The sequence below is a fragment of the Deferribacter abyssi genome (assembly GCF_049472655.1).
In the GTDB taxonomy this organism is placed as follows: Bacteria; Chrysiogenota; Deferribacteres; order Deferribacterales; family Deferribacteraceae; genus Deferribacter; species Deferribacter abyssi.
Map to the genome: position 1 here is coordinate 57,672 of NZ_JAQNCS010000008.1, position 51,269 is coordinate 108,940.

Annotated in this window: 48 protein-coding genes and 1 tRNA gene (1 of these 49 only partly in view); 7 read left to right on the top strand and 42 right to left on the bottom strand. The window is 29.9% G+C overall.

Annotated features, from left to right (window positions below):
• Positions 1-67, bottom strand: partial view of a response regulator gene (locus OWK30_RS05945; RefSeq protein ID WP_423324524.1) — the beginning only. 326 nt of this gene lie to the left of the window's left edge; only the first 67 of its 393 coding nucleotides appear in the window; it begins with the start codon at positions 65-67; the stop codon falls past the left edge of the window.
• A gap of 140 nt (positions 68-207) precedes the next feature.
• Positions 208-849 carry an ATP-binding protein gene (locus OWK30_RS05950; protein WP_423324526.1) on the bottom strand — a complete coding sequence of 214 codons (642 nt, stop codon included), beginning with the start codon at positions 847-849 and terminating at the stop codon, positions 208-210.
• Between the two features lie 172 nt (positions 850-1,021).
• Here OWK30_RS05950 and OWK30_RS05955 point away from each other — a divergent pair, with 172 nt between their 5' ends.
• The 3 genes from OWK30_RS05955 (at position 1,022) to OWK30_RS05965 (ending at position 5,682) form a co-directional block, all read left to right on the top strand.
• Positions 1,022-2,386, top strand: coding sequence for an HDOD domain-containing protein (locus OWK30_RS05955; protein ID WP_423324528.1), 1,365 nt, complete (start codon positions 1,022-1,024; stop codon positions 2,384-2,386).
• On the top strand, positions 2,379-3,209 hold the full coding sequence (locus tag OWK30_RS05960; RefSeq protein ID WP_423324530.1) for a CheR family methyltransferase: 831 nt from the start codon (positions 2,379-2,381) through the stop codon (positions 3,207-3,209). The genes OWK30_RS05955 and OWK30_RS05960 overlap by 8 nt, the downstream gene beginning before the upstream one ends.
• A gap of 199 nt (positions 3,210-3,408) precedes the next feature.
• On the top strand, positions 3,409-5,682 hold the full coding sequence (locus OWK30_RS05965) for a hybrid sensor histidine kinase/response regulator (RefSeq protein ID WP_423324532.1): 2,274 nt from the start codon (positions 3,409-3,411) through the stop codon (positions 5,680-5,682).
• A 125-nt stretch (positions 5,683-5,807) separates the two neighbouring features.
• Here OWK30_RS05965 and OWK30_RS05970 read toward each other — a convergent pair whose 3' ends face one another.
• From OWK30_RS05970 to serA, 7 genes are all read right to left on the bottom strand, one after another.
• Entirely contained in the window at positions 5,808-6,158 is a 351-nt protein-coding gene (locus OWK30_RS05970; protein ID WP_423324534.1) for an Hpt domain-containing protein, read from the bottom strand.
• Positions 6,159-6,388: 230 nt separating this feature from the next.
• The gene (locus OWK30_RS05975; protein ID WP_423324536.1) at positions 6,389-7,138 is read right to left on the bottom strand and encodes a DUF169 domain-containing protein; all 750 of its coding nucleotides are present in this window, start codon (positions 7,136-7,138) and stop codon (positions 6,389-6,391) included.
• Positions 7,139-7,155: 17 nt separating this feature from the next.
• A complete protein-coding gene (locus OWK30_RS05980; RefSeq protein WP_423324538.1) occupies positions 7,156-7,578 on the bottom strand; it encodes a CBS domain-containing protein in 423 nt (140 codons plus the stop codon).
• Between the two features lie 25 nt (positions 7,579-7,603).
• Positions 7,604-9,487, bottom strand: a complete 1,884-nt coding sequence (locus tag OWK30_RS05985; protein WP_423324540.1) for an AMP-binding protein — start codon at positions 9,485-9,487, stop codon at positions 7,604-7,606.
• A gap of 57 nt (positions 9,488-9,544) precedes the next feature.
• On the bottom strand, positions 9,545-10,195 hold the full coding sequence (locus OWK30_RS05990; RefSeq protein ID WP_423324542.1) for an endonuclease V: 651 nt from the start codon (positions 10,193-10,195) through the stop codon (positions 9,545-9,547).
• Positions 10,196-10,204: 9 nt separating this feature from the next.
• A complete protein-coding gene (locus tag OWK30_RS05995) occupies positions 10,205-10,600 on the bottom strand; it encodes a secondary thiamine-phosphate synthase enzyme YjbQ (protein ID WP_423324544.1) in 396 nt (131 codons plus the stop codon).
• Entirely contained in the window at positions 10,597-12,219 is a 1,623-nt protein-coding gene (serA, locus tag OWK30_RS06000; RefSeq protein ID WP_423324546.1) for a phosphoglycerate dehydrogenase, read from the bottom strand. The genes OWK30_RS05995 and serA overlap by 4 nt, the downstream gene beginning before the upstream one ends.
• 320 nt (positions 12,220-12,539) lie before the next feature.
• Here serA and OWK30_RS06005 point away from each other — a divergent pair, with 320 nt between their 5' ends.
• Positions 12,540-13,061, top strand: a complete 522-nt coding sequence (locus OWK30_RS06005) for a hotdog fold domain-containing protein (protein ID WP_423324547.1) — start codon at positions 12,540-12,542, stop codon at positions 13,059-13,061.
• Here OWK30_RS06005 and OWK30_RS06010 read toward each other — a convergent pair.
• The 10 genes from OWK30_RS06010 to OWK30_RS06055 form a co-directional block, all read right to left on the bottom strand.
• Positions 13,030-13,551: a hypothetical protein gene (locus OWK30_RS06010; protein WP_423324549.1), complete on the bottom strand. Its 522-nt coding sequence runs from the start codon at positions 13,549-13,551 to the stop codon at positions 13,030-13,032. The two genes, OWK30_RS06005 and OWK30_RS06010, sit on opposite strands and share 32 nt — an antisense overlap.
• Before the next feature lie 12 nt (positions 13,552-13,563).
• Positions 13,564-14,361 carry an acyl-CoA dehydratase activase gene (locus tag OWK30_RS06015; RefSeq protein ID WP_423324551.1) on the bottom strand — a complete coding sequence of 266 codons (798 nt, stop codon included), beginning with the start codon at positions 14,359-14,361 and terminating at the stop codon, positions 13,564-13,566.
• Positions 14,362-14,410: 49 nt separating this feature from the next.
• Positions 14,411-15,400 carry a 2-hydroxyacyl-CoA dehydratase family protein gene (locus tag OWK30_RS06020; RefSeq protein ID WP_423324553.1) on the bottom strand — a complete coding sequence of 330 codons (990 nt, stop codon included), beginning with the start codon at positions 15,398-15,400 and terminating at the stop codon, positions 14,411-14,413.
• Positions 15,397-15,696 carry a hypothetical protein gene (locus OWK30_RS06025; protein ID WP_423324555.1) on the bottom strand — a complete coding sequence of 100 codons (300 nt, stop codon included), beginning with the start codon at positions 15,694-15,696 and terminating at the stop codon, positions 15,397-15,399. The genes OWK30_RS06020 and OWK30_RS06025 overlap by 4 nt, the downstream gene beginning before the upstream one ends.
• Positions 15,697-15,700: 4 nt before the next feature.
• The gene (locus tag OWK30_RS06030) at positions 15,701-17,140 is read right to left on the bottom strand and encodes an RtcB family protein (protein WP_423324557.1); all 1,440 of its coding nucleotides are present in this window, start codon (positions 17,138-17,140) and stop codon (positions 15,701-15,703) included.
• Positions 17,141-17,247: 107 nt separating this feature from the next.
• A complete protein-coding gene (locus OWK30_RS06035) occupies positions 17,248-17,874 on the bottom strand; it encodes a uracil-DNA glycosylase (protein WP_423324559.1) in 627 nt (208 codons plus the stop codon).
• On the bottom strand, positions 17,864-19,054 hold the full coding sequence (gene coaBC, locus OWK30_RS06040) for a bifunctional phosphopantothenoylcysteine decarboxylase/phosphopantothenate--cysteine ligase CoaBC (RefSeq protein WP_423324561.1): 1,191 nt from the start codon (positions 19,052-19,054) through the stop codon (positions 17,864-17,866). The genes OWK30_RS06035 and coaBC overlap by 11 nt, the downstream gene beginning before the upstream one ends.
• Entirely contained in the window at positions 19,047-19,262 is a 216-nt protein-coding gene (gene rpoZ, locus OWK30_RS06045; protein WP_423324563.1) for a DNA-directed RNA polymerase subunit omega, read from the bottom strand. Before rpoZ ends, coaBC begins: the two co-directional genes overlap by 8 nt.
• Position 19,263: 1 nt before the next feature.
• Positions 19,264-19,875: a guanylate kinase gene (gene gmk / locus OWK30_RS06050; RefSeq protein ID WP_423324571.1), complete on the bottom strand. Its 612-nt coding sequence runs from the start codon at positions 19,873-19,875 to the stop codon at positions 19,264-19,266.
• Entirely contained in the window at positions 19,868-20,737 is an 870-nt protein-coding gene (locus OWK30_RS06055; RefSeq protein WP_423324573.1) for a YicC/YloC family endoribonuclease, read from the bottom strand. Before OWK30_RS06055 ends, gmk begins: the two co-directional genes overlap by 8 nt.
• Before the next feature lie 94 nt (positions 20,738-20,831).
• On the opposite strand from OWK30_RS06055, the gene OWK30_RS06060 reads away from it, so the two are divergent.
• Genes OWK30_RS06060 through OWK30_RS06070 form a run of 3 tightly spaced genes read left to right on the top strand, consistent with a single transcriptional unit; the run spans position 20,832 to position 22,402 of the window.
• Complete coding sequence (locus OWK30_RS06060) at positions 20,832-21,587, top strand: slipin family protein (RefSeq protein ID WP_423324575.1); 756 nt, start codon at positions 20,832-20,834, stop codon at positions 21,585-21,587.
• Positions 21,580-22,185 carry an epoxyqueuosine reductase QueH gene (locus OWK30_RS06065; protein WP_423324576.1) on the top strand — a complete coding sequence of 202 codons (606 nt, stop codon included), beginning with the start codon at positions 21,580-21,582 and terminating at the stop codon, positions 22,183-22,185. The genes OWK30_RS06060 and OWK30_RS06065 overlap by 8 nt, the downstream gene beginning before the upstream one ends.
• Positions 22,169-22,402: a DUF2905 domain-containing protein gene (locus OWK30_RS06070; protein WP_423324578.1), complete on the top strand. Its 234-nt coding sequence runs from the start codon at positions 22,169-22,171 to the stop codon at positions 22,400-22,402. Before OWK30_RS06065 ends, OWK30_RS06070 begins: the two co-directional genes overlap by 17 nt.
• A gap of 64 nt (positions 22,403-22,466) precedes the next feature.
• On the opposite strand, the gene OWK30_RS06075 is transcribed toward OWK30_RS06070, so the two are convergent.
• The 23 genes from OWK30_RS06075 to OWK30_RS06185 all read right to left on the bottom strand — a co-directional run bounded on the left by OWK30_RS06075 (position 22,467) and on the right by OWK30_RS06185 (position 51,186).
• Complete coding sequence (locus OWK30_RS06075) at positions 22,467-22,670, bottom strand: cold shock domain-containing protein (protein WP_149266525.1); 204 nt, start codon at positions 22,668-22,670, stop codon at positions 22,467-22,469.
• Positions 22,671-22,770: 100 nt separating this feature from the next.
• Positions 22,771-22,843: transfer RNA gene (locus OWK30_RS06080), tRNA-Thr, on the bottom strand.
• 45 nt (positions 22,844-22,888) lie between these two features.
• Entirely contained in the window at positions 22,889-24,964 is a 2,076-nt protein-coding gene (rnr, locus tag OWK30_RS06085) for a ribonuclease R (protein ID WP_423324581.1), read from the bottom strand.
• Positions 24,957-26,348, bottom strand: coding sequence for a sigma-54-dependent transcriptional regulator (locus tag OWK30_RS06090; RefSeq protein ID WP_423324583.1), 1,392 nt, complete (start codon positions 26,346-26,348; stop codon positions 24,957-24,959). Before OWK30_RS06090 ends, rnr begins: the two co-directional genes overlap by 8 nt.
• 108 nt (positions 26,349-26,456) lie before the next feature.
• Positions 26,457-27,383 (bottom strand): two-component system sensor histidine kinase NtrB, encoded by a 927-nt coding sequence (locus tag OWK30_RS06095; RefSeq protein WP_423324584.1) that lies wholly within the window; start codon positions 27,381-27,383, stop codon positions 26,457-26,459.
• A 3-nt stretch (positions 27,384-27,386) separates the two neighbouring features.
• Positions 27,387-29,624 (bottom strand): penicillin-binding protein 1A, encoded by a 2,238-nt coding sequence (locus OWK30_RS06100; protein WP_423324586.1) that lies wholly within the window; start codon positions 29,622-29,624, stop codon positions 27,387-27,389.
• A complete protein-coding gene (locus tag OWK30_RS06105; protein WP_423324588.1) occupies positions 29,608-29,808 on the bottom strand; it encodes a hypothetical protein in 201 nt (66 codons plus the stop codon). The genes OWK30_RS06100 and OWK30_RS06105 overlap by 17 nt, the downstream gene beginning before the upstream one ends.
• Positions 29,809-29,862: 54 nt before the next feature.
• Positions 29,863-31,842: an excinuclease ABC subunit UvrB gene (gene uvrB / locus OWK30_RS06110; protein ID WP_423324625.1), complete on the bottom strand. Its 1,980-nt coding sequence runs from the start codon at positions 31,840-31,842 to the stop codon at positions 29,863-29,865.
• A gap of 98 nt (positions 31,843-31,940) precedes the next feature.
• Complete coding sequence (fdhD, locus tag OWK30_RS06115; protein ID WP_423324590.1) at positions 31,941-32,738, bottom strand: formate dehydrogenase accessory sulfurtransferase FdhD; 798 nt, start codon at positions 32,736-32,738, stop codon at positions 31,941-31,943.
• On the bottom strand, positions 32,692-33,300 hold the full coding sequence (gene mobA, locus OWK30_RS06120) for a molybdenum cofactor guanylyltransferase (protein WP_423324592.1): 609 nt from the start codon (positions 33,298-33,300) through the stop codon (positions 32,692-32,694). The genes fdhD and mobA overlap by 47 nt, the downstream gene beginning before the upstream one ends.
• 294 nt (positions 33,301-33,594) lie before the next feature.
• Positions 33,595-34,509 (bottom strand): formate dehydrogenase subunit gamma, encoded by a 915-nt coding sequence (locus OWK30_RS06125; protein WP_423324594.1) that lies wholly within the window; start codon positions 34,507-34,509, stop codon positions 33,595-33,597.
• 39 nt (positions 34,510-34,548) lie between these two features.
• Positions 34,549-35,136 carry a formate dehydrogenase FDH3 subunit beta gene (gene fdh3B / locus OWK30_RS06130; protein ID WP_423324596.1) on the bottom strand — a complete coding sequence of 196 codons (588 nt, stop codon included), beginning with the start codon at positions 35,134-35,136 and terminating at the stop codon, positions 34,549-34,551.
• Between the two features lie 12 nt (positions 35,137-35,148).
• Positions 35,149-37,932: a formate dehydrogenase subunit alpha gene (locus tag OWK30_RS06135; RefSeq protein ID WP_423324598.1), complete on the bottom strand. Its 2,784-nt coding sequence runs from the start codon at positions 37,930-37,932 to the stop codon at positions 35,149-35,151.
• A gap of 10 nt (positions 37,933-37,942) precedes the next feature.
• Positions 37,943-38,125: a twin-arginine translocation signal domain-containing protein gene (locus tag OWK30_RS06140; protein ID WP_423324600.1), complete on the bottom strand. Its 183-nt coding sequence runs from the start codon at positions 38,123-38,125 to the stop codon at positions 37,943-37,945.
• A gap of 12 nt (positions 38,126-38,137) precedes the next feature.
• On the bottom strand, positions 38,138-38,752 hold the full coding sequence (locus OWK30_RS06145; RefSeq protein WP_423324602.1) for a TorD/DmsD family molecular chaperone: 615 nt from the start codon (positions 38,750-38,752) through the stop codon (positions 38,138-38,140).
• Positions 38,745-40,466, bottom strand: coding sequence for a 4Fe-4S binding protein (locus tag OWK30_RS06150; protein ID WP_423324604.1), 1,722 nt, complete (start codon positions 40,464-40,466; stop codon positions 38,745-38,747). The genes OWK30_RS06145 and OWK30_RS06150 overlap by 8 nt, the downstream gene beginning before the upstream one ends.
• A gap of 121 nt (positions 40,467-40,587) precedes the next feature.
• Positions 40,588-42,678 carry a CHASE2 domain-containing protein gene (locus OWK30_RS06155; protein ID WP_423324606.1) on the bottom strand — a complete coding sequence of 697 codons (2,091 nt, stop codon included), beginning with the start codon at positions 42,676-42,678 and terminating at the stop codon, positions 40,588-40,590.
• Positions 42,679-42,705: 27 nt separating this feature from the next.
• Complete coding sequence (locus OWK30_RS06160; RefSeq protein ID WP_423324608.1) at positions 42,706-43,737, bottom strand: FecR domain-containing protein; 1,032 nt, start codon at positions 43,735-43,737, stop codon at positions 42,706-42,708.
• The gene (locus OWK30_RS06165) at positions 43,682-44,599 is read right to left on the bottom strand and encodes an ROK family protein (RefSeq protein WP_423324610.1); all 918 of its coding nucleotides are present in this window, start codon (positions 44,597-44,599) and stop codon (positions 43,682-43,684) included. Before OWK30_RS06165 ends, OWK30_RS06160 begins: the two co-directional genes overlap by 56 nt.
• A 166-nt stretch (positions 44,600-44,765) precedes the next feature.
• Positions 44,766-45,791, bottom strand: a complete 1,026-nt coding sequence (locus OWK30_RS06170) for an SPL family radical SAM protein (protein ID WP_423324611.1) — start codon at positions 45,789-45,791, stop codon at positions 44,766-44,768.
• Positions 45,778-46,590, bottom strand: coding sequence for a hypothetical protein (locus OWK30_RS06175; protein ID WP_423324613.1), 813 nt, complete (start codon positions 46,588-46,590; stop codon positions 45,778-45,780). The genes OWK30_RS06170 and OWK30_RS06175 overlap by 14 nt, the downstream gene beginning before the upstream one ends.
• A gap of 21 nt (positions 46,591-46,611) precedes the next feature.
• On the bottom strand, positions 46,612-47,736 hold the full coding sequence (ftsY, locus tag OWK30_RS06180) for a signal recognition particle-docking protein FtsY (protein ID WP_423324615.1): 1,125 nt from the start codon (positions 47,734-47,736) through the stop codon (positions 46,612-46,614).
• A gap of 81 nt (positions 47,737-47,817) precedes the next feature.
• On the bottom strand, positions 47,818-51,186 hold the full coding sequence (locus OWK30_RS06185) for an AAA family ATPase (RefSeq protein ID WP_423324617.1): 3,369 nt from the start codon (positions 51,184-51,186) through the stop codon (positions 47,818-47,820).
• Between the last annotated feature and the right edge of the window lie 83 nt (positions 51,187-51,269).

The following is a 51,269-nucleotide window of genomic DNA, read 5'->3' on the forward strand; positions in this document are numbered from 1 at the left end:
GTTCTTCACAAACAAATTTAAAAAACATAGTATGTAGCGTATTATCATCAATTAACCACACATACATTCCAACTACCCTCGATATTTCATATACTTAAAAATCAATTTAATCTATTTCACATGTTTAAATTCAAACAAACTTAACGTATATTATAAAATAATACAATGCGTTAACTTTATCAATAACCAATATAATATTTTTAACCACTATACAACAATATGATCATAATTTATAGTAACTGAAATATTCTTTTTTGCTATACTACTTGTTATCTTTATTCCTAATTTTTCAGCTATTCTCCTCACAACTTTTAATCCTAACCCGGAACCACTGACACCAAACCTATCAGTTTTAACTGGAAACTCAAAAACAGAACTATACCGTTCACCAATATTTATCAGCTCATTCCTTATAATAATCAAGTTATCACTAATATTAATTTCCATGCTTCTACCATGCCTATATGCATTAACCATCAAATTATACAGTAAAGTATCAAAAAGTCTTTTATTAGTAGAAATTGAAATATTCTTCATTTTTCCATCAGAGTCATCAATTGTTAAAAACTCTTTATTTACTAAATAGTTATTCATTAAGTCAGAATTAACACTTTTAAAACTCTTGCATAAAGGAAATACTTCCTTTTGACTTTTTTCATCAAATTTATCTAAAAAAACCATTATTCTTGAGTTACAGAGTAAATCCAAACAAACAGAAATATTATAACACATTTGCATTGTTATTTCATCATTTAAAAATCTAAGTTTTATAATTTCTCTAATAGGATTTAAAAAATTAACTCCATCATGATAAATTTTTCTAATTAAATCATTTGAATTAAAACACATAAAAACCTCACTTTCTTATTAATTATAATATAAAAAAAATAGTTTTCAAACAATTTAAACTTATTAAAAAAAGTAAAAAAATATAATAACTAAAAAACTTCACCATTGATAAATTTACCTTATAATATAACTTAAAAATATCCAATACTAATAACATAGGAGTCTAGTAGAAATGAAGAACTTATTAGCAAAATCAAATAATTATTTAAATGAAATATATATTGATATTGGTAAATGTGAAGTAATAAAAAACATTCCATGTAAAATAAAAATTGTATTAGGATCTTGCATAGGAGTTATCTTAGCTGATACTGAATTAAAAGTTGTAGGAGGAATACATATTTTGCTTCCAAATTACAAAAAATATAAATTGGAAGATAAAAACATCACAGCATATGCAGATACAGGTATTATTCATTTAATAAAAATTATGAAAGAATACGGTTGTAAAGAATCTAATATCAAAGCAATAATAGCAGGAGGAAGCAGTATAGGTGGTACAGATTATTTCGATATAGGAATGCAAAACTATATTACCACTAAAAATATATTAAACAAGTTAAATATCAAAATCTTGCATGAAAATTGTTTAGGGGATAAACCAAGAGTTTTGATATTTTATACTGATAATTTCAAATTTAATATCCTAACATTAGGTGACAATAAGCAATATGAAGAAGATGATTTTTCTAGCATAGACTATTCCAAATTTTTAAATGAAATAAATGAAATTAAATTTGAACTACAACCACGAGTAAATAAACTAATAAAACTTATAAAACTACAAAAAGAAGATACCGATCTTAATCAGCTTGAAACGATAATAAAAAGTGATGACTTTCTTGCGTTAAAAATAATTAAACACGTTAATACTTCCTACTATTCTCCCAAAACAAGGATAACAAATATAAAATTAGCACTCTCTTACCTTGGAATCAAAAATTTTTTCAAGTTTATATATTCAGAGTTAATGAATTCTATAAGCGTTGATGAATTAAAGTTCTATTCAATTGATTCAAGAGGTTATAAAATTCATGCTTTCACTGTTGCTCTACTATCCGAATATATTGCTGAATATTCTGACTGTAATCCTGATGAGTTATTTCTTGCAGGTTTATTTCATGACATAGGTAAAATTTTTATAGATAAATACTCAGGATTAAAGTACAATGTCTCTGACAGAGCAAAAGTTTTAAAGTTTGTAGAAAATTCTATAAAAAACACTTTGCACGCAAAAATTGGAGGTGATTTCTTAAAAAAAATCAATATTCCTGATATTATATGTGAAGCTGTCTATAATCATCATACTCCACAATACACAAGTCCTGAGTTTAGAAGATTTGTTTCAATTATAGCTTTTTCAAACTCTATAGTGTCAAACTATATTTTAGGTTCAAATATATATATATCAAAACTACCTTTTAACAGTTCATCTGACATAGTTGAAAATTTAGGTATTGACTTCAACACGTTAGAAACTATAATTAGTCAAATAGGATATTTTTTTTCAATAGCAGAGGAATTAGTTGATGATTGAGGACCTTGAGATTGTAAATAAAATCCTCGAGATATTATATCAACATAAAAAAATTGATTTTACTAGATACAAACTAAACACCATTATTAGAAGAATAAGTCATAGATTAATTGCATTGGGATTTAAAAACATAATGTCATACTATAATTACCTTTTAGATAATCTTGACACAGAAGTTGATGCTTTAGCTAATATTATACTTATAAACACATCAGAGTTTTTCAGAGATCCTTTATATTTTTATATTTTTGATAATCTTGTAAATACATTGACAAAAAAAGGTTGTGATTATATTAAAGTGCTTAGTGTTGGTTGTTCTTCTGGTGAAGAAGTCTACACGTTATTAATGATATTAAATGAATACAGGGAAAAAAACCCAAATTTTAATTATAAGATTGTAGGTATAGATATAGACCATGATGCTGTCATGGATGCTTTAGAAGCAGTTTATAATAAAAACTCATTAACAAATGTACCTCTAAAATTCATAGAGAAATATTTTATCAATCAGAATGATAAGTTTATATTTAATAAGCAGCTAATACCTAATGAAAGTATTACGTTTATAAATGAAAATTTTTTAGATACAAATTGCAGTAAGATTATAGGTGTATTTAAATATAATTTTATATTTTGTAGAAATTTATTAATTTACTTAGATAAAGCAGCACAAAAGACCTTAATTAAAAAATTTATTGATATTTTGGCTGTTGATAGTTATCTTTTTCTGGGTAAAAGTGAGTATATAGATAAAAAATATACAAATCGTTTTAAAGAATTATTTGAAGGTGTTAAAGTTTATAAGTTTATATATGAAGGGTAATAGCCCCATGAAAATAAAATACAACATACCTCATATTTATAGTTACGATAAATTTTACTTGATAATAATGCTGTTTTTATACCCATTAATTTATTTGGTGCCTATCTTCTTCATAAAACATCAAAGAGAATCTCATGTTTTACTCACTCTTTTTTTCCTAAATGCAATTTTTATCTCATTTATTGTTGTTATAGTTTCAATGAAACAATGGAAAAAATATAAAGAAATTTATAAACGCTTAGAAGAATATGAGTTGTTAAATAAAGTAAACACCAAAATACTGGAAAAAATCAATAATTCATCTACTTTTGAAGATTTATTTGCCGGCATATTCAATACCTTGATAGAAAACAATTTTATATTTGGTGGGTCGGGATATTTATATGATAATGAAAACAAAAAACTCTTACTAAAGTACGCAAAATGTAGTCATAATAATTATGAAATCAACAAAGAATTTGATGTTGATCAGTTCATAGGTAGCTTTAGTATTAACCAAAAAAAGCATTATACTCTTTATTTAAAAAATATAAATAAAAATATAATCTTTTTATCCGGCATGAGTAACATAGATTCTTTTTTTGTTAATTATTTCCCTATTTTATATAAAAATGAAGTAATTGCAGTTTTAGAGTGTTTATCTTTTGAAGATCTAAATAAGAATATCATAATGACGTTACAAGGACTTATAAAACATATAGGTTACGCAATCCAACAATTAAAATATACAGAAGCTTTATTAAATATGAGAAATCAATTAGAAGAAAAAAACAGAATTTTGGAGGCTCAATATAAAGAGTTGCAAGCTCAAAGTGAAGAGCTGGAAGCTCAATCTGAAGAACTCAGAGTTCAAAAACAGGAATTAGAAGAATATAGTAAAAAATTAAAAAATGCACAAAAATATAAAACAGAATTTATTGCAAATATGTCACACGAATTAAGAACTCCACTAAATTCTATTGTTGGATTAAGTAAACTTTTATTAGAATCCAAAAATATAGATAATGATGTGTTAGAAAAACTAGAAATCATACACACAAGCGGAAAGCAATTATTAAATATTATTAACGATATTCTTGATATGTCAAAAATAGAATCTGGTAAATTAGAAATAAATATAGAAAAATTTAAAATAAGCGAAATAATAAATTATGTATCAAAGATAATAAAACCTCTTTGTATAGAAAAGAATATTGATTTTCAAGTTAATTTTGAAGACAGTGATCTAATTTTAAAAACAGACAAACATAAAATTATACAAATTCTACTAAATATTTTATCAAACGCAGTAAAATATACTGATAAAGGCAAAATAGAGATGTCTGTGCAAACTCAAGACCAAAACATTGTAATTTCTGTGGCGGATACAGGACAAGGTATTCCAGAAGAGTTTTTACCACATATTTTTGAACCGTTTACAACATTTAGGAAGAAATATTCCATACAAGGGACTGGTCTTGGTTTAGCACTCACAAAAAAGCTTGTTGATTTATTAGAAGGTAAAATAGAAGTAAAAAGTATTGTTGGAGAAGGAAGTATATTTACTATTTACCTCCCAATGAAATTAAGCATTTCTAAAAATGAACTTGATCAAAAAGACGAATTCATTACTATGGAATTTCTCGATAAAAATATGGAAACTGAAAATTCAGATAATTACAATGCAAAAATATTAGTCGCTGATGATGATGTTCTTGTTTTAAGTGAAATAAAAAAACTATTAGAAGAATTTCCTTTAAATTTAAAAGTATTTATTGCTACTAATGGGTTAGATGCTAAAAATATTATTGAGAAAGAATCTCCTAACCTTATCCTGCTAGATTTAGATATGCCTAAAATGAGTGGATTTGAAATTTTAGATAATTTATTGGTTAACAATATAAAAACAAACGTTATAATTATTACAGCAATGAGCTTAGATAAAAAACGATTTTTAGGGTACAAAAATATTGTAAAAGGTTTTTTCATTAAAGGTAAAGATAATAGACAATATTTAAAAGAACTATTAAACAAATTTTTAAATGTTCCAAAAACTATAAAAGAGCCAAAACAAGAAAAAAATGACACACCTGTCGATACAAAAAATATTATTGAAAAAGAGACATATAATGTTTTACTCGTTGAAGACAATTTTGCTAACAGATACCTAATAAAAGAGATTTTAAAAGACTATAATGTCATAATAGATGAAGCAGAAAATGGCTTAGAAGCCATGAATAAATTAAGAAATAAAAAATACGACATAGTGTTGCTTGATATCCAAATGCCTGTAATGGACGGTTATGAGACAATAGAAAAAATAAGGAGTAATTTTAAAGACATTTATGTTATAGCTTTAACTGCAAAAGCTTTTAAAGATGAGGTAGAGCATCTAAAAGAATTAGGTTTTGACGATTTTTTAATAAAACCTATTAATATTGATTTATTTATATCGACAATAAAGAAAAGATTTAATTTACAAAAAATCAATTAACTTGCTAAAAAAATAAACACATTTACTGTTAATACTTATCTTTACTCATTTAAAAACGTATTTTAATCCTTTTTATAATACAATATAATAAAATGTCAAAAAATCCACATATCTACTAAAAATATTTATTTTATATTTTCAATATATTTATTAATCTGATTATAAATGTTATTAAGTTTATTTTCTAAAACATCATATAATGTTATTATATTGCTCATCTTTTTATCAATTGCAGCATCTTCTAATTTTTCCAAAACTTCCATTATCTCTTTTATTTCTAAATATGTTATCGAACCTTTTATTTTATGCGATAACTTTTTTATATCAGAATAATTGTTTTCACTAATTGCATTTTTTAATAAAAGCATATATTTTTTACTTTGCTCAATAAATGTTTGTAACAAATTAACAAGCTTAAAATTATTTTCATAAATACCTTCTAAAAAAGGGAACTCTATCAATTTGTTATCTTCCATCAACCATCCTTTTACAAAAATATATTAGTCCACATTTAAAAATTTATAACCATATACAACGTAATCAGATATTTTTAAAAGAGTTTAAATCATAATCTAATATATTTCAACTATAAAACTGCTTGTCTCAACCATATTTACAAAAAAATAATAGAACTATTATAAACAAATATGAACAAAATAATTTTTATTTATAAAAAAGTTGTAGTTTAAACTTTTTTCATTAGGTATTATCCTTGAGTTGTATAATTTTTTGGCAAACTGCACTCTTCTTTTAAATCAAAGGGTATCGGGTATCTAATACCAGCTTTATGCGTAGCCTCAAGCCCCTCAATAACCTCATCAATTTTAACATAAGGTATTCCCACTGCAAGCTCAAAATCCTGCGCCATTGCAAAACGTCTATCTCCAAGACAAGGTATTTCTATTTTTGGTTCTTTAGTCTTAAAAGCTTCTACCACACATCTTGAACAAACACCTGCATCACCACTGCTTTTAATAATAAATTCACCACCTCTGTGATAAAGAAAAGCTTGTATAAACCTCATCGCTTGTGCCGTATTCACATATATTACAATCACATCTGGTTCAATCCCATCTAAAGGTTTAGATAGTGGATATGTTAAAAAACCTTGAAAACTCTCATCAACTCTTGGCATTAAAGTCTGCATATTTTTAGCTGCTTCTAAATCTTTCTGATAAACAGAGCAGTTTACTTCACCTTCCAACACTCTTTTAGGTGGTTTTATTAGTCCACAATTGCATGCACCTAAAACGCAATAGCTGTAATCTCCTTCAACATACGTGGACCAACCATAGTATCTTGAATATGCAATCTGCTGACAAACAGCAAGTTTCTTATTTTTCAGTCTAATTTTTACATTCTTAAGTATATTATAATCTTTAATAAACTTTGTTGCTACAGGAAAAGTGTGCGGATTAACTGTTTTGTGCAATGTTTTTAAAAATGTCTCAAACATAATAATTACTCCAGTGTTTAATCATATTTTTCATTTTCTATAAAAGCTTTTAAAACATCACCTAGCGATATTATCCCTATAAGCTTATCATTTTCAATGACAGGCAGTCTGTGAATAAATTTTGTCAAAAAAAGCTCTGCTGCTTTCTTCAGTGAGTCTTCTGGACCTATTGTAATTGGAGGCTTACCCATAATAGTCTTTACAGGTGCATCAGTAAGCTCTTTTACATCAATAAGAGGAATTTGTTCTGCCTCATTTAAAATATCTGGTAATTGAGAAAGCACATCAGATTCACTAAAAACTCCTACCACCTTACCATCATTATTTAAAACAGGGACACCAGAAACATTTCTTTCCCTCAGTCTTAAGACAACATCTCTAATTTTCTCATTTTCATTTGCTGTAATTACTTTTTTAGTCATAAAATCCTTAACTTTCATAATCAAATATACCTCCAAATATATTTTAAAGCATTTGTATTGCAACTTCTTTTAATATATCTCTTTGCACTTCACCATTAGGTGTTTTTGGTATTACGGTAGTTATTTTATAAACATCAGGGAAAATAACTTCTCCAACATAGTCAATAATAAGTTCATTAATTTCCCTAAAAATATTATCATATAAACTTTCATCTAAGTTTTTATTTAATACACAAAAAGCTACAAGTGTTTCTCCACGTTTCTCATCAATGACATTAACCACGGCAGTATCCTTTATAAACCTGTGTTTCTTGATAGCATCTTCTATCATAAACATATTTATTCTCTTCCCACCTACATGAAGAACATCATCAAGACGACCAAGAAGGTTAATATAGTTATTGCCAATATACTCTCCTCCATCTCCTGTTCTAAAATACTTTATTTTATTATATTCCTTAAGGTAAATGGATTTCATTATTTGCTTATTACCACATATTCCAGAGGTCAAAGAAGGAAATGGTGATGCAAAAACTAATTCTCCTTTAGTGTGATGTTTTTTTACAACCCCCCCTGTTTTACCATCTATTATTTGAATATCTATACCAGGTAATGGCTCTCCTACAGCAAACAAATCAATTATTTTACTATAACCTGGAATTTGAGCAGCTACAGCACCTCCTGCCTCAGTAATTGTTAATATATTTATAACAGGGTGTGCTCTGTTCAATAATTTCACAAATGCCCAATTTAAGCTTTCTTCATCTCTCTTCTCACCACCAGTCGCAATGAGCCGTAGATGATTTTGTCTCCTAAAAATCCCTTTTTTTTCATCAGCTCTCATTAACCTATTTAAAATAGTAGGAGTTGTATAAAATTTTGTAATATTATATTTATCCAAAAACTCATAAAAATTATATGCATTATCAATATCAATAGTATCTTCGTAAATAAATACTGTTTGTCCATTCAATAGTGGACCATAAATTTTGTAAACATGCCCTGTTATCCATGCAATATCAGCAGTATTCCATAACACATCATCTTCAGATGGGTCAAATAAAAGAGCATAAGAAAACTTAGCCCATAACAAAAAACCAGCGACTCTATACCCTAGCGCTTTCGGTTCTTTCAGATGAGTTGAAGTAATTAAGCTAAACAAAGTGTCATTTGCGTCATAAACAGCTTCTTCGATTGCAAAAGCTCTTGAATAATCCTCATCACTAATCAAATCATGATACCATAAATCTCTTAAAGGCTTCATATGAATACGCTGCCCTAATCTTTTAACTACAATACATAATTTAGGTTTATGTCTTGCAATACTTATAGCCTCATCAACTTTTTTCTTTAAATTAATCGTATTTTTCGAGTAATATCCATCAGCTGTGATAATCACTTTATATTTACAATCATCAAACCTGGAAGCTAAATTCTCAGGGGAATAACTGGGGTGATATACAGTATGAACAACACCAATCTTAACACATGCAAGCATAGCAATTATCAGCTCAGGAATATTTGGCATATAAATCAAAATATTATCATTTTTTTTCAAATTTAACTTTTTCAATGCCGATGCAAACTTAGATACATCTGAATATAACGATTGATAAGTAAGAATCCTTTCTGAATAATCGGCACCTCGCCAAATAATAGCAGATTTGTTCTTCCTACCTTTTGTTAAATGATCTTTTAATATATTTTTTATCGGATTTATTTTACCATTTAGAAACCAATTTGTTTCAAAGCTATTTTCATCATAGCAACTTGTAATAAACTCCTCTTCCCATTCTAATAAAATTTTAGCTAACTCTTCATAAAACTGTTTTATGTTTCTCGACTTTTCATAAAACTGCTTTATATCATCATACGAATATATTTTACGTTTATACTCAACACATAATCTATTTAATTTATCAACCATATTTTAGACCTTTAGAATTTATAAGCTATAAATAAAACATAATTTCATAAAAATCAACTAATTTAAATTAACAATCGATCTTTTATACCGTTCTGCATATATATGAGCCTGTCTGGTAGGTTCAGGTAATCTATATTTGCCCAAAAATTGCATAACAATCCTCACACTACTTTCAATATCTAATAAATGTCCAGGTGATACAAAAATAGGTTTTACTTTCGTACGACTTCTCAAAACTACGCCTACTTTTTCATCTCTATAATATAAATAACTAAAACTCCCTTTTTCTAATTCAGGCTCAACAAACTCACCTACAAGCTTAGATTTGGCACAACCTATAGACGGCACTCCAAAAACAACTCCAAAATGAGTTGCCAATCCAAATTTTCTAGGATGAGCAATTCCATGAGAATCTAGGATATAAATATCAGCAGGCACTTTCAATTTTTTATAAGCACCATAAATCACAGGTAATTCACGAAATGAAAGCAATCCTGGGATATATGGCATATTTATTTTCTTATGAAAATTCTGTACTTCTAAGATATTAAAATCTTTATCAACCACAACAATTGAACAAAAAGCTAAATTATCTCTTTTTGAAAAAGAAACATCAATACCTGCAGCAAAATTAACTTTTTTATCAAATTTTTTAATAATTGCTTTTTTACTCAACTTCTCTTGCAAAACTCTTAACTGTTTATACATAAAAAAATATTAACCACTAATAAATTTTAAATAAACTTTTCTTCTGCGTGGTCCATCAAACTCGCAGAAAAACACACCCTGCCAAGTACCAAGCACTAATCTACCTTCTTCTACAATTATATTTTCACTACAGCCAATAATAGATGATTTCAAATGAGCATCCGAATTCCCTTCTAGATGCATAAAAGGGAAATTAGAAGGCACTAACTTTGATAAAAATTTTATAATATCCTCTTTTACGGTATAATCTGCATTCTCATTTATAGTAATAGCAGCAGTGGTATGAGGGGTGTATATATGCAATATCCCATTATTCCACCCCTTTTTTACCACTATATCTTCAACTTCAGAAGTAATATCTATCAACTCTTCTCGACTTTTACTATTTATAGCTAACTCTATCATATTTCTACAACATTAGCCTCAATCATACCATCAATTTTTTTTATCTCATTTAAAACTTCTTCTGTTATTTGATTATCTACTGATACAAAAGCAAGAGCTTCACCACCACTCTGTCTAGCTAATTCAAAACCTGCAATATTGATATTGTTTGATCCAAGTATAGTTCCTACTTTACCGATAACACCTGGTCTATCATAATTTCTAAAATAGATAAATGTTCCTTTAGGAATAATATCAAGTCTAAAATCATCAAACAAAACAATACGTCCCTCATTATCATTAAATACAGTCCCTGCAATAACTCTTTTCTCTTTATCTGTAACAACTTCGAAAACCAAAAGATCATTATATTTATCATACACTTCTCTTTTTGATTCTACTACATTGATACTTCTATCTTTAGCAAAATAAGGTGCATTTATATAAGATACAGTTTCTTGCATACTTACTTCTAAAAATCCTTTTATGGCAGCTATTGTAAATGGCTGGTAGCTAAATGGTGTATCAAAAGTTCTCTCACAAATATCTTCTTCAAACTTTTCACCAACCAGTGTTATTTTGATTTCATCGGGTCTTCCCTTAATAGTTTGAGCCGCCAACTTACCAATTTTCTCAATCAACTCAAAATAAATTTGTAAATCTAAAGGTAACTGAGATTTCATAAAAGGTATATTTACAGCATTCATATATGATTTTCCTTGTAATGCATTTACAATCTGTTCAGCAATAATAACAGCCACCCCCTTTTGACCTTCCTCAGTATTAGCACCTATATGGGGTGTCACAAATAGATTATCAAGTTCAAGTAGTTTATTGCCTTTTGGTGGTTCTTTTTCAAAAACATCTATTGCAGCAGTAAAAACTTTGCCTGATTTCAAAGCTTCATACAAATCATCTTCATTTATAATTCCGCCTCTTGCACAATTTACCAAAATAACTCCATCCTTCATCATTTCAATTTGTTTTTTTGTAATCATATTTTTTGTCTCTTTAGTAAGAGGAGTATGAAACGTTATAATATCAGATATTTTTAACAAATCCTCAAGTTTTTCAAAAAGTGTAACACCTAAAGAGTCTGCTTTGCTTTTCTTAATATATGGATCATATGCAACAATTTTCATACCAAAACTTTTAGCTCTAATAGCTACATTACTTCCAATTCTACCAAGCCCTACAATACCTAATGTTTTATTGAAAAGTTGAATTCCCATAAACTTTTTTCTATTCCATTCACCATTTTTTAAAGAATTATTAGCAGCTGGAATTTTTCTAGCTGCAGCAAGCATCATTCCCATTGTCAATTCAGTGGCTGCAAGAGTATTCCCAGTAGGAGCATTCATAACTATTATCCCTTTTTTACTAGCAGCCTCTATATCCACATTATCAAGCCCTACTCCTGCACGACCAATTATCTTTAATTTTCCAGGATTCTCCAATAAATCAGCGGTCACAGTCGTACCACTGCGTGTAATTATTGCGTCATAATCGCCGATAATTTTTTTAAGCTCATCATGAGAAATCCCTGGTTTTTCTTCCACCTCTATATTTCCACTATCAAGGAGAATTTTTACACCTTCCTCAGCAATATGATCAGTGATTAAAACTTTAAATTTTTCCACAAACTACCTCCATAACTTTGATTTTTAACTGATGTTAACAAAACCAATAATTTTTATCAAGAATAATTAAAGGCTGGAGTCACCCCATTTTTTGTATTACCTTGCTTGAACTTGTTTATGGAAAAACATTTTCTGGTTTTAAAGAAAATTGTCTCGTAGCAAAACCGAATGTTTTGCGAGAATGAAGAAAATGTTTTTTCATAAACAATAACGTATAACTATTTAAAATATAAACATAAATTAGACTAGCAATAAAAAAATGAGGTAACTCCAGGTATAAAAGTGATTGAAAAAAATATATTTTTTATTAAACTTCCGTTATGGACAAAATAAAATACTTGCCTCATTCTACAAAATGTTTTGTTTGCGGGGCTCAAAATCCTATAGGTCTTAAACATCTATTTTATGTAGAAGACAATTTTGTATGCTCAGATGTTTTTATCCCCGATGGTTACAATGGATTTAAAGGAATAGTTCACGGAGGTATTACAACAGCATTACTAGATGAAACTATGGGATGGTGTGCATATGTTTTTGGTTATGGAAAAAATCTTTATTTTACAAGAAAACTACAGATAAAATTTAAAAAATCACTTTCTATTGAGCATCCTTATAAAATAATGACGAATGTTATAGAAATCAAAAAAGGGATTGTTGCAGTTAAAGGAAAAATTATTGACAAAAATAAAAATGTTTTTGCAGAAGGTGAAGGATATTTTGTGGAAATACCTGATCATAAAATGAAAGAAACTATCCAATTCCTTCTTTTTGATGAAAATAAGATTTATTTAGAAAAAATAGTTAATCGTATTAAAGAATTGCAGGAAGAAGGTTTACAGTAAAAAAAGCAATCATTACAATTAATGTGGATAATACATAGTTTACTCTATTGATTTTACTAAATGCAAAAACTGATAAGCTTAAATACCATGCAATATGACATGCATAAAAATATTTCAAATAAGTATACGGTAAAAATAACGTAATCACTGCTAATATATCAATTATTTCAAAAGCTAAAAAAATCCTAAAAAACGCTCCTATAGATATCTTTTTGTTAGGTGATAGTAAATATAAAAATAATATGAAAAAAAGTGTAAGCAAAATAGCTTCAATTATATTTCCAATATTATAATTTATTTTACCACCAATACCTTTTACAGGTAAAGAAAGCATTAGAATAAACAATGATACTAAGTTTAAACTGTGTTTTTTATTTAAAATCAATTTTATTAACGCTTTTTCACTAAACAATATTACTTCTAAAGCTACTTTTAGACTCTCTAAAATAGAAGGAAAATCATCTTTAATGATACCATTATTAGCATTCATATCACTTTTCCTCTAATAAAACAAACATCCAATTGCTCCATTATACTGAGCATTTTTCACTAGTACAATCTTATTATCTAAAAACCTTTCAAGAAAAAAGATTATACCATAAAAAGAAGCAACCCCGCCTGATGCATAATATATTTGATTTTTAAACCTTTTAATCATAGGAAAAATACGCCTTGCTATCGACTCATTAATACCTGCAGCTATATCTGAAATTTTATAACCTTCTGCTAATTTACCAATTATCTCAGATTCACTAAAAATTGCACATGTACTGTTTAACTTTACAGGATTTTTAACTTCCGCTGAAAGCTCCTCAAGTGTTATACCAAGTATATTTGCCGCATTCTCTAAAAACCTACCTGTGCTTGCCGCACATTTATCATTCATTACAAAATCCTCTATATATCCATTTTTCACACAAATAACTTTAGAATCCTGCCCACCAATATCAATCAATGTAAAATTATCTTTATTCATCTGGTTTAAAGCCCCTTTAAAGTGAGCCTTTATTTCCGAAATTATTTTGGCATTTCTAAACGACATTACATTCCTACCATAACCTGTAGCAACAATTTCCTTATTATAAAAATTGTCTACATATTTATCTAAGTTGACCACCATTTCTCCATTATTTTTTTTCACACAATCTCTATAAAATTGTATTGTATCAATACGTTTTAAAATTAAGTCATCTTTGCAGTAATAAGCAATTTTCACAAATCTACTTCCAATATCTATTCCAAGTTTATTCATAAAAAAAACTTCCCAGTTAAAATCATATCTGCTTTTGCAAATAGCCATAATCAGAAAAAATTTCGTTATTAGAAAATATTGAACTTATCCACACACATCACATTTTTTTCCCAATTAACATTTCAATAAAAGATTCCAGTCTTATTTTCGTCCTTGCATCAATTGACTCAGGATCATTACCTTCTATAGTTATAATAGGAATATCTAGCTCTTTTTTGAAAATTACGTCTTGTATCTGCCTATAGCAAAACGATTGTACATAGTGAATAATACCATCTATTTCTCTATTAACAATCTCTTTTTTAATATCTGTAAGACGATAAGTTATATCGTAGGGATAAGTATATCTTACAAATCGTTCTATATAATCATATTCGAGATATGGGATAGAAAATTGTCTTTGTACCTCGTTAAAAACCACAGCACAATCTCTCTCTTCTACAAATTGGTATATATCAGAAAAAATGGTGGGAACTCCAATAAACCCTAATCTAATTTTTGCATCTTTTCTTTTCCTTTTTTTCACTTCATCAAGAAACTGTTTTAATTCTTTTTCAAACTTAATATAATCAGAATTAAAGTCGGTAGAAGACACAAGCCATAAGTGGTTTTCAAGACCACTTACATAACCTTCCACAGTCAACTTATCAAGTAACATCAATTTTTCGCGAATAGTGTCGATTTTGCTAATAGTTTTTTCAAGCATCATCCAATCAATGTCAAAGTGTAACATTAAGTTCTCAATCTGTTGTTTTAAAAAACCATGCTTTTCTTTTTCTCCATAAGGATACGCAAAGGACAAAACTGATATCCCATTGTCCCTAAAGATTTCCATCAAAGCATGAGTATTTGAACAATCCCCCTCCACAACACCGATTACTTCATCAACACTTTTATTCATCACAGCTGCATATATACCCTTAATCCAACTACAAGTATTTCTAGGTAATCCATCTTCTTCAGCTTTTTCAATATAAGTATAAGGATTTTTAGAAGTTATAAAAATATTATTCAAATCTACAGGCAGACAATTACCAGCAATAATAACTTCAACAGGAATTGTAGTAGTAAAACCAACTTTTTTCACGAAAGTGAAAACTCTATATATCTTTTTATTTCTTTATGAAGCCCTTTTCTGTTTTGAAAAAGAATATTGTTTTTTTCAAAAAACAAATCCATCTCATAAAAATCCACAATTGCAAACTCTACTCCATCATCTGTCAATATCTTTAGCACTTTTGTGAAACTATTTTCTTTAATAATCTTACCAGTACACATTCTTCTTCTTTTGAGAAATGTAATCTCAACAACATTATCATCTTCCCTGCTAAAAGAAACATCTTCAAATCTCATATCATCAAAAACAGCCATCCATTTTTCCATTTATTCACCCTTTTACCACACAAAGCGGTCTTAACTTTAATACTTTTCTAGCAATATTCAATTTATCTACTACATCAACAACATCTGAAACATCTTTATATGCTTCAGGCATTTCCTCTTTTAATGTTTTCTTACCTCTACTGAGAACAATAATACCTTTTGATTTCAATTCTGCAGCAATATTCCTATTTTTAGCCTTTTTTATTGCCTTATACCTGCTAAGAACTCTTCCTGCACCATGACAAGCAGAGTTAAAACTTAATTCCTCAGCTTTGTCTCCACCAACAAGTAAATAAGAATATCTCCCCATATCACCAGGAATTATTACGGGCTGACCAGTATCTTTATACTTTTCAGATAATTCTTCATGATTAGGTGGTAAAGCCCTAGTAGCACCTTTTCTATGAACAGCTAATAATTTCTCTTTACCATCTATTTTATATCGCTCAAACTTTACTATATTATGAGCGACATCATATATTAAGCGTGGATTTAAAGTTTTTTTAGATATTTTTAACACATCTATAATCGTTTCAACTGCAAGATGCATCAATATTTGTCTATTTGCCCATGCAAAATTTGCAGCACATGATAAAGCTGCAAGATACTTAGTTCCCTCAGGAGATTTCACAGGAGCACACGCAAGTTGCTTATCCGGAACTTGTATCCCATATTTCAATAATGATTTTTCAAAAATTCCTAAAAAGTCTGTACAAACTTGATGTCCTAATCCTCTTGATCCTGAATGTATAAGTAAAGTAAGCTGATTTTTAAATAATCCCCATTTCTCAGCTATTTTATTATCCAAAACTGTATCAACACATCCGATTTCCACAAAATGATTACCACTCCCAAGAGTACCAAGCTGATCATAGCCGCGTTCATAAGCTTTATTTGATACGGATTCTGGATCTGCACCGGCAAGAAAGCCATACGATTCTGTAGCTTCTAAATCGTTTTCATTACCAAAACCATTCTCTACCGCCCACCTAGCACCTTTTTTCAAAACCTCTTTCAACTCCTGTTTTTTAACTTTAATTTTTCCTCCCTCACCAACACCACAAGGAATATTTTCATAAAGTTTTTTGGCTAAAAACTCCAAATCCGAGCTCACCTCATCAATACTGATATTAAATACAATGAGCCTTACCCCACAGTTAATATCAAACCCTACTCCTCCAGGCGTAATAACACCATCATTAACGTCTGTAGCCACAACTCCACCAATAGGCAAGCCGTACCCGTAATGAATATCTGGCATTGCTATGGATGCTTTCTGAATACCAGGCAATGTAGCTGCATTTGCTACTTGTTGGAGAACACCTTCTTCTTCAATAAACTTAACCATATCTTCAGATGCAAAAACAAGTCCAGGAACTCTCATACCCAAAACTTTATCAACAGGAATCTCATATATGAAATTTTCTCTTCTGACCAATTTCATAGTATCAATAATCTAAACATTTCAATAAAATTTTCAATTAAAATATTTTAGAAATAATGAATAAATGTATATATGATATTACAAATACAACGCAAATTTAGTATTTTTTACAACTTACCAAGGAGCTTCATAACCTTTTGTAGATCTTCCCATGCCAATTTTTTCATTTTCGGGTTTCTCAAAAGATATGCAGGATGAAAAGTAGGCATCACTTTTATCCCTCTAAAATCCCTAAATTCTCCACGAACTTTACTTATTGCTTTAGTTGTATTCAAAAGAGAACTTACCGCTATACTCCCAAGACATACAATCACTTTTGGTGAAATAATTTCAACCTGTTTGTGCAAATATGGAATACATGTGGTTATCTCATCCTGAAAAGGAGCTCTATTATTAGGAGGCCTACACTTTACAATATTCGCAATATATACTTCACTTCTTTTAAACTTCATAGCTTCTATCATTTTTGTTAAAAGCTGACCTGCTCTACCTACAAAAGGCCTGCCCTGCTTATCTTCTTCTGCACCAGGACCTTCTCCAATAAACATTAATTCTGCTTTAGGATTCCCCTCTCCAAACACAATGTTTGTACGTCCTTTAGCAAGCCTACATTTTTCACAATTTTTAACATTTCTTTCATAAAGATGATAAAGCTCATCTTCACAATAATAATCTTTTTTTAACAAAATCTCTTCTATACCAAAAACTTCTGATAAATAACCATTATCCTTCATTCTTATCTCTGTATATATAAACTGCTTTATCTACAATAACCTTTGCAATTTCAGCCTTTGCTTTTTTAGCAACAAATATCTTTTCCCCACTTTTAAAAAATATATTTATTTCATTATAATCAGACTCAAAACCTATATCATTCCTTGACACATCATTAACTACAATCATATCAAGATTTTTATTTTCAAGTTTATTAATTGCATTTTTCTCAATATCATGTGTTTCAGCAGCAAAACCAACAACAACTTGATGCTCTTTTTTTATCTTCGATACCTCTGAAAGAATATCTATGTTTTTTATCAACTCAATCTTAAAAGTCTCTAAATTCTTTTTTATTTTTTGAGTTGCAATTTCTTTTACTCTATAATCTGCAACAGCTGCTGCCATAAGCAAAATATCACAACTCTCAAAGTAGGATAATACTGCATCTAGCATATCATTAGCACTCTTGACATTAATAACATTAAACCCACTCAAATCAAGACATGTGTCACCAGCAATAACTAATACTTCTCCACCTTGTTCCTTAATGTATTTGGCTAAATGATATCCCATTTTACCACTTGATCTATTTGTAATAAATCTTACTGGATCAATATCTTCCTTTGTTGGACCAAGAGTTACAAGAAATTTTAACCCTTTAAACTTTTCTTCTACTACAATAGTATAAATTTCTTCTGGCTCAATAAGTCTTCCTTTCCCTTCTGTTTGACAAGCAAGCTCTCCCTCTACTGGCTCAATAATATTGTATCCCACTTCTTTAAGCTTTTTAATATTTTTTTGAACAAAATGGTTGTCATACATATTACTATTCATGGAAGGAAAAATATAAACAGGTTTATCTTTCACTACAAGCATAGCCGAAGTTACAAGGTTATCAGCAATTCCATTTGCAATTTTAGATAAAGTATTTGCACTACAAGGTGCAATAATAATTTTATCTGCCCAATTTATTAAATCAATATGGTCTATAGAATCTGGTTCAACATCAGCCAAAAAATCATCAATATACACTCTGTTTTTAGTTAAACTCTCAAAAGTTAATGGAGTGATAAATTTTGTAGCGTTCACGGTCATAGCAACTTTTACATTATGACCGTTCTTAATTAAAAGCCTACAAAGCGTAGGTATTTTGTAAGCAGCAATACCACCTGTTACACAAATTAAAAAATTACTCATTATTCTCTTCTTCAAAATCTATTTTATTTTCAATAAGCTCAGCCAACGCAATTGTAGTATTTTTATAATATCCTTCAACCTGAGGGGGAAGAGTATCCTCTTTTTTTTCATAAAGCTCTCTTGCCCTTTGACTTGATATAATTGACAACTTAAATCTACTTGCTATATCATCTCTTTTTATTGCTTTCACGATATTTAAAAATGCCATATTAAACCTCCAAATCTATAATTTTTTCTATATCATCTATATCCCTAGTTTTTAGATGCTCAGCCTTATAAATTGCATCAAGCTCCTCAAACGCTACATTTAAAAACCTATTTATAATCAAATAATCATACATTTTAAAGAACTTAATCTCTTTAAGGGCATTTTTCAATCTCAAATTAATTTTCTCCATACTTTCAGTCCTTCGATTTATTAGCCTATTCCTTAATTCTTTTAAACTAGGAGCAATAATAAAAATAAAAATGGCATCATTAAATTTACTTTTTATCTGTCTGGCTCCCTGAGGATCAATATCCAAAATTACATCAAAACCATCCTTTATAAAATTTTCTATAACCTTTTTCGATGTACCATAATAATTTCCATGCACTACAGCCCATTCTAGAAATTCTCCACTATCAACCATTTTCTTAAATTCTTTTTCATCAATAAAAAAGTAGTCCTCACCATTCACTTCTCCAACCCGTGGTTCCCTAGTAGTAAAAGAAATTGAATACCGCAATCTTTTTGGATATTTTGCGAGCAACTTGTTACATAAAGATGTTTTACCTGCACCACTTGGGGCACTAATTACAAAAAGCTTACCTTTATACAAGATTCTGCACCTGCTCTCTTATTTTGTCAATTTCCACTTTTCCTTTAATAACATTATTCTTTATATCTGACAACAAAGCTTTTGAGCCAATAGTATTAAATTCTCTATGCAATTCTTGAGCTAAGAAATCAAGTTTTTTACCAACTTCATCTTCAGAATCTAAAACACTTTTAATCTGATTTAAATGAGAATAAATCCTTACTATTTCTTCATTGATATCAGATCGTTCAGCCATAAGAGCAACTTCTTGCATTAACCTATCTTCATCAACATCTATCTCCAAATCTTTTAATCTCTCAACAATTCTTTTATATTGAACATCAAAGTTTTGGTTTGCTTTTTCCTCAATTTTTTTTACAATAGATTTAATTTCACTAGTATTTTTTAATATATCCTTCTTAAGAGATTCTCCTTCAATCCCCCTCATTTTATCGACCTTAACAAGACACTCTTTTATTCCTTTGATTATTAGATTCCCTATTTCACTATATAATTCCTCTTGATCTTCATAGTTTATAACATCCTGAAATTTTAAAATATGATCTATTCTAATATCATCTATAATTTCACTCTCCATCTGAAGTTGTCTCAAAATTGATATATAAGAAGAAAGTAAATTTCTATTTAAAACAGGAATATTAATCACTTTCTTAGGATTTATTTCTATATAAACATCTACTTTACCCCTCTTTAAAGCTTCTTTAACTAAATTTCTCAAAGTTATTTCAATAAACATATACTGACGAGGAATTCGCATGTTTATATCACAAAACTTACTGTTTAAAGTTCTAATCTCCACTTTCACATCACATAAATCATCACTAACTAAAACTTTACCGTAACCAGTCATGCTTTTTACCATTCTTTACTCCTAAACTAAAAAAACTCTTTTTATTTATAATCAATTTTTATATATTAAGTGTGAATATATAATGGATAAATATTCGGAGGTCAATATGTTTAACCTAATAACTGTAATATTTATATTGATTATTTTATTAATTGCAAACACAATAAAAATCTTAAAAGAATATGAAAGAGGTGTTGTTTTTAGATTGGGTAGATTTGTTAGCGTTAGAGGTCCAGGTTTAATAATTCTTATACCACTTATTGAAAAAATGGTAAAAATAAATCTTAGAACATTTGTAATGGATGTACCTCCACAAGATGTCATTACTAAAGACAATGTTTCAGTTAAAGTAAATGCTGTAGTTTATTTTAGAGTTTTACACCCCGAAAAAGCTGTCTTAGAAGTAGAAGATTTTTACTATGCCACTAGTCAAATCTCACAAACTACACTCAGAAGTATATTAGGACAATTTGAACTTGATGATTTATTATCCAACAGAGAAAAAATTAACATTGAGCTCCAATCTGTAATAGATAAACATACCGACCCTTGGGGAGTAAAAGTTAGTGCCGTAGAAATAAAACATATAGATTTACCACAAGAAATGCAAAGAGCAATGGCAAGACAGGCAGAAGCAGAAAGAGAAAGAAGGGCAAAAATCATTCATGCAGATGGTGAACTTCAATCTGCTGAAAGGTTAACTCAGGCAAGTGAAATAATGGCCAGAAGCCCTGTTACTCTCCAACTTAGGTACTTACAAACCTTAAATGAAATTGCTTCAGAAAAAAATTCAACAATTCTGTTTCCCATACCCATGGATATTATAAAACCTTTTTTAAAAATAAAGGATATAGATGAATAAAATGAAACTGCTTCTACATCAATGTTGTGCTCCCTGTTCAATATATCCTTTGAAAATTTTAAAAAATAATCATTTTGAAATATATGGTTTTTTTTATAATCCAAATATTCATCCCGTAGAAGAATTTTACAAAAGACTCGAAAATGTTTGGTATTTTAACAGTATCGAAGGAATTAAAACTATAGTAGATGAAACATATGGATTAAAAGAGTTTGCGCAAAATGTAGTATATAGAGAATCAAAAAGATGCAATTACTGTTATTATATGAGAATTGAAAAGACTGTTAAAATAGCTAAAAATGGTAATTTCGACGCATTTACCACCACACTTTTATACAGTAAATATCAAAATCACCAACTGATTATAGATATCTGTGAAAATTTATCTTATAAATATAAAATAGATTTTTTTTACTATGACTTTAGAGAAGGATGGAATGAAGGAATCGAAAAATCTAAAGAATTAAAACTTTACAGACAACAGTATTGTGGATGTATCTACAGTGAAGAAGAAAGGTATAAAAAACAACTCTCTAGAAGATTTAATAAATTAAAAGAAATACAATCAAGTGAGGTGAACAATGAACCCATTAAGTGAGCTTGGTAAAAGCTTGCTAATTTTTGGTATTATTTTTATAATAATTGGTATTATTCTTATTTTTTCCAACAAAATACCAGGATTTTTTAACCTTGGAAGATTACCAGGTGATATTTATTACAAAAAAGGTAATTTTACATTTTACTTTCCAATTGTTACTTCAATAATAATTAGTGTTATCTTAACATTAATTTTAAATATCTTTTTCAGAAAATAGACACAAAAAAACCCGGCATCACATAAGTGATACCGGGTGTAATACTCAACCTACCTTATGTTGCTTATATTTTTACAACATTGGAGGCCTGTGGACCTTTAGGCCCTTCAACGATGTCAAACTGAACTTGATCACCTTCTTTAAGGCTTTTAAACCCGTCCATTTTAATAGCTGTGAAATGGACAAACACATCGTTACCTTCGGAGCTGGTAATAAAACCATACCCCTTAGAGTCGTTAAACCACTTAACTGTTCCTGTCTTACTCATAAACTCACCTCAAAAATTTGTTACAGAGCATAGCGCTCATGTATGTAGACTAGCAGGTTAAGGATAGTAAGTCAAATATTATTTTAGTTTTTGTAAAAAAAGCTGGTAGCCGGACTTGAACCGGCGACCTACGGATTACGAATCCGTTGCTCTACCGACTGAGCTATACCAGCAACTTTTTTATTATATAATTGACTCAACTTTTCTTGACAAGTCATTTATTCGGCCAAAATAAAATCAACTTCAAGATAATCAAAATTGACTTTATCAACTTTTACTTTAACAAAATCTCCTACTCTGTATTTCCTACCAGACACTTTACCAAAAATTGTATTTGTATCTATATCAACAACATAATAATCATTATCCAAAGAAGAAATATGTATAAACCCTGTTAATAAAAGCTTTTCAATAAAAACAAAAAAACCGTTTGAAGAAATACGATTTATAAAAGCATCAAAAACTTTATCCCTATTTTCAAGTAAAAATTTAAGTTTTTTATACTGATGAATCTCTCTTTCAGCACTTTCAGCATTTTGCTCCATTTTAGAGCAATGCTCAGCTGCCTTATTTAAATATTCCTTATTTAGTTTGTAATCATATTTAAATAACAACGTTTTTAAAATTCTATGAACAAGCAAATCAGGATACCTTCTGATAGGGCTTGTAAAATGAGTATATGACTCAGATGCTAATCCAAAATGTCCTATATTATCTATAGAATAAACAGCTTTCTGCATTGTCCTAACGAGCATAGAACCTAGCACATATCCATATTTTGACTCATTTACCATTCCTGCAATCTTTTGAACTGATTCTGGAGTTATTTCATCAGGAGTCAACACATCAACACCAAAAAAGTGACACATTTTAATAAACTCTTTTATCTTTTTAGCATCTGGATAATCATGCACTCTAAACACTGAAACATCAACATGTTTTTCCAAATATTCAGCAACAACTTCGTTAGCTTCTATCATAAAGTTTTCTATGATTCTGTGAGAAAATTTGCGTTCAAAAGGAATAATATCTATCAAATCACCATCATCATCAAATACAAAAGTGGCTTCAGGTAAATCAAAATCTATCATTCCTATTCTTTTTCTTTTTCTTATCAATTTATCTGTCAATTCTTTGCTAACTTCCACAAGATACTTTAACTTTTTATCATCGGTCTCTTCTTTTCCTTCAATTAAATCATTTACATAATCATAAGTTAATCTATAATTACTTTTAATAACAGACTGATAAAATGACGTTTTTTTCCTATTCCCTTCACTATCATATTCAATTTTTACAGTCATAGTAAGACGCTTTACATTAGGCATTAATGAACACTGTTCATTAGAAAGTTTTTCTGGCAACATTGGTATCGCAAATTCAGGGAAATAAACACTTGTGCCTCTATTGTAAGCTTCTTTATCAATATTTGTCCCAGGCCTTACATAATGAGCTACATCAGCAATATGAACATAAAGGATATAACCATCATCTATCTTCTCAATCGATATCGCATCGTCAAAATCTCTAGCATCTTCACCATCAATTGTAACAGTAAAAAGCTTTGTAAAATCTGTGCGCTCTCCTGCATTTTTAAAATAAAAATCTGCCGTTTCTTTCACCTCTCTTTTAACACTTTTAGGAAAACTTATATGTAAATCATATTTAGCCAATACTATTTTATTCTCAATCCCTTTATCATACAAATTCCCAAGTACTTTCTTGATTTTACCTTCGGGATTCTTACCTTTATCTGGATACTTTATTATCTCACAAATTACTACATCATCATCTTTCAATTTCTTGGCGTATTTATTTGGGATATAAATATCATAAAAAAACTTCTTTTCATAAGGTATCACATATGCAAAATATTTAGATTTTTCAATTCTACCAACAACTCTTTTAAATCCTCTCTCGATAACTTTAACTACATGAGCCTCTTTTTTTCCCCTAAATTCTATTATTTTTGCAGTAACTTTATCTCCATGAACTGCACCATTAAGTTTCTTAGGTGGAATAAACACATCTTCAAGCTCTTTATCCTCTGGTAATAAAAAAGCATAACCATCAGGATGACCATCAATTGTTCCAATTATAAGGTCTAATACCTCACAAGGAGCATATTTGCCATTTTTAAATTTGATTATTTTACCTTCTATTATAAGGGTTCTAAGTATCTTCCGTAAAACTTTTTTCTCTACCCCTGCCATATATAAGATTTGATTAAAATTGAGAGGTTTTGCAGATTTTTTCAAAATTTCAATTATTTCATTTTTAATTATCTCATTCAATTCCGTAATCCTTAATTTTTTTTCTTAAAGTATTTCTATTAATACCCAATAATTGCGCTGCAGCTGATTTATTATTACCTGTTTTTTCAAGAGCTGCTTCTATAAGTGGCCTTTCAACTATTTTAACATATTCTTCATAAACAGTATGTCCATTTATTCTATCTTCACCTGATATAAGTTTCATAGCTAATTCATATAGCTCTTTTTTTATAGAGTTACCAGAGAATGAATTTTTTAATAAAATTTTCTCAGGCATATCAGATATATCAATAACATCCCCACCTGCCTGAACAATCATATGCTGTATAACGTTTTCAAGCTCTCTTATATTACCAGGCCAGTGATAAGCAATCAGTTTTTCTAAAGCTCTATTACTAACACTTAATTGCCTATTTTTGATATATTCATATTTTTGAAGAAAATAACTGACAAGTATAGGTATATCCTCTTTTCTCTCCCTCAGAGGTGGCAACTCTATATTTATCACATTTAATCTATAATATAAATCCTCTCTAAATTTCCCTTTTTCTATCAATTCATCAAGGTTTTTATTTGTAGCAGCAATAACCCTTACATCTAACTTTATAGGTTTGTTTGAGCCAAGTCTTGTAATCTCTCTTTCTTGCAAAACTCTTAAAAGTTTAACCTGTAAATTCATATCCATCTCAGAAATTTCATCTAAAAATATTGTGCCATGATTAGCTTCTTCAAATTTTCCAGCTTTGTCATTATTTGCTCCAGTAAAAGCACCTTTTACATGTCCAAAAAGCTCGCTTTCGATCAATTCCTGAGGTATAGCAGCCATGTTTATGGCAACAAACGGTTTATTTGCACGAATACTCCTTTTATGTATCAATCTTGCTATCACCTCTTTACCTGTCCCCGTCTCTCCAGTAATTAAAATATTGATATTCGAGGTAGACACTTTCCCTATCAGCTTATATATCTCTAGCATCTTTTTAGATTTTGATTGATAATCATACTCCACAGAAGGATAAGTTATGTCACATTTTTGAAAATTTAGCGTATTTATAATCTTTTCCTTTAACTCATCTAGTTCAAAGGGCTTTGAAATAAAATCAACAGCTCCAGCTTTCATTGACTCTATAACCGATGTACTCGAGTCTTGAGCAGTAATCACAATAAATTTCGTATCATATTTATCTTTCCATCTTTCAATTAAATTTAAACCATGTTCATTTTCAAGGAATAAATCAATCAAACAAACATCAATATTAGTATCATTCATAAATCGTTCTGCTTGCAATGAGTCTCTTGCACAAAATACATTAAAATCATCTTGTAAAGACTCATTTAATAACCATAAAATATGCTCTTCATCATCAATAATTAAAATATTACCTATCTTATCCAAATTAATCACCCAATAATCTCATCATATATAAAATTAATCGTCATAAATAATATATAAATCTAATATATCATTCCTAATTAGTAAAAAAATTCAGGTTAAAAAAGCACTATTTTTAAACTATGCTATATAAGGTAAATATATATTAAAAACTGTACCCTTTCCCAATTCACTAGATACTTCAATCTTACCTTTATGAGCTGTAATTATTTCTTTTGCTATTGAAAGTCCTAATCCCATACCCTTATTTTTTGTAGTATAAAAAGGTTTAAAAATATTGTCTAACACCTGCGGCTCCATTCCACCAGCTGAATCGATTATAATAATTTTTACCATAGGATACAACTTGTTTTTTACAGAATCCTGAAATTTTATAGTAGGATCAATATGGATAAGCAAAACAATATCTCCCTTTTTCTGAGCCTCACAACAATTTTTTACAATATTCTGTAGTGCAACATATATTTTTTGATAATCAAAGTAAAATTCTGACACTGAAGGATCAATTTCTACTTTAAAATTTATATCTGCAAAAAGCATTGACATTGAATCAATAAGCTTCTTTATAAGTTCATTCATATTATTTTTAGAAAAATCTACATTTAAATCAGAAAATACTCTTAAATTTTGTACAAATTCATGGAGTCTTAAACACTCTCTCTTTATCACTTCAGCACATTTTATAACAAAATCATCATTACTTTTTTTCATCATTAATTGAATTGTTCCGTCAATAATTGTAAGAGGGTTTTTAAGTTCATGTTGCAAAAGCCCCATGTCAAAAAAAACACTAATATCAAGATAATCTAAAGGTAAAAAAAACACAGAAAAAACATTACCAGAACAATGGGCTTTATATGTGTAATAACTATTTTGTATAGCAATCAATTTTTTATTTTCTTTTATTTTATTAAGCAGGAAATTACCAACGTCTTTTACTCCAGATAAAGACAATTTGTTTAAAATTTGTTCACCATCATTATTAAAATCAATAATACTTCCCTCTTTATTTATTTTAATGTAAGGAAACAAATCTACAACATTCATCGATTATTGTATTTCTATGAAATCTTTAGAACTATTATCAAAAAATGGTTCAAAAGAAAACTCAGTAGAATAACTATCAGTAATTTTGTGAGTATTTAAATCTACCTTATAATATGTAACATCAATAGACACTGGGAACTCCTTAAATGGTAAAAAATCTACAATTGATTTTGTAAAAGATACAAAGGCTGGTAGAGCTGCTCTTGAACCAGTCTCGAGTCTTCCAATAGGTTTAAAATTATCAAAACCTGTCCAGACTCCAGTTATAATATTTGGCATAACACCTATAAACCATGCATCTCGATATTCATTTGTTGTTCCTGTTTTTCCACCAATTATACGAGGAATAACTTTTGCTCTCCTTCCTGTACCATTTTCTACAACATTTATTAAAATATCCGACATGATATGTGCTGTAGATGGTTCTAATACCTTAACTTTGTCTGGAGGAAATTCTTCCACTAAAACTCCACTATTACTGTCAACTATCATCTTAACAAAATAAGGTTGAGCTCTTAATCCAAGGTTAGCAAAAGTAGAATAAGCATACACCATTTCCATGAGTGAAATCGAACCAGAACCGATACTAATAGATAAATCATTCTCTAATGGAGAAGTTATTCCAAACTTTTTTGCATAAGCTTTTATAGTCTTTACACCTAATCTTTCCGCAAGTTTAATTGTCACTACATTTCTAGAGTGTGTTAAAGCATCTTTTAAAGATGTATAGCCATAAAATTCTTCCTCAAAATTTTCAGGTTTCCAGTAACCCTTATTCTTCCCCTTACTCAAAATAACAGGAGCATCATAAATTAAAGTGTTAATATTATATCCATTTTCAATTGCAGCAGAATAAACAATTGGTTTAAAAAGACTCCCCACTTGCCTTTTAGCCTGAATTACTCTATTAAACATACTTCTATTATAAGAAAAGCCACCAACCATAGCATAAATTGCACCATTTTCAGGTGAAATAGAAAGCAATGCACCTTCTGTCTTAGGAAGCTGAGTGAGGTAAAATCTGTTTTTAGACCTCTTTACCAAAATAACATCATTTTCTCTTAAAATTTTTCTAAAATCATCCAAATATCTCAAGTTAGAGCCAAAAGGTTTTGCCCATTTGTTATATTTGAGATTTAATACTTCATTATTACCGTCAACATCCAATAAAACTTTGAATCTGTCTACTTTTTTAACTACAGCAAAATCAAAACCAAGCTCATTTATAAAATGATAAGTCTTCTTTAATTTTTTATAATCTATATCTGTTAAATTCCCTAAAGGCCCAAAATAACCTTGCCTTTTAGAAAGATTCAGAAGATTTTGTCGAACAGATTTTTCAGCAGCTAGTTGGAAATCCAAATTTAATGTTGTAAATACCTTATAACCTTTATCTTTTATATCTAACCCATACTTCTTCTTGATATACTGAATAACAAAATCCACAAAGTATTCCGCATGTTTTATCATCCTTGGTGGTTTTTGTACAATTTTTATAGGTTTTTCAGAAAACTCTTTATATTGCAGTTCGTTTATGTAGCCTTCTTCAAACATCCTATACAAAACATGATTTCTTCGCTTCAATGCTTTATCAGGATTAATATGAGGTGCATAAAGACCTGGAGCTTTTGGTAAGCCTGCGATAAGAGCTGCTTCATCAATATTCAACTCATTGACATGTTTATTAAAATAAACCCTTGCCGCTGCCTCAACACCATAAGCACCTCTTCCAAAATACACCTGATTCAAATACATCTCTAAAATTTTATCTTTTGTCAGATAATTATCTAATTTATAAGCAAGAATAGCTTCTTTTACCTTTCTTTTCAATTTTCTTTCTGGTGTTAGATAAAGGACCTTCACAAGCTGCTGAGTTAAAGTAGATCCACCTTCTACAATCCTACCAGCACGAATGTTCTTAATAAAAGCTCTCACTATACCTAAAAAATCCACCCCGCCATGTTCATAAAATCTGCTATCTTCTACTGCTATAACAGCATTTTTTAAATATTCAGGTACAACTGATAGTGGAACCGGATATCTACGTTCTGTACCAATTTCAGCTATAGTTCTGTTTTTAATATCAAGAATTATACTAGGCTGTTTATAATTAAAGCTTTTAAGCTCTTTTATGGATGGTAACTCACTATTGAGCTTGTAAATATATACAAAAAATACCGATGTTACTAAAAATACAAATATTAAAAGTGCTAAAAAAGCGTATTTAAAAAATTTCTTCATAACTTTCCACTGTAAAGATTCTACCTTCTTTCGTCGACACTATATTAATATCTTTTTGCAATACTCTTTTATTATAGTTATCATTCACAATAGCTGTAAACACTCTATTTCTAACATCAAATGAAATCTCTTTTACATCCTGCAACCCGGCAAGATATCCCAAGATAGCATCAGGACACCCCATTCAAAGAAAACCACCTTTTATACCCATTCCATCAACAGTAAATTTAATTTTTTTTCACTTCAATACTCCTTTATATTCAAATAAAATATCTCTAATTTTCGCAGCCCTTTCAAACTCATAATTTTCTGCTGCTTTATACATTGCTTTTTCCAATGTTTCAATGTCTTTCTCTTTATCACCAGTAAGAATTACTCCAAGATCATCATCCATGTCCACTGTGTAATAATCCTTTTCATAAATGCTTTCAAGGATATTATGGATTTTACTTTTAATTGATTCAGGAGTAATACCATGCTTTTTATTATACTCCAATTGGATTTTTCTTCTTCTCTCTGTTTCTTCAATAGCTTTTTTCATAGAATTAGTTATTTTATCAGCATAAAAAATAGCCCTTCCATTCACATTTCTTGCAGCTCTTCCTATTGTTTGAATTAAAGATTTTTCAGATCTTAAAAAACCCTCTTTATCTGCATCCAAAATTGCAATCAAACTAACCTCGGGGATATCTAACCCCTCACGAAGTAAATTTATACCTACAAGCACATCAAACTTACCAAGCCTCAAATCTCTTATAATTTTTATGCGCTCTATGGTATCTATTTCACTATGCATATACTCTACCCTTATTCCAAGCTCTTTGTAATAAGAGGTCAAATCCTCAGCCATCCTTTTTGTTAGCGTCGTAACAAGAACCTTCTCACCATTTTTTACAGTTTCCAGTATCTCATTATATAAGTCATCAACTTGATTTCTTGCAGGCCTAATTTTAATTTTTGGATCTATTAGACCTGTTGGTCTAACCACTTGTTCAACAACAATTCCTTTGCTATCCTCAATTTCAAACTCTCCAGGAGTTGCACTTACGTATAACACCTTACCAACCTTTTGATAAAACTCTTCAAATGTTAAAGGTCTATTATCCAATGCCGCAGGCAATCTAAAACCATATTCCACCAAATTCATCTTCCTTGACCTGTCACCATGATACATTCCTCTTATTTGTGGTATAGTTATGTGAGATTCATCAATTATCACCAAAGCATCTTCAGGGAGATAACTCAACAGAGTTGGAGGAGTCTCACCTGGTTTTCTACCTTCAAAATATCTTGAATAGTTCTCAATCCCTTTGCAATGCCCAGTCTCCTTCAACATTTCAATATCATGCATAGTCCTCTGAGTTAATCGCTGAGCTTCCAAAAGCTTCCCAGTATCCTCAAATTCTTGAACTCTTTTAATCAAATCCATTTTAATCTGTTTTATTGCATCCTCTATAGTAATTTTAGCAGTTACATAGTGAGTATTAGGATAGATTGCAATTTTAGGTCTATTTTTAATTGTCTTACCTGTAACAGGATCAAATTCAGAAATAGCATCTACCTCATCACCAAAAAACTCAATCCTATATGCTAAACTATCTTCATGGGAAGGAAACACTTCAAGAGTATCCCCTTTTAACCTAAAAGTCCCTCTATGAAAATCATACTCATTTCTCTCATACTGTATCTCCACAAGCTTATCAATAACCTCCTCTAGATTAACTTCATCACCAACTTCAAGGCTTACAAGTAAGCCATAGTAAGCCTCAGGTGATCCAAGCCCATAAATACAAGATACACTAGCAACTATAACAACATCTCTTCTCTCTAATAAACTTCTCGTAGCAGAGTGTCTCATCCTATCAATATGTTCATTTATAGAAGAATCCTTCTCTATATATGTATCCGTGGTAGGTATATAAGCTTCTGGCTGGTAATAATCATAATAACTAACAAAGTATTCTACTGCATTTTCTGGAAAAAAACTTTTGAACTCACCAAAAAGCTGAGCAGCAAGAGTTTTATTATGAGAAATTATCAATGTGGGAACATTTAATTCTTTAATTACATTTGCCATAGTAAAGGTTTTACCAGAACCTGTTACACCTAATAAAACCTGCCTATTAATTCCAGCATTAAAATTTTCCACTATCTTTTTTATTGCTTTAGGCTGATCACCTTCAGGTTCATATTCAGAAAAAAGCTTAAACTCCATTATTCCCTTCTTCCAAATAACTTAAAATTTTAAATAACAACTTAATATTGTTTAATATATTTATTTTCTATCACCCATTATTGTTGGACTTTTAAAACCAATCAATTAAAATTTATTCTAAAATCATTGGTAAAAACTGTAAATCCCTTTGTGGATGTTAACCCTATAAGTGTCACATTCGCATCTTTTGCAATATCAATACCCATTTTTGATGGTGCTGTTCTTGAAACTACGATAGGAATTTTTGCTCTAGCACACTTCAACACCATCTCTGATGTTAATCTCCCTGTTGTCAATATAACACCGTCATAACTTCTTTTATTTAACATTATAGCACCAATTGTCTTATCTATAGTATTGTGTCTACCAATATCTTCGCAAGTAAAAACAAAACCATCCTTACCCAAAAAATATGATTTATGCACACACCTTGTATGACTATGAAGATACGATTCTTTTTCAAGCATTTTATACATGTCTATAATTTTATCTGCATCAACTTTGAAATCAGTTTCAATTTTTTCAAACCCATCGTAAGTTTTTTCCAAAACTTTCCCACCACCACATCCAGATGTAACTGTCCATTTGTTCTCAAAAGAAAATTCTTTATATTCTTCCAGAAATACATAAGCATTTTTGTTTTCACACATCCTAAAACTTTTTATATCTTTTGCGCTATCAATAAGTTGAGATGTAAAAAGAAAGCCATAAAAAAACTCTTTCTCATATTCAGGCACAAGCATTACAGATGTAAATTTCTTTCCATTGATAAAAATTCTATAGCTTTCTTCTCTGATTACATACCTTTCACTATTTTGATACGATTTTCTTTCTACATCATATATCTTTGTCTTAAATTCCCAAACCAATTTTTTCGGCAATTTTCTTTGCTTGCTCATAATCATCCTTTGTGTTTATATTTATAAAACTAAACAACCCTTCATCCACCTTTTTGATTTTTTCAACATCATCAAAGTAAAATATGTTCAATTCAGGATAAATATCAAGTAGTCGATATGTACCTTTTTTAAAATAATCCAATAATATATTTAAAATTTTTTTATGATAAAAACCATTAAGTGTATAAATTTTACCATCAATAACCGGCAATAACACATCATAACTATCCAAATCATTATAAAGTAAATTAACAAACTCTATTTTTAAAAGTGGAGAATCAGCTGATGTTATAAAAACCCACTCATTCAACGCATTTTTAAGCGCAGTAATAATCCCCACCAAGGGGCACTGTGCTTCAAACTCATCATTAATAAATCTAACATTTTTTTTAAAATCAAATTTTGAGTTATCTTTACTAATAACCATTACATCACTGCTTATTTTAGACAATTTTATCGAAAGTATCTCAGTAAAAGAATAACCATATAATTTTGCAACTGTCTTATCACTACCAAATCTCCTGCTTTGACCACCAGCTAGAATAGCACATGATATTTCCACTTGCCACCTCTTCAAAGAAATATAGGTAAAATTTTGCGATTTTTCCAGACAAAAAATAATAATATAATAATACCGTTTAAAACATGTTTAAAGTAATAACGTATTATAACAATTTTAGATGTTTAAAATTACTATATCACTTTTATTTAAAATGAAAACAACAGGATATGAATTAATCTATTATTTATAAGAATATCAAACATTAAATACTTTTTTTATAGTGTAATAACTTCAATCCTTATTCTATAAGATTAAGGCGCTTATCGAAAAAGCGCCCAGCACTCTCAGAATATATTATCTACTACACTCCTTACCCGTAATCTTTTTATAATACTTACAGTGCAATACACGAATTTCATCTTCGTGTTTATATCCAGTAATCATGGATTTCAAGGAACCTTTTATAGCAAAAATAGCCATATAAAGATGGACAAAGAACATTGCTACCATTGCCATGCCTAAAATATTATGTATAATTACAAACAATCTCAAATTATCTACATTGGTATCAAAACTAAAAATATAATATCCCGTAAACCCCATTACCATACCACCCAATGTAGCAAGCCAAAACCAACTTTTCTGCCCTGGATTAAACTTACCAACAGGCATTATATTATCAGTTTTTTTACTTAAATAACCACCAAATTTTATAAACCAAGTAATATCACCAGGTGCAATTATCATATCTTTTACCCACATTAAAAACATCAATATTGCAAAAGGAACAAATACTAAAGCAGCAGGTGCATGAAAGTAACGCATAATTCTTACAAATGAACCACCACCAAAAAAACTACCAAATATGATCACCAAACCTGAAATTATCAAAATTGTAAAAGATGCAGCAGTAATCCAATGAACAAGTCTGTTGAACACATTAAAAACAAGAATTTTATCACCTTCGTGACTAAACTCCTTAGGACCAATAATAAGATAATGAAGCAAGAAAATGACTGGGATACCAAATAGCAGCAGTAAATACACTATTTTAAAATACTTTTTTTGTAGTATGGTAAACTTCTGACCAAACTTTTGCCAATTACCCGTAAAAACTTTACTAATCTCATTATAAGATTTTGTAATAGAAACGACACTATAGCTCTGCGTATACTCTAGCTTATATTTTTCATATTCGTGAAAATATGCAAATGAAAAAGACACAATTACAAACAAAAGTATAGCCACAACTACCAATCTATTATACATATCATCACCCTTTAATTGAATAGAGGGGTAACTACCCCTCTATTTTCTCTTGTAAGCTTTATCCCAGCCCCAAGCATTTGCTCCAGAGCCTCTTTTAAAAACACGTTCTCTGTAAATATCTGCCACCTTATCAGCATCACCTGCAAGCAACGCCTTTGTAGCACACATGCCGGCACAAAGTGGAACTTTACCTTCAGCAATCCTGTTTTGACCATACAATCTTTTTTCCTTATCACTAAACGTTTCAGCAGGCCCACCCGCACAGAATGTACATTTATCCATAACTCCTCTTGCACCGAAAGAATTACCTTTAGGAAACTGTGGTGCACCAAAAGGGCATGCAAAAAAGCAATAACCACAACCAATACATACATCTTTATTCACCAATACAATTCCATCTTCTCTCTGATATAGAGCATCTACGGGACAAACTGCTATACAAGGAGCATCTGAACAATGCATACAGGCAACAGACACGCTCTTTTCTCCAGGTTTTCCCTCATTGATAGTAATAACTCTCCTTCTGTTGATTCCTACAGGAACATGATGCCCTTCTTTACAAGCTATAACACAACCGTTGCAATCTATACATCTATCTACATCACATAAAAACCTCATTCTTCCCATAATAAACCTCCACTATGCCTTTTTAATTCGACAAAGACCAGTTTTGGTCTCTTGCATTTGTGTAACAATATCATAACCATAATTAGTAACTACATTTGCAGCTTCACCAAGTGCATAAGGCTGTGTCCCTTCTGGATATTTTCCTGCCCAAGAATCTCCCATAAAGAAACCACCGAAATGAAATGGTAGGAATATAGTCTTTTCATCCACTCTGTCTGTAACCTTCGCCTTCACTTTTATTCTTCCTCCATTTGGAGATTCTATCCATATCATTTCACCATCTCTAATTCCGTAATCATTAGCTGTCTTGAGATTAATTTCAGCAAACATCTCTGGTTGCAATTCAGCAAGATACTTATTACTTCTAGTTTCCGCACCACCACCCATATACTCCACAAGCCTACCTGTTGTAAGTATAAGTGGAAACTCTTTAACCCAATCAAGCTTTTGTTCACTTTTATATTTTGTATAAACTCTGTAATGATCAGGTTTATCGTTATAAGTTGGATATTTCTTAATCATATCGGGATCTGGAGAATGGATAGGCTCTCTATGAACTGGTATTGGGTCAGGGAAATTCCAAACATAGCATCTCGCTCTAGCATTACCAAAAGGAGCCATTCCTCGCTTTATAGCCTCTTTTATCGTTTTTTGACTTAAATCAGTCTTCCAATTTGTACCAGGCACAATACCTTTAAACTCCGGATAACCACCATTTACTTCACTACCAGGATTTGCAACTCCATCAGCTGCAAGTAGGTTCTCCTTTTTTCCATTTGGATATGTATAAGATGTCCCAAATCTAGCCCTAAAAGGTAAACCACCTTTGGCTACAGGTTTTGAAATATCATAGAGAATTGGCGTCCCCGGATGCTCTGTAGTCCAACATGGCCATGGTAAACCATAAAATTCACCATCACATGGACCACCTTTTGCCTGAAGTGTATCAACATCAAATGTATGCCAATAATCTGTATGTTTCTTAATACGTTCAGGAGTTTGACCATTGTAGCCTATGGTAAGAGATCCTTTATTAATCTCTCTTGTTACATCCTCTGGTATTTTCTTAATATTTTTGAAAAACTTATCATAAAAACCGAATCTCTTTACTAACTCCTGCATAATTGTATAATCATCTTTACATTCATATATAGGATCTACTACTTTATATCTCCACTGTATACCTCGTTGGGAATTGGTAATGCTCCCCTCTGTTTCATATTGACTTGAAGAAGGTAACAGATATACATTATCTTTATCACTTGCTACAGCAGTCATAGTTGGGAAAGGATCAATAATTACTACCAAATCAAGCAAATCAAGAGCCTTTTTCAACTTATGGTACTGTGACTGAGAATTTGAAGAACAACCCCAAAATACAACAGCTTTCAAAGGAGTATATTGTGTAATCTTATCTTCTTGTATAACACCCTCATACCACCTACCAAGAGTAAACCCTTTTTTATTCATATATTTTTTATTTTTAAATCTTGACTTAATCCAATCATAATCTACATCCCAAACTCGACACCAGTGTTTCCATGCACCATCAGAGAGACCATAATATGCAGGTAACGAATGGGATAACACACACATGTCTGTAGCACCTTGCACATTATCATGTCCTCTAAAAATATTAGTACCACCACCAGACTTACCCATATTCCCTAAAACTAACTGTAAAATACAGTATGCCCTTGTATTACTACTACCAATAGAATGCTGAGTTCCTCCCATACACCATATAACTGTACCAGGTCTATTATCTGCAATAAGCTTAGCTATTCTAACAACTTCTTTGGCAGGTACACCGGTAACTCTTTCTACCTCTTCAGGGGTATAACGTTTTGCAACTTCTTTTAGCTCTTCAAAACCTGCAACTCTTGTTCTAACAAACTCTTTATCATACCAACCATTCTGAATAATTACATTAATTAGTCCCATTACAAACGCAGTATCCGTACCAGAACGAATCCTTACATAATCAGTAGCTTTAGCAGCAGTCTTTGTAAATCTTGGATCAACTACAATGATTGGTGCATTATTCACTTCTTTTGCATAGAGGATATGTTGCATTGCTACAGGATGTGCTTCAGCAGCATTTGATCCTATCATAAAAACACATTTTGAGTGTCTTATATCATTGATACTATTTGTCATAGCACCATAGCCCCAGGTGTTTGCCACACCAGCAACTGTGGTTGAATGACAAATCCTAGCTTGATGATCTATGTTATTTGTACCCCAAAATGCAGCAAGTTTTCTCTGCAGGTAAGCCATCTCATTAGAAACTTTAGCACTACCAATCCACATTACTGCATCTGGACCATTCTTCTCTCTGATTTCAAGAAGTTTATTTGCAACCTCATCTAAGGCCTGTTTCCAACTTATTTTCTGCCATTTACCATTTACTTTTTTCAAGGGATATTTAAGTCTTTTTGTGCTTGTAACCATATCAATGGCACCAGCCCCCTTACAACAATGTGCACCCCTTGAAATCGGATGATCCTGAGCTATTTCCTGCCTTACCCAAACACCGTTTTGAACCTCAGCATAAACACCACATCCTACAGCACAATGAGTACAAATAGTCTTAACTATTTTAGAATTAGGATAAGGATTTTTAGTTGCATTTGCTTTTTTTACAAAAGTTGGAGATAAAGACATACCAGCAAAAGCAGCTGTTGTTGCAGTTAGTTTTAAAAATGTCCTTCTAGCAATTTGAGGATTTTTATCCACAGTTATGAGATTTCCTGAACTAGTACTTTTAACAGATTTTAGTTTTTTTGCAGCCATCTGAACCTCCTTAGCTTCTCAAAGATTCATAATACTTTTTAAAATGTTCGGTTTCACGATATAATATTTCAGAACTGTTTTCTTGAATTTCTTTCGCAACAACCTTTTTTCCTTTTAAAGTTGCCATCACTCCCATCGTAGTTATAGCACCTAATTTCAAAAAATCCCTTCTACTAGTTTTCTTAGAAGTCATAAACACCTCCATTTAAATAACTTCATTTAAAAAACTTTTTTCCAAATTAGTTAAAAAATCTAAATACATACCACAGCAAGCATAAAAATATGCTGTTTCATGACTCTTGAGAGCCTTAGAAAACTTATCAAAAAAAGGTTCAAGAAATGTATCAAAATAGTCTTTTTGAACATTATACCCATATTTTGCTTCATCATTTTTCATATTTTTTATCATGTAAATCATCACATCAGACATAAAAACAACAGAATCTTCTGGTTCTTTCAAAGTATCATCCTTTGCAATCCCTTTATCCCAAATAAACCCCCTTAAACTAACAAGAGTTTCACCAAAATTTTTACCATCAAGATAATAAGAAGCATTAAGATTTATTAGATTATCATTAAACGGATTAACAAAAAGTTCATAATACTCATTTTTAAGCTTATCAAGATTATAGTTTTTAAAAACCTCTAAGAAATATGAAAGCATACTCTCATATTGTTCACTTATCTCAAGATTATCTTTTTTTAGCTTATCAAAAATGGCAAACCATTCTGAATAAATCTTCTCATCAGGTTCATTTGCAAAAAAAGACTTCAACAGATCATATAAAAAAACCCTTGTATTATCTATTTCATTAGACATCTTTCTCCTCTCCAAAAAGCATTTTCACTCGGCACGTTTCACAATAGTCTAAATACTTTCCTTTTGACTCAAATAAACCTGCTAGAGATAATTTATTTTTAACAGCACTATAACTTTTCTTGTTTCCAAAAATTTTACCACACATAGGACAAACCATGGGTTCGTCTTTATTCAAAGTGCTTAATTCAAAAAAATCATCCGCCAACAATAAACCTGGAGCAACTTCAATAGCTTCTTCAGGACACACATTTTCACATATTCTACACTGAATACAGATAGCTGGATTGTGATTCAAACTAAAATCCGTATCTTTAGCTAAGAATGCACCTATCTTGCAGTGATTTACACACGCAAGACATAGTGTGCATTTATCTTTATCTAACAATACGTTGCCAAATATATCTAATATATTGTCTTTTAATAAAATATTTCTTTTTTCAGAGTTTTCATAAAGAAACCTTATTATTGAAGCAAGCTTTTTCCTTCTACTACTAAAACTAAAATTATCATATTTAGTTTTTAAAGGGTTTTCATAATTATCTTCAGAAAAATCACTATATTTTTCAACAAATTCAATAAAAGGATAAGAACCAAAAAGAAATCTTATAAATGAATTTACAAACTTCACTTCATTTTTATCAACAAGCTTATCATTAAGTAAATATAACTTTGCTACACCAATAGAAAACAAAAAGAGATAATGCATAACATTTAAAAACTTTGGATCAACAGGCACTGGAAAACTATTTTTAAAATTTTTATTGTAATTACTCCACAAAAATTTCCTTATATTATCATCATCACCCAGCAAAAGTGCCACATCTTTTGGCAATTGCAAAATCTGAAAATACCTTACAAATACCTCATCGGTTAAATATCCATTTTGCATAGCTCCAGTAGGACAAACGGATATACACCCACCACAACCTACACATAAAAGATGGTTGATTTTTATACCGTTATCATCAACATATAATGCGCCGTGTTTACATGTCTGCAAACATCGTTCGCAACCAATATTTAGCTTTGGAGAAAACTGACAAACTTTATTTTCATGAATAACCAGTTCTTCAACCTGATACTCACCTACCTTCTCAAATATCTTAATGATATCGTCAGCACTAAATAATAAAACCCCTTGATCTGCAAACTGATCCTTCAAATCATTATTATCAGTAACAATAAAAGAAGTATTTATACTCAATTCTCTTATTTGTTTGATATGTATAGAATCAAACTCACAAACTTTTTCACATTCACCACAAAAGGTACATTTTGAAAAGTCTATATTTAAATCTAAATCAATGCATTGCTCGGGACATACCAAATAGCATTTCCCGCACCATACACATTTATCTAGATTTATTGGAGAAAAAATCTTAACATTAACAACATATTCAGGAAATCTACCAGTAATTTCAAAATCACTTGATGTATAAAAATCATTCATCACCTTTTCTGATATATATATCAAAAAAACATTAAAAACCCCGTCATATATATCCTCAAATCTCTTTAAAAAAGCATCATCATCTGACAAAACCACAACATCAGGTTTCACCCTACAACTATAAGTTTTGACGTTTCTGTTTTCTTCTTTCAAAGCTTCAGCCGATTTTAACAAATCGAGATAATTTAGCTGATTAGAGTTAATTTCAAAATTACAAAAATTATAACTAGTTTCTATATTATTATAACGTTTTATATTTCTCATATATAAATATTATAGCATTAACAAAATAATGTCAACAATTATTTTATAATAAAGACATTTCTTTAATACTGTAAACAGTGAATACACAATGAAAACTTGCTCATAACAAACCAACCAGCACTCATTTTTTATAAAACGTTGTTATATAATCAAACTCTTTCTTGTCACCTTTAAAGCTATCCATACGTTTCAAGTAAACTTCAGCCAGATTATCCTTATATCTTTCCAAAAGTATTAAAAAATTCTTTCTGGCTCGATTAAAATTAAACGATCTATAATATGACAAACCTTCCTCGTATAGCTTGAAAAAAACATCATCAACATCTTTCACAACAACTTCATAAATATCAACCGGTTTATTTTTTCCTTTAACCCTTACAGTATCAACAAGCCTTATAGGATAGTTTTCATTTAATAGTTTCTTAGCAGACTCAGAAATTAATATTTTTGTTCCATAATATTTATTGAGCCCTTCCAATCTACTTGCTAGATTCACAGTATCACCAATAGCAGTATAGTCAAAGCGTCGTTCAGTACCAAGATTTCCTACAACGGCATCTCCACTATTTATTCCTATACCTATATCAATATTAGGCCACCCTTTATTTCTAAAATCACAATTAAGCCTTTCTAAAAACGATATAATTTCAACAGATGATTTTACAGCCATATCGCAGTGATTTTCTAAATTTAAAGGAGCATTAAAAATTGCCATAATTGCATCGCCTATATATTTATCAAGCATACCTCTATTTTTAAGTATAATCTCAGTAGCTGGTCCCAAAAAAGAATTTAAAAGGCTAACAAGCGACTCAGGATCCAACTCTTCTGAAATGCTTGTAAAACCTCTAATATCTGAAAAAAGAACTGTAATATCTCTCTTTTCACCACCCAATTTCAATCTATCAGGATTTTGCAGAATCTCTTCAACGAGATCCTCAGAAATATAACTACTAAACGCTTTTTTCAGATATTTACTTTTTTGCTCCACCACAAAATTTTTATACACTTCTATAAGAACAAACGATAAAATTATTGATGAAAAAGGGTAAATAGAAGATAGCTGTAAATTATAAACATCAAACATTTTAAAGTTAAAATAAAAATAACCTAACGAAAAAATTAGTACAGCTAAAAACGAATATATACTTCTTCTAAAAGAAATTGAAATAATAACAACAACAAAAGATAGAAAAAAAATCGTAACAATATCTATCATAACCGTTTTACTATCCTTAATAAGGAAAAAATTTTGTAAAACATTTGATGCAAATGTACAGTGAATTTCCGTTCCTGGAAAATTTGAATCAACAGGTGTAGCCTGAAAATCACCAACACCAGTTTCTGTTATTCCAAGGAAAACCAATTTATCTTTCAATAAATTTTTTTCAACTTTCCCTTCAATAACATCAGCAGCTGAAACAGTCACTATCCCCCCTTTTGGTCCATAAAAATTTACTAGAATACTTCCATCCATATCTACCGGAATAGATTTTTTCCCTAAAAACAATTTGTTTATACCAAACCTATCCACATAAAGCATTATTTCTTCATCAAGATAATGAGATAAAGCTGAAAGTGCCAATGATGGCATAATAAAACCATTAAAATCAGCTACAATATAAACCCTTCTTAAAATTCCATCTTTATCAGGAAAAACAGAAAAAAAACCTTTAGAATAGGCTCCCTCTGCAATTTCATCAATATTTGTTTCAGCACTCTTAAATGATAAAAGAGGTAATTTATCTACATCCTCAAGTAAGTTTATGTTTTCAATTGAAAAATCAGGTAATCTCTCCATAGAAGCTTCAGCTTCTCCCTCACTTATTGTTTCCCTAAAAAAATAACCTAATATTACGTTCTGTTCTCTATAAATTGCTTTTGATAAGGCAGCATCTGATTCTAAAGTAGATGGTTCAGAAAAAACAATATCCAATGCAATGGTTTTAACACCATAATCGTTTAGTCTATCAATCAAATTAGCAATTAATTTTCTATCCCAGGGCCACCTACCATATTTATCAATACTTTTACCATCAATAGCAACAAGTAGAATTTTGTCAGATGCTTTTTTAAAACCTCTTAATCTGAATTTACTATCTTCCAACTTCGTATCTATGCTATTCAAAAAATCAAATTGACTATAATATAAAAAATAAACAAAAAATGAAACGGCAGCAGCAATAAAAAAATAAACAACTTTTTTCAGCATATTTCTCTCTAGTTCATATTATATTAACTAATTTTTATCCTGTATCATATTGAGTATAACATTTACTGTAGAAGTAAAACGTCCATTAGGAAATTCTTCTTTATACTTATTAAAATATTTTTTACATTTTATATAATCTTTTTGTTCATAAGCAATAAATCCCATTTGAAATATGGCATATTCATAATAGATTGTATCTTTATAACTCATTAAGATATTTGATAAATATTTTTTTGCAGAACTCAAATCATTTATAAATTTTGACATAATAATAGATTTTTTATATAGTGCCTCTGCCTTAAAATCATGTGATTTTGCAAATAAATACGCATAATCCAATGATTTTATAGCCTCATCATACTTTTTCGCATCAGCCAAATAACTAGCATAATTGATATTCCATCTAGCAATAATATCAGGCAATCTTTCACTTTTCTCTAAATCATCTGGTATTTTAAAATCTGTAATCGAAAGTAACGTCTGAAACATTTCTTTAAGTTTTTCATCATCTTCATACCTTACAGGTTCAAGAGGTATGATACCTTTAGAAGCTTGAGTCATTTCACCCTTCCTTGTACTTACCGAGCCATTATCCGTTAAAATATTTACCACACCTTCATCAGTAAAAACACACAAAGCTTCGCTATTTGAATATGCAATAAACTCAGTACCCTTTACCCCTGCAACAGCACCAGCCGATGAGATAGAGTATTTATTCTTTGGTTTTAGTTTTGAAACAATAGATCGAATACTCCCTTTTTTTAATTCAATTTCTGTGTTACTACTACGCTTGTCTGTCTTTTTAAGGATAACTTCACTATTTGGTGAAATAACAAAAATTGTTTTATTTCTCATAAAAATCGACAAAGACGATCTAGAATCAGTAATAATCTTATCACCAACATACACTTTTTTTCTTTTACGAGCTACCTTGCCATTAATTAAAGGAGTACCTTTTAATTCACTAATTTTCCCAAAATATATTTTTATTGCTAAAGAATTATTAGGAACTAATAGTGTTATTGTTATCAACAAAAAAAGCATTACTTTTTTGTGCATAGTAAAATCCTCCCAAAAGGGCTGCATCATTCTTCAAACTAGTAATATTTATTATAACATTTTTTTTATAAGGAGGATATATTTTTGAATTAAAAAAATTTATTAAATCCTTAAAAAAAATATCACCGAAATGCGATATCCCTCCGCCAATAACAATATTGTTTACATAGATAACATTCAAAACAGACACCAAGCCCATTGAAAGATAATGAGCAAATTGTTTAAATGTTAATACAGCTATAAGTTTTCCCTGTTTAGCTTCAGAATAAACTTTATTTAACGTACTTTTTTTTGTCCCACCCAAAATCTCATAGGTATTAAGTATACCATTCTTGCCACAATATGTTTCTAAACACCCTTTATTACCACATCTACAAGGTCTTCCATCATTTTCAATAATTATATGTCCTATCTCTGCCACAGAGAACTGGGTTCTTAGCAGCTTTCCATTAACAATCAAACCACCTCCAACCCCTGTTCCTATAGTAACCATAAGCATACTTGAACTACTTTTTCTAAAGGTGTAATATTCACCAATAGCTGCAAGATTAGCATCATTTTCTATTAAAACATTCCCTAAATCTAAATCTTTTACCAAATCTTTATTTGTGAGATAATCAATATTTGGTGCATATACAATTTTATTTTTATTATAATCAATGACTGCTGGTAAACCTAAAACCACGGTATTTACTCTTTTTAACGTTTTAACACGAATCAATGAAATTAATTCATTGTAATTTGAGGGTGTTTTAATAATCTCCTTATTCAAAATTACTCTTCTATTATTAAAAACAGCATACTTAGTATTTGTACCACCGATGTCAAACACAGCAACTTCACCAATTTTAGTATTTACCACAGATAACTCCTATAAAATAATCCTAAGTAATACATATTAACAATAATGTATTAAATTTAACAGCAAATAACAAAACTTTTACTGAAATTATCACTTATTACATTGACCCATTTCAGGTTTCTTATTCGTTTTTGTAGGATACTATAAACAAACATAAAATTGTTATTTAAGAATACCATGGGAATTTTTTTTCAAACTCCTTCCTCTCACCAGGATCAAAATTCATCAACTTATCCCATATTTCTTTTTGTTCCATACAAAAATATATAAAAACATTCTTCCAATAACTCCTAATTTTTTCAATGACAAACCTTAACATACTAACCCTTAACCCCTTGAAATACCTCATTTTTCCATCACCTGCTACAATAAAATTATTTTCAAAAAGTATCGTATCATCAAATTTCTCTCTAACTCTTTCATACAATTCAGGAATAAACCTAAAGGTAGAAACACTAATAAATTCTACCGACCGTTCAGGTATATTTTCAAAAAGCATTTCAATCACATCTGCATACCCTTTTTCAAAATTATCATAATAAATTAAAGGATCAAAATGAAAAGACACTTTAAAACCAGCTTCAGCACATGTCTTTGCAGCATTTATTCTTTCTAACAATGTGGTAGTTCTAATCTCTTCTCTTTTAATAATAAAATCTGGATTTAAACTCCAAGATACAACAATATTCTTAGGATTTAAATTTAACAAATTATCGATATTTTTCGATTTTGTTTTAAACTCAAATTGTATATTTTCAAGATGATTTACAATATCAGCATAAAATTTCGAAAACTCAAAAATGTTATCAAGGGCTAAACTATCTGATAACTCTCCAGTACCAAGCCTAAATCTGCCTTTACTATTAAGTTCTAAAATCTCTTTTTCAACAACCTCTAAATTTGAGTATATTTTTATATATTCGTGATTAAGATACACCTGTAAAATACAATACTTGCAATCATAAGGACAACCTTCTATAGCATCAACCACTTGATAATTACAACATCTATAATTTTTTGTTGCTGGACAAGGATGTACAAATTTGTTTAAACTACTAGTTATAAAAATATTACTTTTCACGTCTTCAATATCATTGTAATCTTTTTCAGAAATAATCTCAAAAGGGATACCCTTCCTCTCAATAACCTTCACTGGCAGTGAATTCAACGATGCTTTATCAACATAAATCATAATTCTTTAATTCTTCAAAAAATAATTCAATTTTATCTCTGTTATTTTTAATTGTTTCTATTTTCATGATAAGTTCTTCAGTATCTGAAAATTTCAAGTTCAATAGAAATTCACAAGTTTCAAAATTTGATACAGGTATAATCTTTATGCCTTTACCAAAAGATTTCTGTAATTGATCTAAAGAAACCAAGACGTTATAATATTGCTTATTTCTATTTTTTCTTATTTCTTCAAAATATTCTTTGTCATAATAATCTATATTAATAAACCTTGAATAATCATACAAAAAATTAAGCAATTTTCTAAAATCTCCAACAGAAGGCGTCTCTTTTTTAATATAATCTAAAACTATTGATTTCAAATTTTCTTCTAACCTTAAAAATAATGATATGTATTTTAAAGTTATTTTTTTAACAACTATATAACTTTTAAATTCATCTGTAAGGCTCAATATATTCTTTAAAACCTCAAAATTTCTTTTACCTTTTACACCTTTTTCTTTAAAAATTTTTATTCTATCAATATTACATTTATAATTTTCTGCAATTTTTAAAATATTTGCCAACTCAATCAAACTTATATCAGAATACAAAGAAGTAGAAAAAGATAAAACATCTTCAAAGGATTCAAAATCTTCCAAAAAAACATCTCCTCCCTCATATTCATAATTATTTAGCTGATAATACATATTATCAACTCTCGCAATTATAGGGGGATAAACAGAGTTATCACTCCTTTTGTATAACCAGTTGAAGCTATTTTTATCAATCTGCCTATCAAAATTAGTAATATACTTCACTTTTCAATCACACCTGAACACTTATGTGACATTCCTACTATTAGTCTCAAAAAGAGCATCTACAAAAGTCTGAGCATTAAAAGGCTTTAAATCATCTATCTTTTCACCAAACCCAATAAACTTTACAGGTATTTTTAACTCATCTACAATACCCACAATCACTCCACCTTTAGCAGTCCCGTCAAGTTTTGTAAGTACGATCCCAGTAACACCCACAGCTTCACTAAAAATCTTTGCTTGATTAACAGCGTTTTGACCTGATGTTGCGTCTAAAACCAACAATATCTCATGTGGAGCTTCAGGTATCTCTTTTTTTATAACTCTAACAATTTTTTTAAGTTCATTCATAAGATTAAACTTTGTATGTAGTCTTCCTGCTGTATCGGCAATCAACACATCAACACCTTTTGACTTAGCAGATACTACAGCATCATAAATAACTGCAGCTGGATCACTGCCTTCTTTCTGTTTTATCAAATGCACCCCCACTCTATCAGCCCAAACTTGCAACTGATCAATAGCCGCAGCTCTAAACGTGTCTCCAGCAGCCAAAACGGTCTTCAACCCATTATCCTTAAACATTTTTGCAAGTTTTGCTATAGTAGTAGTTTTACCTACCCCATTTACTCCTACTACAAGTATAACGTATGGTTTTTCATCGACCTGTTTCAAAGAATTATCCAAACTCAAAATATTTAAAATCTTACTTTTAATTGAATTTTTCAGTTCCTCTGGATTTTTTAAAACTTTTCTAGAAACTTCTTCTCTAACCTCATCGATAATTTTCAAAGTAGTGTTAACTCCCACATCTGAAGTAACAAATAATTCTTCCAATTCTTCTAATAAATCTTCATCTATCTCTTTTTTACCTAAAAATATGGTCTCAATTCCACCAACAAGCTTATCAGAAGTTTTACTTAAACCTTTCTTTAAGCGTTTAAAAAAAGATTGGCTCTCATCTTCATTTTTTGATGTATCTATTTCTTGAACAACATCTCTTTCAAAAGCTTTTATCAACTCTTCAGAATGAGAATCTCCCTTATCCTCTACATTTTCATCTAATAATTCTTCAGACTCTAGAACTTCAGTTTTTTTCTCCTCTATTTTTTCAGATTTCTTCTTCTTAAAAATATTAAAAAAACCCATAACCTCTACTCCTTAATACTTTTTCCTTTCTTTATTTAAAACTTATCCTAATTATTTTTTCCAAAAACATTAATTACAAATTTAAATATTCTCCATTTTTACAGATAGAACTTTTGAAACCCCAGGCTCTTCCATTGTTATTCCATAAAGAGAATCAGCATCGCTCATTGTTTTTTGATTATGAGTTATAATGACAAACTGAGTATCTTTTGATAATTTTCTTACAATCTTTAAAAACCTACCTATATTTGTCTCATCAAGTGGAGCGTCTACTTCATCAAGAAAACAAAACGGCGTAGGTTTATATAAAAACATGGCAAAAAGAAGTGTGCAGGCAGTCATAGCTTTTTCTCCACCAGATAATAAATTCATGTTTGTCAATTTTTTGCCTGGTGGTTGAACAAAAATTTCAACACCCGTTTCAAGAATATTTTCCGGCTGAGTTAATTTCAATTCAGCTTTACCATCACCAAAAAGGATTTTAAACACATCCTGAAAATTTTGGCGTACTTGTTCAAAAGTGGTTTTAAATCTATTTACAGTAGTCTCATCAATTTCATTGATCAAATTTTGAATACTCTCAATAGATTTTTCAAGATCTTCTTTTTGCTTACTCAAAAACTCATAACGCTCAACTAATGATTTGTATTCATCCTCTGCTGCCATATTTAATGGCCCCAAATTTTCAACTTCTTCTTTTAATTGATTATATTCATCCCTGTTCTTTTTTAAGCTAAAATTATCATTAATAAATTTCTTAAACTCTGCTTCAATATTAGCCTCAAAGCTATTATAAAATTGATCTCTTATATTTGACAATTTACTCTGTAAACCGGCAAGTTTGATTTCGATATCGTATACTTCTCTTTCAATTGTCTCAATCTCTCCCCTCTTTTTAGCAATTAATGTCTCGCTTACATTAACATTTTGATCCAAATCATTAATTTCAGCTTCCAATATATTTTTTTGTATTAAAATATTATGTTTTTCTTTTTCCAACAGTAATTTTTTCTCCATTTTCTCTTTCAAGCTCTCTTCCCAGTTTGTAATATCTACAGTCAAAAGTTTTTTTAATCGTTCCTGCTTTGTTTTAATCTGATTCAACGTTGTATTTAATTCTTTTTCAAAATGACGTAATTCCCTGTTTAAAGAGTTATAAGATTCATCTAAGCCTCTTTTCTCTACAAGTAAATCTGTTAACTCATTTTTTTCTAAATCAATTTTCTCTTCATAAAACTCTAGCTCACCTTCAATGTCATCTTTATGATTCTCAATATCTCTTAATCTTTCAGCTTTTGCCTCAATATCACTCTTTAACTCTAAAATCTCTTTCTCTGCAGCATCAATGGAGTTTTGCAAAATTTCCTTTTCTTTTTCAACTACCTCAATAGACTTCTCTGCTTTTTCTATATATTTTTTAACATTTAAGAGTTCTGCAGATTTTCTTTCATATACCAAGCTTTTTTCATTAATAATTTTAGTAAACTTCTCTTGTTCAAGCTTTAGAGTCTCAAGTTTTCTCTGTTTCTCTTCTAAATCTTTACCCATAGTATAAACAGCAGTACTGACCTGCTTTATTTCATTTTCAACCTGAAAAATCCTATCTCTAATTTCCTTAATCATTATAGATTTATCATCTCTACCCATTTTCCTGTATATCTTATTAACACATATAAGAGACTCACTAATTTTCTGAGAATTCAGACCTATAATATTCTTCTCAATTTCCTCCAACATTGAAATAAACGTAAATCTAATTCCATTTTGCATCTTCTCAATAAGCTCAAACACGTTATCCTTATCCTCATCAGCAAAAACTACTATATCACCAAACTCAAGTTTAACATCATCATCCATTAGTTTAATAAAATCTGTAATATAACCTTTCTGAATCTTCTTAAGATGAGAACTTACTTTATCTTGCCCAAAAGTATATTTGTCTAATTGTGACGTTAGAATCTTCAGTTCTTTTTCAAGTGATTTTTTCAAAATCGTCTTTTCTTTTATCTTATCACTAAGTTGATTAATATCTTCCTCAACAACAAATAATTCATTTTGAATCAACCCCAATTTTTCCTCAAATATATTTTTGTCTTCTTTAATATCATAAAGTTGTTTTTCAAGAAAGTTTATTCTTTCCTTATTTTTATTCAGCTCTTCTAGTAATCCAGAAAACTCCGTATCCTTCCCTTTTATTTGACGTTTTGCAGAATCAATCTCAGCCTCAAGCTTAATTATTTGATTCCTTTTTTCGGTAATTGCATCATTCAAATCCAAAAACTGGCTATCAAACTCATCCAGTTCATCTTTTAATGTTTCTATTTTTAATTTAAATTCTTCAATAACCTCTTCTTTCTCCTTAATCTGAAAAGAAAGTTGTTTACGGCTTTTTTCTATATCATCAACTTGTTTTAAAATATCATTTTTCTTGTAACTTAGCTCTTTTAGTCGCTCCTCACCCTCTTGAATCTCCCGTTTTAGCCCCTCTTTCCTTTTGCTAGCACCTTCAATATTGTTCTTTAAAATGGCAATATCATTATCTACTTTCGAAGCACTGTTATTCAATTCAATAATTGTCTCTGTAACCTTAGAATAGGATTCTCTTTTTTCTGCCAACAAACTCTTATTAACTTTCAGTTCACTTTCCAAAATACGCAATTCATTTTTCTTTGTACTCAAACTAACTTTTATATCATTTAAGTCATTTAGTAGTTTTGTATAGTTAGATTTAACCTTAATAAAATTGTTTGATAAATATTCTTTTTCTAAAAAATCCAGCCTCTGTTTTATTTCTCTGTATCTTTCCAGTTTTTTAACCTGTATTTCCAAAATATTTTTATTTTTTTCTACTTCACTAAGAATATCAGCAAGACGAAGCAAATTCTCTCTTGTATGAGAGAGCCTGTTTAAAGCCTCCTTTTTTCTTTCCTTAAATTTTGTCACTCCTGCTACTTCATCAAAAAATAATCGCAACTCTTCAGGCGATGCTTGAATTATTTTTTCCACTCTCCCCTGTTCAATAATTGATATGCTCCTTGCTCCAATCCCAGTATCATAAAAAAGCTCCTTAATATCTTTTAACCTACATTTCCTGCCATTAATGAGATATTCACGTTCACCTGTTCTATAAAATTTCCTTGAGATTGATATTTCTGATAGTGTACCCCACTTCTCAGTTATCTCCTCAGAGACATCAGAAATAACCAAAGTTACTTCACAAAAACCTGCTGGTTTCCTATTTTCACTACCCGCAAAAATGACATCTTCCATATTATTGCCACGTAACTCCTTAGGGCTCTGCTCGCCAAAAACCCACCTAATAGCATCCAATATATTACTTTTACCACTACCATTAGGACCTACTACACACGTAATACCTTCTGGAAAATCAATAACTGTTTTATCTACGAAAGATTTAAATCCATTTAATATCAACCTTTTAAACTTCATCCCTCACCTAATTTCTGTTAAATTAAACTTAAAATATACCCAAAATTTCTCAACTTTTCCAGAAATTTTTCTAGGATGTTAAT

Bases quoted from the DNA above. Each gene is read 5' to 3' on its own strand.
- OWK30_RS06160 (WP_423324608.1), bottom strand. From the start codon at position 43,737: ATGCACAAAAAAGTAATGCTTTTTTTGTTGATAACAATAACACTATTA.
- OWK30_RS05985 (WP_423324540.1), bottom strand. From the start codon at position 9,487: ATGGTTGATAAATTAAATAGATTATGTGTTGAGTATAAACGTAAAATA.
- rpoZ (WP_423324563.1), bottom strand. From the start codon at position 19,262: ATGGCATTTTTAAATATCGTGAAAGCAATAAAAAGAGATGATATAGCA.
- OWK30_RS06065 (WP_423324576.1), top strand. From the start codon at position 21,580: ATGAATAAAATGAAACTGCTTCTACATCAATGTTGTGCTCCCTGTTCA.
- OWK30_RS06170 (WP_423324611.1), bottom strand. From the start codon at position 45,791: ATGATTTATGTTGATAAAGCATCGTTGAATTCACTGCCAGTGAAGGTT.
- OWK30_RS06145 (WP_423324602.1), bottom strand. From the start codon at position 38,752: ATGTCTAATGAAATAGATAATACAAGGGTTTTTTTATATGATCTGTTG.
- OWK30_RS06100 (WP_423324586.1), bottom strand. From the start codon at position 29,624: ATGAAGAAATTTTTTAAATACGCTTTTTTAGCACTTTTAATATTTGTA.
- OWK30_RS06150 (WP_423324604.1), bottom strand. From the start codon at position 40,466: ATGAGAAATATAAAACGTTATAATAATATAGAAACTAGTTATAATTTT.
- OWK30_RS06010 (WP_423324549.1), bottom strand. From the start codon at position 13,551: ATGAATGCTAATAATGGTATCATTAAAGATGATTTTCCTTCTATTTTA.
- OWK30_RS06140 (WP_423324600.1), bottom strand. From the start codon at position 38,125: ATGACTTCTAAGAAAACTAGTAGAAGGGATTTTTTGAAATTAGGTGCT.
- OWK30_RS05950 (WP_423324526.1), bottom strand. From the start codon at position 849: ATGTGTTTTAATTCAAATGATTTAATTAGAAAAATTTATCATGATGGA.
- OWK30_RS06155 (WP_423324606.1), bottom strand. From the start codon at position 42,678: ATGCTGAAAAAAGTTGTTTATTTTTTTATTGCTGCTGCCGTTTCATTT.
- OWK30_RS05980 (WP_423324538.1), bottom strand. From the start codon at position 7,578: ATGAAAGTTAAGGATTTTATGACTAAAAAAGTAATTACAGCAAATGAA.
- fdh3B (WP_423324596.1), bottom strand. From the start codon at position 35,136: ATGGGAAGAATGAGGTTTTTATGTGATGTAGATAGATGTATAGATTGC.
- OWK30_RS06015 (WP_423324551.1), bottom strand. From the start codon at position 14,361: ATGGCTATTTGCAAAAGCAGATATGATTTTAACTGGGAAGTTTTTTTT.
- OWK30_RS06075 (WP_149266525.1), bottom strand. From the start codon at position 22,670: ATGAGTAAGACAGGAACAGTTAAGTGGTTTAACGACTCTAAGGGGTAT.
- OWK30_RS05955 (WP_423324528.1), top strand. From the start codon at position 1,022: ATGAAGAACTTATTAGCAAAATCAAATAATTATTTAAATGAAATATAT.
- OWK30_RS06035 (WP_423324559.1), bottom strand. From the start codon at position 17,874: ATGAAGGATAATGGTTATTTATCAGAAGTTTTTGGTATAGAAGAGATT.
- OWK30_RS05990 (WP_423324542.1), bottom strand. From the start codon at position 10,195: ATGTATAAACAGTTAAGAGTTTTGCAAGAGAAGTTGAGTAAAAAAGCA.
- OWK30_RS06105 (WP_423324588.1), bottom strand. From the start codon at position 29,808: ATGGGGTGTCCTGATGCTATCTTGGGATATCTTGCCGGGTTGCAGGAT.
- OWK30_RS06125 (WP_423324594.1), bottom strand. From the start codon at position 34,509: ATGTATAATAGATTGGTAGTTGTGGCTATACTTTTGTTTGTAATTGTG.
- OWK30_RS06095 (WP_423324584.1), bottom strand. From the start codon at position 27,383: ATGAATGTTGTAGATTTGTTTCCTTACATTAAAATAAATAAAGAGGGA.
- OWK30_RS06070 (WP_423324578.1), top strand. From the start codon at position 22,169: ATGAACCCATTAAGTGAGCTTGGTAAAAGCTTGCTAATTTTTGGTATT.
- OWK30_RS05965 (WP_423324532.1), top strand. From the start codon at position 3,409: ATGAAACAATGGAAAAAATATAAAGAAATTTATAAACGCTTAGAAGAA.
- ftsY (WP_423324615.1), bottom strand. From the start codon at position 47,736: ATGGGTTTTTTTAATATTTTTAAGAAGAAGAAATCTGAAAAAATAGAG.
- fdhD (WP_423324590.1), bottom strand. From the start codon at position 32,738: ATGAGCAAGCAAAGAAAATTGCCGAAAAAATTGGTTTGGGAATTTAAG.
- OWK30_RS06185 (WP_423324617.1), bottom strand. From the start codon at position 51,186: ATGAAGTTTAAAAGGTTGATATTAAATGGATTTAAATCTTTCGTAGAT.
- OWK30_RS06055 (WP_423324573.1), bottom strand. From the start codon at position 20,737: ATGGTAAAAAGCATGACTGGTTACGGTAAAGTTTTAGTTAGTGATGAT.
- OWK30_RS05995 (WP_423324544.1), bottom strand. From the start codon at position 10,600: ATGATAGAGTTAGCTATAAATAGTAAAAGTCGAGAAGAGTTGATAGAT.
- OWK30_RS05960 (WP_423324530.1), top strand. From the start codon at position 2,379: ATGATTGAGGACCTTGAGATTGTAAATAAAATCCTCGAGATATTATAT.
- OWK30_RS06025 (WP_423324555.1), bottom strand. From the start codon at position 15,696: ATGGAAAAATGGATGGCTGTTTTTGATGATATGAGATTTGAAGATGTT.
- OWK30_RS06135 (WP_423324598.1), bottom strand. From the start codon at position 37,932: ATGGCTGCAAAAAAACTAAAATCTGTTAAAAGTACTAGTTCAGGAAAT.
- OWK30_RS05970 (WP_423324534.1), bottom strand. From the start codon at position 6,158: ATGGAAGATAACAAATTGATAGAGTTCCCTTTTTTAGAAGGTATTTAT.
- OWK30_RS06030 (WP_423324557.1), bottom strand. From the start codon at position 17,140: ATGAAATTGGTCAGAAGAGAAAATTTCATATATGAGATTCCTGTTGAT.
- OWK30_RS05975 (WP_423324536.1), bottom strand. From the start codon at position 7,138: ATGTTTGAGACATTTTTAAAAACATTGCACAAAACAGTTAATCCGCAC.
- OWK30_RS06005 (WP_423324547.1), top strand. From the start codon at position 12,540: ATGGACAAAATAAAATACTTGCCTCATTCTACAAAATGTTTTGTTTGC.
- OWK30_RS06060 (WP_423324575.1), top strand. From the start codon at position 20,832: ATGTTTAACCTAATAACTGTAATATTTATATTGATTATTTTATTAATT.
- coaBC (WP_423324561.1), bottom strand. From the start codon at position 19,054: ATGAGTAATTTTTTAATTTGTGTAACAGGTGGTATTGCTGCTTACAAA.